Raw genomic sequence first — 57671 nt, 5'->3', positions numbered from 1 at the left:
TCGCAGTCCTCCAGGTCATCCACCGGAAGCTCAAACGTAGGATTCGGATCGTCAGACCGGTTCACCACCGGATCGAACACCGCCGCCTCAGCCGAGACCGCAGCAATCGACTCCAGCTCCGCCCCGCCCGGCACCGAGTACTGCGGCACCTTCGCCTTCAAAGCTTCCTTTTGCGATTGATACTGATCCAGCCACTTCGCATACGTCATCGTCGTCCGAGGCGTCAACATCCTCACCCACGCGCGATGCGTCTGCTCCGTAAAGAACACCGGAATCTTCAACCGCCGAGCCAGCACCGCAAGCCCGGCCACATGGTCCAGATGCTCATGCGTGATCAGGATCGCGTCGAGCTTCTCCGGGTCCTCGCCCACCACGGCCATCCGCCGCAGCAGCTCCCGGCAGGAGAGCCCCGCATCCACCAGCACCCGAGTTCGCTCGCTGGCAATCACGGTCGAATTCCCCTTCGACCCAGAAGCCAGTACAGTCATGCGCATTTGGTTAACATACGCCGCTCCCCTGAGGAGAACAAACGGCGATTATTCGGACGAGTAATCCACACCAGGAATCCGTGCCACCCGGCTGATATCCGCCAGCAGAAATGACTCGCCCGTGTTGCTCGTCGCCACAAAAACCCCATCCGGCTCCCGCAAAACCCGCAGCACAAACACGTCCGGGGTGGGCGGCTCGTCCACCACCATGACGATCTCCGCAAAGAACTGCTCGCCCGCCACCAGCTCAATCGCCAGCACCCGGTCGACGCTCTCCTTCAGCACCTCAATGTCTTCAGCCGTCATGCCTGCACGAACGCCGCCCGCACCGGAGCCAGAAAGTTGACCGTCGAGCGCAGTACAACCTCGTTCCGCTGGTTATAAGCCAGGGTCGTCGTCTTCACGATCCCGTAGTTCTTGCGTGAGGTCGACTGCCTTACGCTGACGACCTCAATCTCCGTCCGCAGCGTATCCCCCGGCCGGACCGGCTCCGTCCAGCGCATCTCATCCACGCCAGCGCCGATCATCCCGCCAAACACCTTCACAGACTCCACCCGCAGTCGCATCACGATCGCCGCGGTCAGCCAGCCGGACGCCGCCAGCCCCTTGAAGAACGAGTTCTCCCCCGCAGCCTCATCCAGGTGGAACGGCTGCGGATCGTAGCGCGCGCCGAACTCCTTGATCTCCTCCGCGGTCACCTTCGCGGAGCCGGCTGAATGAAACTTCTGTCCCACCTGAAAGTCTTCGAAGTAAAGCTCGCTGTTCGGCATGAAATCCCCTTGCAAGGAGGATAGCCTAACTGAGCGAGAGCAGCAGTACGGTGATGTTATCCCCGCCGCCCGCGTCGTTCGCCTCCGCGATCAGCACCTGGCACAGGCTCTCCAGGTTCACCGGATTGCCCTTGCTCACGGCTCGCGTCATCGCTGCGGCGATATCCCTATCCTTAAGCTCGCGAGTCAGCCCATCGGACGCAAGCAGGTACAGATCCCCGCTCTCGTACTCCAGGTGCTGGATCTCCGGCTCCACCTGCGCGTTTGAGCCCACCGCCCGCGTGATGATGTTCCGCATCGGATGAATCTCCGCCTCATAAGGCGTAATCTGCCCCGCGCGCACCTGCTCCTCCACCAGCGAGTGGTCCTGCGTCAACTGCCGCAGCTCCCCGCCTCGAAACAGGTAACATCGGCTGTCCCCCACATGCGCCAGCGTCAGCGAGGGCCTCCCCGTCGGGTTCCCCGGCGCGACCTCCAGCAGCAGCGCGACCAGCGTCGTCCCCATCCCATGCAACTCCGGAAAAGTGCGCGAGTGCTGATACACGGCCTGGTTGGCGGCGTGAATCGCCGTATCCAGCCGGATATCCGGCGTCGACGTCCTCGGCGTCTTCTTCGGATCACCCTCTGGAGCAAGCTGCGCCAGAAAGGTCTCGGCCGCCAGTTTGCTTGCCACCTCACCCGCCGCCGCGCCGCCCATGCCATCGCAGACGACGAACACGCCGCCCTCCGGAGCAGCCGCGCAGGTATCCTCGTTGCCCTTGCGGACCCGGCCCTGGTGCGAGAGCATCGCGTAACTGAATAGTTTCGAGTTCATGTTGGCAGAAAAGAATCGCTGGCGAAAACGATACACCCACCGGTACATACGTCCAAGCACTGCCATAATCTCAAGTGTATAAGCCAGAGTCGTCCCGTCTCAGTACGGGACAAAGCATTCAGATGCATAGAGGTGGAATGAACCGGATCGTGCTCGGAGAAAATCTCGCTGTCCTCAAGACCTTACCCGCGCACTCGGCGGATCTCATCTACATCGATCCCCCCTTCAACACCGGCAAAACCCAGTTCCGCCGCCGCATGAAGACCGTCACCGACGCCGAAGGCGACCGCACCGGCTTCGGCGGACGCCGCTTCCGCACTGAGATCCTCGACGACGGCCTAGCCGGCTACCTCGACAGCTTCGACGACTACATCGGCTTCCTCCGCCCGCGCATGATTGAAGCCCGCCGCATCCTCACCCCCACCGGCTCGCTCTTCCTCCACGTAGACCCACGCGAGGTCCACTACTGCAAGGTCATGCTGGACGAGGTCTTCGGCCGCCCCTGCTTCCAGAACGAGATCATCTGGGCCTACGACTATGGCGCACGCACCAGCAAACGCTGGCCCGCCAAACACGACAACCTCCTCTGGTACACCCGCGATCCCAAACGCTTCACCTTCGACCTCAACGCCACCGACCGCATCCCCTACATGGCCCCCCGCCTGGTCGGCGCAGCCAAGACCGCCCGCGGCAAGACCCCCACCGACGTCTGGTGGCACACCATCGTCAGCCCAACGGGCAAGGAAAAGACCGGCTACGCCACCCAGAAGCCCGTCAACATGCTGGAGCGCATCGTCCGCGTCCACTCCCGCCCCGGCGACCGCGTGCTCGACTTCTTCGCCGGCAGCGGCACCACCGGAGAGGCCGCCCAGCGCAACGACCGCAGCTTCCTCCTCATCGATCAAAGCCCTGAAGCAATCAAAGTCATGGAGAAGCGTCTAAACCTCAAGGCCGAAAAAGCCGAACGCACCCACACCCGCAAACGCACCGCGGCCAAAGCCGTCGCCAAGCCTCCAATCAGGCCCAAAGCCGAACCGAAAGTAAAATAACCTCATGGCTCCTCGCATCCTGCGCTTCCTGATCGCCGCCCTCGCCCTTGCCGGGCTTTACGTCAGCGTCCTCGCCCTTCGCGTCCACAACATGGACCCGAGCCTCGCCCCGCCCTGCGCCGTCACGGAAAAGTTCGACTGCGGCACCGTCAATCACTCGCGCTTCGCCGTCTTCCCGCCCCGCGCCTTTGACGAGGACCCCGCCAGCACCAAGCTCCACATCCCCGTCGCCACCATCGGCATCGCGGGTTACTCTCTCATGCTGATCCTCGCGCTGCTGGGCCGCTTCTCGCTCGTCCTCATCCTGGCCGAGATCGGCTTCGCCAGCGCCTCCTTCCTCAGCTATCTGGAGGCCTACGTCATCCAGAAGTGGTGTATCTACTGCCTCTGGTCCCAGACCATCGTCACCACCCTGCTCCTCGCCACGATCCTCGCCGTCTACCTCACTCGACGCGCCTCACGCACCTTGACGGCGTAAACTGGAACCTATGGGAATCACCGCAGCACAGGCTCTCGACTGCTTCCGCTCAGACGACCTCATCGGCATCGGCATGGAGGCCGACGCAGTCCGCCGCACCCTCCACCCTGAAGGCGTCGTCTCCTACCTCATCGACCGCCGCATCGAGCTCAAGCCAACAGAAGACCTCCTGCCTGCGCTCCTGAACCAGGCCCGCCAGGCCGCCGACACCGGAGCCACCGGTCTCACCCTCATCGACGCCTCCCCCCTCGGCCTCCCGCTCGAAACCCTCGAATACCTCCTCACCGCCCTCCGCCAGCACCATCCGCACCTCTGGCTCCACGGCCTCGACGCCACCAAACTCCTCACCCTCCCCGAGGCCTCCGACCTCCCGCTCCTACTCACCCGCCTCAAGGACGCCGGCCTCGACTCCATCACCGGAGAAGACGCCGCCATCCTGGACGACGAAGCCCGCGAGATCCTCAAATCCCCACTCTGCGAATCCGCCGAATGGCTCAACTTCCACCGCACCGCCCACCAGCTAGGCCTGCGCTCCTCTGCCTCCATGCTCTTCGGCTTCGGTGAGACCTCAGAGCAGCGCGTAGCCCATCTCGAAGCCCTCCGCACCCTCCAGGCCGAGACCGGCGGCTTCTCCAGCTTCTCCCTCGCCGCGCACCTCCCTACCCCGCAGCAGCGCCAGCAGGGCCTGGAAGAGCCCACCAGCGTCGAGTCCCTCAAGACCCTCGCCATCGCCCGCATGGTCCTGGACAACATCGAAAACATCCAGACCGAAGCCTCCGCCCACGGCCTCAAGGTCCTCCAGATGGCCCTCCGCTTCGGCTCAAACGACGCCGGCTCCGTCATGTCCGCCACCGGCTTAGGAGCCACCGAAGAAGAGCTCCGCCGCCTCATCCGCGACGCCGGCTTCCGCCCCGTCCAGCGCGACACCCCCTACCACACCCTCTTCCTCACCTAGCCCTGTCCCTCCGCGCCCTCGCATTTCCCTCTGTGCCCTCCGTGGTTCGCTTTTCCCCTCCTCTCATCACGTAAAATCATCAGGAATCTACTACCGGAGCCCCACCCTGATCCTGACCCCCAACCCTCTCGGAGCGCTGCTCGCCTTTCTCGTAGCCCCCAAGGGCCTGAGCCAGTACATCAAGCACCACTACACAGACCGCACCTTCGACCACCTCTACCGCCTCAACACCTTCGATCTCTGCCTCCTGATCCCGTACTTCTTCGTCATGATCATCCTGGCGTTCTACGGCATCCACCGCTATCAGCTCGTCTGGCTCTACTTCAAGAACAAGAAGAACGCCGCCAAATGGCGCGAGCCAGTAGCCCGCTTCGACGAGGCCAATCTCCCCTTCGTCACCATCCAGCTCCCCAGCTACAACGAGCAGTTCGTCATCGAGCGCCTCATCCAGGCCTGCTGCAAGCTCGATTACCCCCGCGACCGCTTCGAGATCCAGCTCCTCGACGACTCCACCGACGAGACCGTAGAGGTCGCCCGTGAGATCGTCGAGCGCTACGCCGCCGGCTTCGAAGGCATGCCCCCGCAGCCCATCTTCTACGTCCACCGCACCAACCGCTACGGCTTCAAGGCCGGCGCGCTCGACGAAGGCCTCCGCACCGCACGCGGCGAGTTCGTCGCCATCTTCGACGCAGACTTCGTCCCCCCGCCCATGTGGGTCATGCAGGTCATCCACCACTTCGCCGAGCCCGAAATCGGCATGGTCCAGACCCGTTGGACCCACCTCAACCGCAACTACTCCTTCCTCACCCAGGTCGAAGCCATCCTCCTTGACGGCCACTTCGTCCTGGAGCACGGCGGCCGCAGCCGCGCCGGAGTCTTCTTCAACTTCAACGGCACCGCCGGCATGTGGCGCACCAAGGTCATCGCAGAGGCCGGTGGCTGGCAGCACGACACCCTCACAGAAGACACAGACCTCTCCTACCGCGCCCAGATGATCGGCTGGAAGTTCAAATACCTCCAGGACGTCGAGTGCCCTGCCGAGCTCCCCATCGAGATGACCGCCTTCAAAACCCAGCAAGCCCGCTGGGCCAAGGGCCTCATCCAGACCGGCAAAAAGATCCTCCCCCGCGTCATGAAGTCGGACGCCCCCTTCCACACCAAGCTGGAGGCCTGGTACCACCTCACCGCCAACCTCAGCTACCCGCTGATGATCGTCCTCAGCACCCTGCTCATGCCCGCCATGATCATCCGCAGCTACCAGGGCTGGGTCCAGATGATGCTGATCGACTTCCCCCTCTTCATGGCCAGCACCATGTCCGTCTCGTCCTTTTATCTCGTCAGCCAGAAGGAACTCTTTCCCCGCCGCTGGACCCGCACCTTCCTCTACCTGCCCTGCCTGATGGGTCTCGGCGTAGGCCTGACGATCACCAACACCAAGGCCGTCCTCGAAGCCCTCTTCGGCGTCCAGAGCGCCTTCGCCCGAACCCCTAAGGCCGGCATCCGCAAGAAGGGTGAAAAATCCCAGGCCCACAAGTACCGCAAACGCCTCGGCATCGTCCCCTGGATCGAGCTCCTCATCGGCTGTTACTTCGCCTTCACCATCTGGTACGCCATCACCAGCGAGAACTACTTCACAGTCCCCTTCCTGGTCCTGTTCGTCTTCGGCTACTGGTACACCGGCCTCCTCAGCCTCCTGCAGGGACGCTTCGACTGGCTAGGCCCCCGCTCCCAGGGCGAGACGCACGAGAAGCCCTACCCCGTCGGCATCTAAACTTCAGGCAGATCGTCATAGCTAACTTAGCCATGTGAGCGTATTCTTAGCCTATGAGAACAGTGAACATTGGCGAACTGAAAAACCAGTTAAGTAGCTATCTCCAATACGTGAAGAACGGCGAGGAGATTGTGATCCGGGATCGTAGCGTTCCCGTGGCACGAATTCTGCCCTTCCGGCAGGGCGCTGAATGGGATCACGAAGTTGAACTCGTCGCCTCCGGTGCCCTGAAGATGCCGGAAGAGGCGATGGACTGGGATCAGTTCTTTTCCATGCCCGCAGGCAATGTCTCACAAGAGACCGCAGTTGAAGCTGCCATTGAAAGCCGGGGAGACCGGTGAAACATGCGTTCTGGGATACAAGCGCCCTGGTCCCTTTGTGCCTCAAGCAACAACCAAGCTCGAGCGTTCATCAGCTTCTCGTTCAACACGACATTGCGGTGTGGTGGGCTACACCGGTCGAAATGCGCAGCTCTTTCGAGAGACTCCTGAGGATGAAGCAGGTGACAGCCATTGAACATGCGGAGGCTGGCGCAAGACTTGAGAAGCTTCGGCGCAGTTGGCGAGAACTCCAACCAAGTGAAGCACTCCGGGCCCAGGCAGAGACCTTTCTGACAAGCTACCCATTGAAAGCCGCCGACGCACTTCAACTCGCCGCTGCGTGGACTTGGTGTTCAGGGAATCCCCAGACTTGCATCTTCATCTCAGCAGATGCCCAGCTTCTCTCGGCCGCGCAACAGGCCGGATTTCAGATAGCCGCTGTGTGAGGTTTCGAAGTCGCTCCACACAAACAGATGGCCCGGCTCAAAGAGCCGGGCCATCCTGTTTGAAGCACGATCCAGGTTAGAACCGAACGCCAACCTTGATAGGAATGTAGCTCGTCCGGTTGCTGTTTGCAGGGTAAAAATTCGATCCGGTATAGGCCGCACCGAACGCCGAGTTCGCATTCGCAACGGTAATCCCCTGCTTTTGCGAGTTGATCATATACACATAACGGGCTTCAGCATAGAAGCGCTCCCCAGCAAAGCGAGATGGCTTGTACGTCAACCCGAAACCGCCATTGAAACCCGGTGCATTCGAGGTGTAGTGATCGATCACCTCGTTCGCCGTGTACTCGACAGGTCCGTAATAGGGATCGAAATACTCGCCCGTCTCCGGCAGCGTGAAGTTCGTCACCTTGTGATAGAAGCCCACGCCGCCCACGACATAAGCGCCCAGAGTCTCCCTCACCGCAATGTTGTAGGTCGGATTGACCGTGAACGACCAGATATGGCTGTTGCCATCCAGACCGTCTCCAGCCGTGCCGTACAGGGTGTTCTGGTTCGTCAACGTCGTTCCCTGCAGACCAAAGTGATCGTAGTCAAACTGTGCAAGCACTGAGAAATGCTTGTTGAAGTTGCGTCCGCCACCCACCTGGAAACCCCAGGACTCCGTGTCATACTTGTGCAAATTTCCAGCAGGAATAGTTACGCCCACACCCGCGATAAACGCATATTTGTTCGATCCATCCGGATTATGCGAGCTGTCGTTATACCGGCGGTTCCCATACCGGCGCCGCGGCGGTGGCTGCAGTGCATCCAGCCCCTTGATATCGAGCGTAGCCGTCTCAGCCACATCCACACCGCCAACCGGCTCTGTGCTGGAGCTGTACGACACGCCATCCAGCCCGGAGAAGTCCATCGGGTGAACGGCCGGCAGAACAACCGGAGCGGTCGCAGCCTTGGTCGTATCGACATCGGAAACGGACTGCTGTGCAAAGCCCAGCGTCGAGGCGCACGCCAAAGCAGCGATCGCTGCGGTGCGGCACACAAAGGCGGAGGGACGAAGGATCAGTGAATCGTTAAGCATGGTGAGGACTCCCTTGAGTATTGCCTGGTTCTTCAGACGTTCTAACCCGGCTGGTGGACTCTTGTTGTGGTTGGACGCACAAAACCCATCCAACGATTACTGGACCCGGGGCCTCCCCCAAGTCTGCACCAATTCCCGCTGAAATCCTTCACCAAAATGAAAGACGGGACCCAGGTCACAAACCAACCCGGATCCCGCCCTTGTTTTCTAGGCCCTAGTCACTAGGCCCTGGTCCCTGTTTTTAGTGGATATCAAACTGCTCCGGATGCAAGCTGGGATCGCTCTTCACCAGAATCGTCTTCCCGCACATCTCTTCCATCTCCTGCAGCCAGCGAGACGTCCCGGACTTCAACTGCTTCACGACCTCCGGATGCACGCGCAACATCACATCGCCGCGATCCAGATGCTTATGCATCTTCCGCATCTCGACATAGATGTCGTTGCACACCGTCACCGGCGACTTCACCATCCCGGTACCCGCACACACACCGCACGTCGTCGAGAGCGTCCGCTCCAGCGACTGCTTCACGCGCTTACGCGTAATCGCCACCAGGCCAAAGTCGTTGAACTGCAGAACCTTGCTCGGCGCACGATCGCTCTTCAGCTCTTCTTCGAGCGCTGCCATCACCTTGTTCCGGTTCTTCCGCTCATCCATATCGATGAAGTCGATGATGATAATCCCGCCCAGGTCGCGCAGCCGGATCTGCCGCACGATCTCAGGGATCGCGTCCAGGTTCGTCTTGACGATTGTGTCCTCAAGCCGCGCCGTCTTACCCACAAACTTGCCGGTGTTGATGTCGATGGCCACCAGCGCCTCGGTCTGGTTGATCACAATCGATCCACCCGACTTCAGCCACACCTTGCTCCGCAGAGCCTTGTTGATCTCTTCTGTGATGCCAAACTGCTCGAACAGCGGCGTCTCCTTCGTGTAGAGCTTCACACGCCGGATCAGGCTCGGCTGGAACCTCTGCAGGAAGCGCAGCACCCGCTCATACTCGGTCTCCGTATCGACCCAGATCGCAGAGAAGGTATCCGTCACCTGGTCGCGCAGTACGCGCTCGACGAGGTTGAGATCGTGATAGATCAACGCCGGAGACTTCGACGACTCAGACCGCGCCTTGATATCCGCCCAGAGGTTCAACAGGAAGCGCAGATCGCTCCGAAGCTCCTCTTCGCTAGCACCTGAAGCAGCAGTCCGAACGATGAAACCGCCCGAAGCCTCGCCCTTCTCGCTCAGCAGAATCTCCTTCAGACGACGACGTTCGCCATCGCTCTCAATCTTCCGCGAGACACCCGTGTGATTGACGGTAGGCATGAACACCAGGAACCGCCCCGGCAGCGCAATGTGCGACGTGATCCGCGCGCCCTTCTTGGCGATCGGCTCCTTCGCAATCTGGCACAGAATCTCCTGGCCCGGCTTCAGCAGCTCAGAGATCGCCGGCAGGTTCGTGCTCTGCATCGACTGCCTCGAACCACGTCCGCCACGCGAATCACGCGATCCGCCACGATCGGAGCTAGAACGCTCCGGCCGATCAGAACCCGCACCCGGCGAAGTAAACGACCCACGCTCAGAGTTACGGTCACCGCCACGATCCGAGCCGCGATCAGACCCACGATCCCGACGTCCACGATCGCCCCTGCGTCCATCCCGGCGGCCACGGTCATCCCGATCGCGCCTCGGCTCACGGCTCACATTCGCATCCGTACGAACCGGAGCAGCAGCCTCGCCGCCCTCCTGCACATGCGCGCCCTCAAAGCCCTTGCCGTACTCGGCGTCCTCAATCCCTTCCAGGCCCTCGTCGCTCAGACCCTCTTCGCCGCCTTCTTCCTCCTCGAACTCACCCTCACCGGAGGCGGAATCATAGTCCTGATCCTCTTCCAGGAAGTCTTCTTCCAGGTCATCCTCATCGATACCTTCGGTCGGCTCCGTGCGCGTGATCTGGTCGATCGACATCTCCCGCAGCATCGTCCCCAGGTCAGCCACACCCTCCAGCGTCTCCTGCTCGGAGTGATCCGAGTGGTCGGAATGTTGGAAGCTCTCGCCGCTCTGCGCATGAAGCGAAGGCAGAACCTCCTCCTCCTCGTCGAACATCTCCTCTTCCTCAAGATGTCCGTCGCCCGGCTGGAAGTGCGCCGCAACCTGCTTCTGCTCGACCACCGCACCCTCGTGCGCGATCGGTGCCGTCGGCTCCGCAATCTCCATCGCCGGAAGCTCATGCGCCGCCTCGGTCGGAGCCTCGGAGTGCATCTCGCCCGTAGCCGAGATCGAAGTCACATCATGCTCCACAACCTCGGGAGCAATCTCCTCGTGCTCCATCACCTCATGCTCGATCACCTGCTCATGAGCCTCGTGAGCAGCCTCATGCGTAGGCGTAATGTGCTCTTCGGCAGCGTCGCTGAACTCAGGCGTCTCAACCGGAGCACTCTGGCGATACTCGCTCGGCGGCACCGGATCGACCCGGAACGAAGCCGAACCCTCGGTGGGCTCAAACTCCTGCACATGCTCCACAAACTCCGGCTCGGCAGCAACTTCAACCTGCTCCGGCATCGGCGGCGGCGGCACAAAGGTGCTGTGAATCTGCTCAACTGATTCGGCCTGCGCAACCTCCACCGGCACCACATGGCCCTGGCCGGACTCAAACGGAGCCTGCTCAACCTCTACGCCATGGCTCGCAGTCAAAGGCTCAGCCTCAACCGCCGGAGCCACAAACGGCACCGGAGCAGCCACAGGAGCCGCGTACTCAGCCCGAGGCCCACGATCCTCACGCGGACGATCCTCACGCGGTCCACGATCACGCCCGCCACGATCATCCCGGCCGCCGCGTCCACGATCTCCACCACGCCCACGATCACCGCCACGCGAGTCGCGCGAGCCACGATCATCCCGCCCACGCCCTTCACTTCGCCCGGAGCTCGAAGAACCAGAGTCAGCTCCAGGCCCACGAGGCCGAATCGTCTCACCCGGCAGCACCAGCCCGCCGTCCCATGCGCCCTTCAGCGCAAAATCCTCGGCAGCAGCAGGAGCGGCAGCCTCAATCGGCTTCTCCTCCGGCAGATCCGTGCGGTACTTCCGCAGCGATTCACCCGGCAGAATGATCGGCTCAATCGGAGCCTCAACCTCAGCCTCAAACCCATAAGGAGCCGGAACCTGCTCCTGGTACTCCGGAGCCTCATCCGCGCTGCCGTCCACCTTGTACAAGCTCAGTGAAGGCGCAAACCCACGCGGTACACGCGGAGGAGCCTGCTGCCCCCCGCGATCCCCACGCCCACGATTCCCGCCACGATCGCGTCCACCACGCCCGCCACGGTCATTCCTGCCCTCACGCGGCGCACGCTCAGAGACCTCAGCAACCGGAGCCTCAGCTTCAGCAGCACTCGCCCCCATGTCGTATCCGCCGTCGAACGCCGGTTCAACCGAATCCTCAAACCCCGGAGCCGCAACAATAAACTCCTCGCCAGCCGGAGCCTCAGCACCCTGCGTAGCCTGACCCTCACGCCCCGGACCACGGTTACCCCGCCGTCCACGACGTCCACGCCAACGCCGGCTGCCATCTGCCCCCGGAGCGCCTTCACCCAACTCATCATTCCCAGCCGCAGGGGTCGCCTCGACCGGAGTCTCCACGGGAGCTACAAAGCTCTGCGCAGGCCTGTCTGTCCGATTGCCAGCATCAGCCCGGTTCCCACTCTCGCCACGATCACGCCGAGGAGTCCCATCAGAGTTGAACGCACCGCGATCCCGCCGGTTGCGCCCACCACGCCTGCTGCCGCGATCCCCACGATCCGACCGCTCCAACTCAGAGCCAGCTCCATTCCCATTCCTGGGCGCAACCGGACGAGCCGGATCAAGCCCGGAAACCGCCTCCGTAAACAGATCCGCATCCGTAGGCTCAGCACTCCGCTCCGGCAAACGCGCCTGATCAGAGCGATCCCCACGATCCTGCCGAGGCCCACGATCCCGCCCGCGGTCGTTCCCGCCTCCATTACGATCCCCGCGCGGAGCCTTATCCGCCCCATTCGCATTCGCTTCAAAGTCGGCGCTATCGCCGGCTTCTTCCATGAAGTCCGTGATGTAGAGGAAGGCGTCCCGCTCCAGCCCGATATCCACAAACGAGCTCTGCATGCCCGGAAGCACGCGCGTCACCTTGCCGTTATAGATGGAGCCCGCCAGCGTGTACTCGTTCTCACGCTCGTAGTAAATCTCAGCCAGTTCGTCGTTCTCAACAATGGCCAGCCGCGTCTCGTGCGGCGTAGAAGATATATAGATCTCTTTTGACATGCTCTCTGCTCTTTCTGCCCTCTGACGTATCCCGTCAGGTCAGGGCAAGCAGGCGCAAGCATTGAGATTCGGCGGCAGCGCCCTGGTTCAGGCGCTCCCAACCATCGGTACGGACCAATCCTGAGACGCAGAAGCGATGGTGTCGATTGCTGTTGCAAGGTGTTGGCACACCCCGGCCCCACACCTCCGCACGTTCGCGGAGCATAGGGCAAAACAGGATAGATCGGAGCCACGAATGGATGCTTCAAGCGAAAAAAAGAACGCGCGGAAGGTGACCGAAACAACCTCATGCTGAGGCGGGGCCGTTTGCCTTCCCATTGCGTTCATGCTCAGAACCTGTCCGGCCAACGGAGTTCGAAATCTCAAGCCTGGCCGGCCTTTTTTCTAAAATCTAAAAACTCTTAGGTCGTTCTAAAAGCTCTAAAGTCTCGTTGCCGCTCGGCGCCCGGCGCCAGTATGAGCGGGTTTACTGCACTGAATCGGCATCTGGCCGCTCAGCATGAAATCAGTATGCACCAGATTCGCAACAAACAGCAGAATCGGTCTGCACATATTGTAACCCCATCGTCACAAATCGGGATTGAGCCGTCTGCCCATACCCTCACTGCACCATCCCCGCTGGCCCCGGAACCTCCACAGACAAGCAGTAAAGCTTCTCAATCACCCCCGTCTTACTCCGGAGCGGCGTCACACTCACCAGCCAGTCCCGTCCCCCGCCTCCCATCGGCCGCACCACCTCATTGAGAACCGTCTCCCCCGCCAACCCGCGTTCGACCAGCGCTTCCAGCGCAGGAACACTCGCGCAGCACTCCCGCACCGGCCGACCCTCAACCTCATCCACCGGCTCTCCCAGCAACCCCGCCTGGATCTCGTTGATCCGCAGGATTCGAAGCTCCTTGTTAGCCTCCAGCAGCATCACCCCCACCAGCCCCGAGCGGTAGATCGCCTCCAGCTCCTGCCACTGCGTATAAAGCTGATCCTCACGGCTGCTCATCACCTGGTGCGACAACACACGATCCGTCACGTCGGTCGCCTGGATCATCACCCCGGACACCCTGCCCGCCCTGTCCCGCAGGGGATGATAGATAAAGTCGAAGAACAGATCCTGTTCCTGCTGAGAAATATCGGATTGCAGCCGGCCCGGAACCTCGATGCCAATATAAGGAACCCCCGTCCGGTAGACCTCGTCCATCAGCCCAAAGAACGGCTGCCCCTCCATCTCCGGCAGAGCCTCCCGAACCGTCTTGCCCAGGAACGCCTCCTTGGTCAACCGGCCCAGCAGCCGCACATAAGGCGGATTGATGAACGTCATCCGATGCTCCGGCCCTTCCGTCATCACAAACGGCGTAGGTGCCTGCATCAGAAACTCGTGAAACTGTTCCGCACCGTCCTGAAAACTGAAAGGATTCTTCACCGGAACCGCCGGAATCTCCACCACAGGATCAGGGTCGACGAACTGGCTCACCTCCACGCTCTCCGCGTGCAGTCCCAGCCGTTCGATCTCCGCAGCGTTCAGGCCCACCTCCACCCAGCGGTGCGGAAACGTCGGTTGCGAAACCGAAAGCAGCACCGCTGCAATGATCTCGGTCGTCAGATCCATCACCATCTCCGCCGTCGCCACCAGCTTCAGAAACGTATTCTCGTGGTCGAACGTCGTCAGCGAAAAGCAGCTCCGACCGGGCTCTGAAGCGGCAGACGCCATCTCGGACAGAACGATAAACCGTTCATCGGGCGTATGCAGGAAAGCCATCCGAGCCAACATCAGCTTCGAGCCTCAGTCTCTCCTTGAACCTCAAGCTCCATCCGCCGTCCGGGCCTTGACCCTATCGCGTTCACAAGCGCGCGCAACGACCGCGCCGTCCGCCCATCTCTGCCGGTCAGCACCTGCAAATCAACAGACGCCACCGTCACCAGCAGAATCGTTGTATCCCCTTCCGCAAAGCTCCGCAGCGCAACCCGGGCCGGTTGCGAGACCATACTCCGAACGACGCCCAGCACCGTCCTCCCCGTCAGATCGATCCCGTTCGCTTCGCCCGCCAAAGCCTCAGACGTCCTCATCGACATGCTTCGACCGCCTCTCTGCCCGAGTGAGATGCCACTTTCGATCTACCGCGTAATTATCCCCCCGTTCCTCAAAAGGAACAATGATTACTGCATATCTCTTTCTGCCGCATAACCAAAGTCGGATTCATTCCGGGAATCACCATGCCCTGGCAGACCCTCGTGCTCCACCCTACCGCCCCAGAAACCGCTGCCCCACCAGCCAGTCTCGAAACAGCCCCGGCCAGGCACTCTCCTCCGGAATCCCCTCCGCGAGCCCCGCCCCATGCTCTCCATGCGCAAACAGATGCGCGTCCACAGCAATCCCCGCAGCCCGCAGCGCAGCCACAAACAGCACGCTGTTCTGCGGACTGATCCGAGCGTCGTCCATGCTCTCAAACAGAAACACCGGTGGCGTATGCGGCGTCACGTTCTTCTCCCCGGACAGGTAATCCTGCAGATGCCGCAGTTGCCCTCCATCGAACCCCCGCAGCAGATTCTTGTACGAGCCCGAAGGCGGCACAGTAGCCGGGTCCATCGAGATCACCGGATATCCCAGCCCCAGCAGATCCGGCCGGCCCTTCTGTCCGTCCACCGCATCATGCACCGGCAGGTCGAAGTCGCTCGCCGAGTGCAGCGCCAGCGTACTCGCCAGGTGACCGCCAGCCGAGAAGCCAAACATCGCCACCCGCCCCGGATCGACCCCTAACTGCGCCGCCCGCGCCCTCACCAGCTTGATCGCCCTCTGCCCGTCCCACATCGGCACCGGATACCGGTACGTCCCGTCCTTCTGCACCAGCCTGTAGTACAGAACGAACGCATCCACCCCCAGCGTCCTTGAGAAGTACTCCGCCACCGGCGCCTGTTCCTTGGTATCGGTCAGCCGGTCATACCCTCCGCCGCCAACCACCAAAATCACCGGCCTCGGCTGCCGGGAACCCGACTCCGCCCGAAACACCTTCAGGTAAGGAATATCCCGGCAGGGATCGTCCCCCGCCGCACCCGGCGCACGCCCCTCCCATAGCCGAATCTCCTGCGGATCGCTCGCGTCAAAGCAGTTCTGCGACTCCGTCGCCTCCACCCTGTCCCGCTCATGCCGATGCATCTGGCCCGAAGCCCCCACACCCGTAAAACCCAAAATACCCAGACCCAACAAAAATCCGCTCTTCATCCAAACGTTCATAACCACTCAAACCCCAAAACCCGGAAAAGTTAGCCCGTGCACGCCAAAACCTAGTTTACAAATCGCCGCATCCGGATATTCATCACAATCCCCAGCGCCAGAAACGTAAACAGCACGCTCGATCCCCCATAGCTCAGCAGCGGCAGCGGAATCCCCGTCACCGGCATCAGCCCCACCACCATCCCCACATTCACCGCAATCTGAAACACCAGCACCGCCACCACACCCATGACGATGAACGTCCCCGGCAGATCGGAAGCCGTCTGCGCATTCTGGATCAGCCGCATCAAGATCAGGAAATAAAGCAGCAGCACCACCACCGCGCCAATGAACCCATGCTCCTCGCTCAGCGCCGCAAAGATAAAGTCGGTATAGGGAATCGGCAGAAAGTCCCCCTGCGTCTGCGTCCCTCTGTTCGTCCCCTTCCCCCAGATCCCACCCGACCCCACCGCAATCTTCGACTGCCGTATCTGATACCCACTTCCCTTCGGATCGTTATCCGGGTCCATAAAGCTCGTCAGCCTCGCCACCTGGTACGGCTTCAGCACCTTACCCGACTTCACCACCGCTCCACCCACCAGCAGAAACGCCAGGATCAGAATCCCCGCCTGCTTCCAACTGATCCCCCCCAGGAACAGCCCAATCACCAGCACCGGCACATAGGTCAGCGACGTCCCCAGGTCCGGCTGCGACAGCACCAGCAGCAGCGGTACCCCCACCAGCGCAAACACCTTGAAAATATCGGTCCACGTAAGATCCCTGCCCGCACGCGCCCAGAAAAACCGAGCCACCGTCAAAATCAAAATCAACTTCACCCACTCCGAAGGCTGAAAGTGGATCCCCCCGGGCAGCTTGATCCATCGCCGAGCCCCCAGCACCTTCGTCCCCACCACCTTCACCGCCACCAGCGCGACAAACCCAACCCCATACGCCCACGGCGCAATATCCAGCAGCCGGTGATAGTCCACCAGCGAGATCACGAACATCAGCGCCATCCCACCCAGCAGAAACAGAATCTGTTTATGGTCGAACCCCCGAAACTTCGTCATCAGCGTAGCCGACTTGATCTCCAGCACGCTCATCACGCTGAGCACACCGATCAACGAAAGCAAGGTCCAGTCGAAGTCACGAAAAGAGGAAAACCGCTGCATAGCCACACCCCAAGTCTAGTTGATGGAGTTGTCTTTGCTGTTCGGATTAGACGGGGGCTTCAGCCCCCCGTCACCGCCAAGGCAACAAGGGTGCTTCAGCCCCAGGCGGTCCCCTCCCAGCCCAAACCATTCCCGTGCCCCCTCTTTCCCTCCGTGCACTCCGTGATTCGCTTTCCGCGATCCCCGCCACTACCATAACCAAATGTCCGAACTCCCCATCCGCGTCTGCCACCCCGGAGACGAGCACTTCCTCTCCATCGTCGCCTCCGGCACCTTCCTCGAAAACTTCGCCGGCACCCTCGACGGAGCAGACGTCCTCGCCCACCTCCAGAAAAACAACTCCGTCGCCAAATACGCCACCTGGCTAGCCGACCCCCAAACCCACATAGCCGTCTCCGAACTACTCAACTCCCCCATCGGCTACGCCGTCCTCTGCCCCCCGGACCTCCCCGTCCCCCTCACCCCCACGGACATCGAACTCCGCCGAATCTATCTCTTCCAGCGCTTCCAGGGCACAGGAGTAGGCCTCGCCCTTCTCAACTGGTCCATACAAAAATCCCGCGACCTGAACATGACCCGCCTCCTCCTCGGCGTCTACGGCGAGAACCGCAAAGCCATCGCCTGGTACCACCGCCAGGGCTTCCAAACCATAGGCACCCGCCAGTTCCTCGTAGGCACCACCCTCCACGACGACCTGGTCCTGGCCCTCCCCCTATAAGTCCAGCAAAGGCTGGTGTGTTCAAGCTTTGAAAGGGCGGGACTTCAGTCCCGCCGTAAATAACTCCGAACGGTCCCGGCTTTAGCCGCTGAGGGAGTTCAACCCTCGCCCTACCCACCCCCACACTGTCTTCCACACACCGCAACCGTCGCCCCACCCCAACGTCGCCCCACCCCACAACCGTCCTACCCCCACAACCGTCCTACCCTCACAACCGTCCTTCCCCCACAACCGTCATTCTGCGCTGAGCGCAGAACCTCCGTAGTTGTCGTTCTAGCAGAACAACCGCCCACCCGCCTGACTTTTGCCAAGAGTCGCCAAAACCATCTAACCCATTACCCATCAACCACTTAAAAGTATTTTCAGAAAAAAAACTGGCAAAATCACGTGTCAAGCCCCCATCCGCCCCAAAATCCAAGCAACTCCAACAAACCAAACCACTTCCGCCTCAAAAATAAATGGCATATTACCCCCGCCACCTTGGTAAAATAGAACTACATAGAATACCTGGACGATCCACCGTCGCGGCCTTTCACTCCTATCCCGCTTTATCCCTTCGAGTTTAGTTACGCCTTCCTCTCCCCAAAAGGAGAAGTCCAGACCTAACCCAAATCGAATCAAGACTTTGAACCCAAACAAGGGGGAGAGGGGGTATACCCCTTGCTACACTCAACTCAACCAGCCCCACCACCTTGAACCAGGAGCCCCAAATCTTGAAGAAGATCCTGTCCGGTCTAGCCTTCCTCTTAGCACTGTCATCCAGCGCACAAACCCCGGCCTACGATCCTCTCGTCACCTTCGCTCCCCTCACCCTGCCAGACCCCGTCAACGCCTACCGCTCCGCCAACGGAGCCCCCGGCCCCAGCTACTGGCAGAACCGCGCCGACTACGAACTCCACGCCTCCATCGACACCGCCGCCAAGGTCCTCACCGGCGACGAGGTCATCACCTACACCAACCACTCCCCCGACGCCCTCACCAGCCTCTGGATTCAGCTCGACCAGAACACCTACCGCAAGGACGCCCGCTCCGCCCCCGCCGCCGGTGGCCGCCGCGGCATCCCCCGCACCCAGAGCACCGACGGAGACGTCCTCGATACAGTCGAAGTCGCCGGCCAGAAGGCCGACTACGTCGTCTCCGACACCCGCGTCCAGGTCCGCCTCGCCGCCCCCCTCGCCCACAACGGCGTCGCCAAGGTCCACATCAAGTACCACTTCACCATCCCGGAGAAGTGGGGCGGCCGCATGAGCTGGGGCGACGCCAAGGCCGGCCCCATCTTCGACATGGCCCAGTGGTACCCCCGCATGTGCGTGTTCGACGACCTCCACGGCTGGGACACCCAACCCTACCTCGCCAACGAGTTCTACCTCGAATACGGCAACTTCGACTACTCCGTCACCGTTCCCGCCGCCATGGTCGTCGCCGGCTCCGGTGAACTCGTCAACCCCAAAGAAGTCCTCACCCCTACCCAACTCAAGCGCCTCGACCAGGCCCGCGCCTCAGACAAAACAGTCATGATCCGCACGCTCGAAGAAGCAGCCGCCCCAACCGGCACCGGCACCAAAACCTGGCACTTCAAGATGGAGAACACCCGCGACGTCGCCTTCTCCGCCTCCGCCGTCTTCCTCTGGGACGCCGCAAGGATGAACCTTCCCGGCGGCAAGAAGTCCCTCGCCATGAGCTACTACCCCGCTGAGTCCGCCGGCGAACCCGCATGGGGCCGCTCCACCGAGTACCTCAAGGACTCCGTCGAGCGCTTCTCCGCCCGCTGGTTCCCCTACCCCTGGCCCAACGCCATCAACGTAGCCGGCCCGTCTTCAGGCATGGAGTACCCCGGCATCCTCTTCGACGGCATCGACGACAAGGGCAAGGTCCTCTTCTTCATCACCGCCCATGAGATCGGCCACTCCTGGTTTCCCATGATCGTCGGCTTCAACGAGCGCCGCAACGCCTGGATGGACGAGGGCTTCAACACCTTCATCGATATCTTCGAGTCCGACGACTTCTCCAACGGCGTCTACGGCCCCAAGCGTGACGGCGAGTACGCCCCCGGCGGCGGCCACCCCGCCGACGAGATCGCCAAAGTCATCGCCGACCCCGCAGCCCCCGCCATCCTCACCCGCGCCGACGCCATCAAGGAAAAGTACCGCCACCCCATCACCTACTTCAAGAGCGCCTTCGGCCTCACCCTGTTGCGCGACGACATCCTCGGCCCCCAGCGCTTCGACTTCGCCTTCCGCAAGTTCATCGCGGACTGGGCTTATAAGCACCCCAGCCCCTCAGACTTCTTCCGAGCCATGGAAAGCGAAGGCGGAGAAGACCTCAGCTACTTCTGGCGCGGCTGGTACCTCAACAACTGGCAGCTGGACCTCGCCGTCACCAAAATCGACCCCACCCCCACCGGAGCCACCGTCACCATAGAAAACCGAGGCCAGTTGGTCCTCCCCGCGGTCGTCGAACTCACCTTCGAGGACGGCACCAAACGCCGCGTCACCCTGCCCGCAGAAACTTGGATTCAGAAGACGGTCTACCCCCTGGCAGTAGAAACCACCAGCCCCCTCAAGCAAGCCATCATCGACCCAGACCACAACCTGCCAATCCTCAAACGCTAAAACAGAAGCGGGTTGAAGCATAGCTTCAACCCGCTTAACTCACAACTCAAAACTGACCACTCAGAACTGGACAGTGTATCCTTTCGCCCGAACCACCCTACTGCCCCGCAGGAACCACCGGAACCGCAGCCTTCTCCGGAGCAGCCTCAGGCGTCTTCACAGCCTCAACCGTCCTAAGATTATGGTCCTTAGCCCGCTGCTTCTCCACATAAGCATCGATCACCTGAGCCGCCAGCCGAGCCGAGTTGTTCCCCCAATAACCGTGCTCCCAGAGCACCGCAACCGCAAAGTCCGGATTCCTTCGAGGAGTCATCCCCACAAACCAGGCATTCGGCAGCGTGTCCTTGTTCTTACTGCCCTTCTGCCGCCCGCTCACCACGTCCGCCGTCCCCGTCTTCCCCGCAAAGTCGATCCCCTCCAAATGCGCCGGGTAAGCCGTCCCAATCGGACTAGAAGTCACATTCGCCATCGCATCGGTGATCAACTGCCAGTTCTCCGTAGACAGAGGGATCGTCTTCTCACCCGATCCCGGAAAGGTATCCCGAACCGCATTCTGCATCTCCGCCGGCACCTGCCCCGGCAGCAGCACATGCGGCCACCGCAACACGCCGCCGGAAGCAATACCGCTCAACGCCCGCAGCAACTGCAGGGGAGTGGCCGTAACCGCCCCCTGCCCGATCCCAACAGAAATCGTCTCCCCCGCGAACCATTTCTGGTGATAGTTCTTCATCTTCCACTGCTCGGAGGGCATGATCCCCGCAGCCTCCTCCGGCAGATCGATCCCGGTCTTCTGCCCGATCCCCATCTCACGCCCGTACTGCGCGATCTTGTCGATCCCCAGCTTGTACGCCAGCGTGTAGTAGAACGTGTCGCAGCTGTAAGGAATGGCGGTGTTGATGTTCACACCCCCATGATGCCGGTCACACCCATAAAAGTGCCCGTAAAACGAAGCCCCACCCTGGCAGTTCACCTTCAGGTCCTGCGCCACATTCTCCTGCAGCCCGGCGACGCTCATGATGATCTTGAACGTACTCCCCGGAGCCAGTTGCGCCTGAATCGCCTTATTCAAAAGAGGATGATTCGGATTATTCAGAATGGAGGACCAATAGCTCTGCGTCAGCCGCACGGAAAACTGGTTCGGATCGAAGGTCGGCCGTGAAGCCATCGCGATGATCTCGCCCGTATGCGGGTCCATCGCCACGATCGCGCCGTTCTTACCCTCCAGCGCCTGCTCGGCCGCCCGCTGAATATCCAGGTCGATCGACAGCCTCAGATCCTGCCCCGGCACCGCCAGCTTCTGCCCCAGCTTCCCAACCTCCTTGCCGTGCGAGTTCACAATAACCTCGCGATACCCGTCCTCACCCCGCAGCAGAGCATCGTAAGTCTGCTCCACCCCCGACCGGCCGACAACCTGACCAGGATCGTAGGCTGCGTAACGCGGATCGTTCGCCAGCATCTGTTCAGAAACCTCACCCACATACCCGACGAGGTGCGCCGCAAACCCATCCCGTGGGTACAGCCGCCGCTGCTCGTCGATCGTATCCAGCTCCGGCAGCTCGTTCTTATGCGCTTCGATGAACGCCTGCTCATCCGGCGTAATGTCCTGCTTCAGAGGAATCGGCTGATACTTCGGAGCCGTCTGGAAGTGCTTCAGTGTCGCCTGAATCTGGTCCACCGTCAGGTGAAGCCCCGCCGCAATCACCGGGATATCCCCAGCCTTCACCTGCTCCCGCAGCAGGTAGCAGGAGGTCGAAGGATAGTTATCGACGATCAGCCGGCCTTCCCGGTCGAAGATCCGTCCCCGCGGCGCCAGCACCGGCACCTTGCGAATCCGGTTCGCCTCCGCCGCCGCCTTGTAGTTCTCCGCGCCCAGAACCTGCAAATTCCAAAGCCCGGAGACGAGCACCACCAGGATCACGACGATCGCATACTGCGCCGCGTGCAGCTTCACCGGGCTAAGCTTCTCTTCGCGGTCGCGGAGGGAGGAGGAGTTGGTTTCCATAACTGATCAAAGTTTAGACGAAGCAATGCACCTGAAAGCGCACTGAATTACTCATGCTGTTTGAATCTGTCCAAAACAAGAAACAGCGGAATCGCCACGCCCGTATTGATCCCCGCCCGGATCAACTCATGCACCCACTGCGTCTTGTACCCATGCACTCCCAGCAGGTTCCGGTTGATCAAAAACAGCAGCACGGACTGCAGCAGAGAGAACGCAAAGTTCATCAGGATGCGCGTCGTCAGGTTCTCCACATCCACCTGCACCCCGATGCTCGAAGCCGCATACCCGATCACCGTCTTCGCCATCCCGTTCACGCCGATCGGCTGATGTGTCAGCAGATCCTGAAACAACCCGATCGCCGCCCCCGTCAGACTCCCCGCAATCGGACTCCTCCGCGAAACCGAAAAGAAGATCACCGCAATCAGCGGCAGATCCAGGATCAGCAGCCGCGGAAAGACCTTCGGCAGGTAAGCCTGCAGAAAGATCAGCACCAGCGGGGCCAGCACCGTCACAAACGGACTGAAGTGATACTCCTCGAGCTCCCGCCGCGAGGTATAGGAACGTGTCGCCATTACTGTGGAATCTCCTGCTCCGGCTTGGGAGCCTCAGGTTTGGCAGCATCGCTCTTCGGCGCAGCCTTGGGCTTCGCAGGCACATCGGCCTTCGGCGCGGTCTCATGAGGCACCGGAACAGCATCACTCTTCGGTGCTCCCGGCGTCAGATCTGCCGCAGCCGCAGGCGACCCATACGTAAACCGGTCCGCATGAACCACAGGCTTCGGCTTCGGCACCAGCCCCGGAGCATTATCGGATGGAGGCGGCGCATTCTCCGCAGGAGCGTTCGGGTCCACAGGCTTGGTCGGATCGGCCTCCGGCTTATCCGCCTTCAACCCCGGCAGCCGTTCCGCGCTGGTATCCGCCGCCCGGGCAGCAGCCTCAGCCGCAAGCTCCTCCTGCGTCTGTGCGCCCAGCGTCGGCGAGATCCCCGTAATCACCAGCACCTCTTCCAACTGGTTCAGATTCGCCGCCGGCTTCAGCGTGATCAGCGCATACGGCTGATGCTCCGGGTCCGGCACCATCGACTCAACCTTCCCCACCGGCAACCCGCGCGGGAACACCTGGTCGCCCCCCGAGGTCAGCACCACCTCACCCGGCTTGATCCGCGAATCGATCGTCAGGTTATTGATCTGTATTCGTCCCTGCGGACTCCCATGCAGAATCGCCCGAATCCGCGTCGCCTGCAGAATCACTCCCGCCCCACTCGTCGGATCGCTTACCAGCAGCAACTGCGACGTATGCGGAAACACATCCCGCAGCTTGCCCACGATCCCGTCCGGCGTGATCACCGCCATATCCGGCTTCAGCCCGTCCTGTGCGCCCTTGTCCAGCGTCAGCACCCGCGACTGATCCGTCCCCGAAGTCCCGATCACCTGCGCCGCCACCGTCTTCGACACATAATGCTGCTGAAACCCCAGCAGCGATTGCAGCCTCTGCCCTTCGAGCGCATCCTCAGCCAGAGCTGCCCTCTGCAGCCGCAGGTTCGCAATCTCCTGCCGCAGATCCTGGTTATTCTGCCGCACATGCCGCAGGTCGAGATAGTTCGACCACGCCCCACGCACCCCATGCCCCGTCCCGGTCGAGACCCGCTCAAACGGAGACATAATCGAAAGCGCCCAAAGCCTCAGCAGCCGAACCTGCGACCCATCCGGGCTCGCCTGGTCCGTAGGCCTGTGAATCTGCACCCCCAGCGCGACAGCCTGCACCAGCAGGATCACGATCAGGGCCAGCGGATTTTTGAAACGGGAGAAAAAGGATTCCATTGCGTCTACCCATTATCGCGTCTACTAACACCAGGGTGTAAACACACCCAACAAACCCCGCAAGGGGTAGCGAGGAAGCAAACCGCTTTGGCACCAGAAAATCCCGCTTCGCCAACCCGCAAACCCTGGCCCCCCGGCCCATCCGTCCCCCGCCGAATCCTCGACGGCTCCCTCTTCGCCATCGACTCCCCCGCCTTCTACAAGCAAAACGCCGCCCATTTCGGCGACGTCGTCTCCTTCCGCACCCCCAACGGCTTCCGCCAATTTCAATTCAATGATCCAAAACGAATAGAAGACATGCTCGTCCGCGACGCCCCCCATCACCTCCGCGGCGTCGTCCTCCGCCGCGCCCGCGGCATCCTCGGCGACGGCCTCCTCACCAGCGAAGAGCCCTTGCACCTCCGCCAGCGCCGCCTAGCCGCCCCCGCCTTCCATCGCACCCGCATCGCCGGCTACGGCCGCGAGATCGTCCGCCTCACCCAGGAAATGACCGCCGCCTGGCCCACCTCAGGAGGGATAGAAGCCCACGCCGAGATGGTCCGCCTCACCCTCCGCATCACCAGCCGCTGCCTCCTCGGCTCGGATGTCCACGCCAGCATCCAGACCTTCGTCGATTCCATGGCCACCTTCAACGACTACCTCCCCTTCGCCCTCCTGCCCGGCGCAGCCTTCCTCGAGCGCTTCCCCATCGGCCCCATGCCCGGCATGAAGCGCGCCCTCAAAGCCCTCGACGACCTCATCTTCGGCATCATCGCCCAGCGCCGAGCCTCAGGCATCCTCGGCGACGACCTCCTCGGCATGCTCATGGAAGCCACTGACGAATCCGGCCAGATGAACGATCGCCAGGTCCGAGACGAAGCCCTCACCATCCTCCTCGCCGGCCACGAAACCACTGCCAACGCCCTTACCTTCTGTCTCTGGCTAGCAGCCAAGCACACAACTCATCAGCAGCACTTAGCCGAAGTCATCAAGGACGTCTGCGGAGACCGCCCACCAGAAGCCGCCGACTTCCCCAACCTCAAGCCCCTCGAAATGTTCTTCGCCGAGTCCATGCGTCTCTACCCACCCGCCTGGGTCGTAGCCCGCACCGCCACCCAGGACTACACCATGCGCACCGGCGAGTTCATCCCCAAAGGCGCCCACCTCATCGCCTCCCAACTCGTCGTCCACCACGACGAACGCTGGTGGCCCAACCCCACCCACTTTGACCCCCTCCGCTTCACCGACGAAGCCAAAGCCACCCGCCCCAAATTCGCCTACTTCCCCTTCGGCGGCGGAGCCCGTTACTGCATCGGAGAAGGCTTCGCCTGGACTGAAGGCGTCCTCATGCTAGCCACCGTCCTCCAGCACCATCGTCTCACCCTCCCAGACCCCACCCAGCAAACAGTCCCCATCACCCCCAAGTTCACCATCCGCCCCACCAGGGAAGTCCCCATCCTGGTCGAGCCCCGCGCGCACTGAAGCAAAGAAAAAAGACCGCACCGGCGGTCTTTTTTCTTTGCTTCTTGATGAACTTGGCAACTACCCCTTGGGCGCCTCATAGATCGAATCGTTCAGCTCCAGGAAGGATCGCTGCGCCTCATACACCTGCTGCCCCAGCATCTCCGCGGCCACTGACTCGTTCCCGCCGAACCACCCGCTCCCGGGATTCCACTGCCAGCCCATCTTCTTCAGCATCTCCCGCAGCTTCAGATTCAACGAAAGCCAGCGCTCATAGCGACGCTCGGCCTCCACCAGCTCAGGCGCGTCCGTCAACTTGATCGTGAAATTAGGCTTCACCACCGGATACCGCAGATCCACATCCGCCGCCATCTGGTCCCCAAGCATGAGGAACGTCGTAAATCCCTGCATCCCCGGGCTAGCCGCCATCAGGTCGATCAGCGTTCCATCCTCGCGCATCCACACGCAATGATCGTTAGCGGAAATCAGCGTCCCCGGACTCCAGGCCACGCTCCAGCCCGCCACTGGATAGCCGCCATTCTTCTGGGCATGCTCAGTGACGCTCCAGTACGAAAGCCCTGCCGGATACTGGTTGACTCGCGGAATGCGAAGGGGAGGAAAGGTTCCAAGCGTCGCAGCAATCTCAGCCATCGACGCATGATTCAGAGGAGCAGGTTCAAAGGGAGCAAAGGCCATAGAAGTTGTAAGCCTAACACGCTCTGGAGCTCGCCTGAGAGTCGGCAAACAAGTGGAAAAGTCTACTTCCCTTGAAACAGCAGCGGAGCGAACGTCACCAGGTTGTCCCTCCATACCAGCCACGTATGCGCCCCAGAAGTCTCCACAGCCGTCACCGGCATCCCCGCCGCCTTCAACTCCGTAACCAGCCGCCGGTTCGGCTCAATCAAATCGTCAGACGTCCCACACGCAATCCAAAGCAGATGCAGGTTCGCCTTCTTTGCATCCAGCCCCGCCAGCGCCTCCGGCTTCAACATGTGGACAGCAGAGCTGAACCCGCCGACCCACCCAAACATCTCCGTATTCTTCAGCCCCACGCTCACCGACTCCAGCCCGCCCATCGAAAGCCCAGCAATCGCCCGGTTATCCCGCCCCGGCGCAACCTTATAATTCGCCTCCACCTGCGGAATCACCTCCGTCAGCAGCGACTGCTGAAATAGCGCTACATTATGGTCAATCTGCGCCAAGTCCTGCCAAACCCCGCCCCCCGACCGCACAAAGCTCATATCCCCATACCCCAGCGGCATCACCACGATCATCGGCTTAGCCTTCCCCGCCGCAATCAGGTTGTCCAGGATGTAATTCGCCTGCCCAATCGTGCTCCACCCTCCAGCCGTATCCGACCACCCATGCAGCAGATAAAGCACCGGATACTTCGTCTTCGCCTTCGCGTCATACCCCGGCGGCGTATACACATAGACAAAGTCCTGGTTCGCCTCGAGCCCCTGCACCACCTTGGTCGTGAACGTGTGCACATGCACCGTCCCATGCGGAACCGCGGTCGTCTCCCACGGCTGCGCCGGCGAGCCCGGCACCAGAAACCCATCCCCCACCGACGTATAGCTAGCCTTGATCGTCACACTATGCGGATCGAGCGCCATCCGCCCATCCACTTCAAAGTGATACCCGTAGATCTCCGGCGGCAGCACAGCCGTCGTATACGTCCACACCCCCGCCGCATCCTTGGTCATCGGAAACGGCGTCTTGCTCACGTCGATCGAAACCAAAGCCGTCGTAGCCTCAGGCGCAACATAGTGAAACGTCACCGTATGGTCCGGGTTCACCACCGGCTGCATCCCCAGCGGAGGAAGAGCCTGTTGAGCCTGAACAAAACCACAAAGAAGAGAGCCCGCAACCACCAAAGAAAAACGCATGACCCAGTCTAGCCGAGTCATGCGTCCAAAGTGAGGCCCGTCATTCTGCGCGAAGCGCAGAACCTCAGTATTTGTCTTTGCTTCTGCTTTCTGTACTTCCACTAGTCGATCGAGATCTTCCGCAGCAGCTTGAAGTTGGAAAGCATCTGCCCAGTCCCCAGCACCACGCTCGCCAGAGGATCGTCCGCCACCGAAACCGGCAGCCCCGTCTCCTCGCGAATGCGCTTATCCAGATTCTTGATCAGCGCTCCGCCACCTGTCAGCACGATGCCGCGATCAGAAATATCCGCGGAAAGCTCCGGCGGCGTGCGCTCCAGGGCTACGCGAATCCCATTGATGATCGTCGCAATGCACTCGCTCAGAGCCTCCCGGATCTCGGAGTCGTCGATCGAAATCGTCTTCGGCACGCCCTCAATCAGGTTGCGCCCGGTAATCGTCTTCGTCAGCGGCTTGTCCAGCGGAAACGCCGAACCCAGCTCCATCTTGATCTGTTCCGCCGTCCGCTCGCCGATCAGCAGGTTGTACTTCCGCTTGATGTACGTCGTGATCGCGTCGTCCATCTGGTTGCCGGCCATACGCACCGACCGCGAATACACAATGCCCGCCAGCGAGATCACCGCGATATCCGTCGTGCCGCCGCCAATATCGACGACCATATTTCCGCCCGGTTCCGTAATGGGAAGCCCAGCCCCAATCGCCGCCACCATCGCCTGCTCCACCAGATGAACCTCAGAAGCCTTCGCACGGTAAGCCGAGTCCATAACGGCCCGCTTCTCCACCTGCGTAATCTCGCTCGGCACGCCGATCACGATTCGCGGATGCACCATCATCTTCCGGTTATGCGCCTTCTGGATGAAGTAGTTCAGCATCTTCTCGGTCTGCTTGAAGTCCGCGATGACCCCGTCCTTCATCGGCTTGATCGCCACGATATTGCCCGGCGTCCGCCCCAGCATCTCCTTCGCTTCCTTGCCCACGGCCTCAACCTCACCCGTAATCTGGTTCACGGCGATGATCGAAGGCTCGTTGACGATGATGCCCTTACCATGGGCGAAGACAAGCGTATTGGCCGTCCCGAGATCGATCGCAAGATCGGACGAGAACAGGCTGAACAGAGAGCGCATGTTATGCACGCGCGAGTAACGCATCTGAAAATTATTGGAAGACATTCGGCTGGAATCGTTCCCTGGAGTCAATTAAAGATGTAAGAAGTTTCGAAAAGTGCTCTACAGCAAAGTTTCTACTGCTATTGTACGGCTTTCGCCGCTCCCCTACAGAATCGCCCCTCCAGCCCCATCAGCTATGCTGTTTATGTCAGTTGAACCACGCAGGGCAATAGCTCCGGCGTCAAGGTTCCAGTTCAGGAGATCTTCGTGTCGATGACCATTGGTGTACCCAAGGAAGTAAAGGATCATGAAAGCCGAGTAGGCGTAACCCCTGCAGGCGTCAAGGCGCTCGCAGAAGCGGGCCACAAAATCCTCGTTGAAACCAACGCCGGAGCCCTCTCCGCCTTCACCGACGACGAATACCAGTCCGCCGGAGCAGAGATCGTCGGCTCCGCCTATGACGTCTGGCGTCTCGCCGACATGGTCGTCAAGGTCAAGGAGCCCGTCGAGTCCGAATATCGCAACTTCCGCGAAGGCCTCGTCCTCTTCACCTACCTTCACCTCGCCCCGCTCACTGCCCTCACCGACGCCCTCCTCGAAAAGAAGGTCACCGGCATCGCCTATGAGACCGTCCGCGACCGCACCGGCGGACTACCCCTCCTCACCCCCATGAGCGAGGTCGCCGGACGCATGAGCGTCCAGGTCGGCGCAACCTACCTTGAAAAGGAGCACGGCGGACGCGGAGTCCTCCTCGGCGGCGTCCCCGGCACGCCCCCCGGCAACGTCTGCATCATCGGCGGCGGCATCGTCGGCACAAACGCAGCCAAGATCGCACTTGGCATGGGCGCGCACGTCACCATCGTGGACATGAACCTCAACCGCCTGCGTGAGCTCGACGACATCTTCGCCGGCCGTCTCCACACCCTCGCCTCCAACTCCTACAACATCGAGCGTGCCGTCTGTGCCGCGGATCTCGTCATCGGCGGAGTCCTCATCCCCGGCGCGGCAGCCCCCAAGATCGTCACCCGCGCCATGGTCTCCAAGATGAAGAAGGGTGCCGTCATCGTAGACGTCGCCATCGACCAGGGCGGCTGCATTGAAACCGCACGCCCCACCACCCACACCGACCCCAGTTTCGTCGTAGACGGCGTCGTCCACTACTGCGTCACCAACATGCCCGCAGCCGTGCCCTACACCTCCACCCTCGCCCTCACCAACGCCACCTTCCCGTATGTCATGAAGCTCGCCAAGATGGGAGCGCAGGCCGCCATCAAGGAAGACGCAGGCATCGCAGAGGGCGTCAACACCTACAACGGTTCCCTCACCTACGGCGCCGTAGCCACGGCCCAGAACCGCGGCTGGAAGCAGATCGCCGGCCTGGTCTAATCTTTTAGGCTCTAGTCCCTAGGCTCCAGGCCCTGTCGTTAGGTTCTTATGACCACAACCGCCCATCAACGAAAGGTCGCAAGCATCATCTTCGGTGCTTGCGGCCTTTTGCTCTTTGCGGCCTTCGTCACCCTCAACGCCTGGGACCCCAAGTTCCTCAAGCCCGCCACAACCGAGCAGATCTTCGTCTATACCGCCCTCTCCGCGCTCGCCTTCCTTCTCTTCCTTACGGTCCTACTCCTGCTCGTCCGCAACGTCCTCAAGCTCTACGCAGACCAGAAAAGTCGCGTCATGGGCAGCCGTCTCCGCACCCGCATGCTCTGGGGCGCGGTCCTCGTCTCACTCGTCCCCATCTCCTTCATGTTCTCCTTCAGCTACCTGCTGATGAACCGCGCCGTAGAGCGCTGGTTCTCGCAACCCGTCACCACCATGCGCGACAACTCCAACCGCATGGCCCTCCAACTCGCCCAGTACACCGCCTCCAACGCCCGCGTCGAAGCCGAATCCATCGCCTCCGCCCTCCCTGAACTCCTCCCGATCAACCCCGCCAACCGTACCTCCATCACCAAGCTCCTCAGCCTGCACCAGATCACCCTCCAGGGCGGCTTCGCCATCGTCTTCCAGGACGGCCGCCCCATCTCCGTCTTCCACCTCCCCGCCAAAGGCTCCGCCCAGCCCGGCGCAAAGGACTGGCTCCCAGACCCCGCCAACGCCGATCAACTCGACGACGAGCCCCCCACATCAGAGCCTGTCCCCGGCGCAGCCCGTCCGGTCCCCAAACCCACCCGCGTCACCGATATCCTTGCCCTCGCCCAACGCAGTGACGAGCCCATGTACACCAGCGGCGAGTCCGACTTTTCCCTCGGCACCGCCGCCGTCATCAAAAAAGGCAGCTCCGCCGTAACAGTAGTCGTAGGCCTCCCCCTCCCCGCCGGCATGTCCGCCAACATGACCTCCCTCCGCACCGCAGCCGATGCCTACTGGCGTCTCGCCCGCAGCCGCCGAGAGGTCCGCAACCTCTACATGCTTCTCCTGCTGATGATCACCAGCCTCGCCCTCTTCGCCTCAAGCTGGCTGGCCCTTCATCTCTCCAAGCAGGTCACCAAGCCCGTAGAAGCCCTCGCCGACGCCATGGCCTTCATCGCCGCAGGAAACTACAGCCACCGCGTCCGGGAGATCGCCACGGAAGAACTAGGCGACCTCGTCCGCAGCTTCAACCACATGGCCCAGGACCTCGAAGGCAGCCGCGCCCAGGTTGAAGCCTCCACCGCCCTCCTCAGCGCCGCCAACAGCGCTCTTGAAGCCCGTCGCAGCGAGCTCGAGACCATGCTCCAGACCATCCCCAACGGCGTGGCCACCATTGATGCAGAACGCCGCATCGTCCTCGCCAACCGCGCCCTCACCGAGATGATGGACCCCGGCGGCCAGCAGCCCTTCCGCGGCCTCGCCATCGAAGAGATCTTCCCCGCCGACCTCATGGAATCGCTCGACCGCCTCATGCGCCGCAGCCACCGCATGGGCTCCGCCGCCGGCGAGATGGAGATGCCCTCCCCCAGCGGTCCGCTCAACCTACTCGCCACCGTAGCCCTCCTCGAAACCAGCGCAGACCGCACCGGCGCACGCGAGCATCTCGGTTACGTCATCGTCCTCGAAAACGCCACCGAACTCCTCCGCGCCCAGAAGCAAAGCGCCTGGAAAGAAGTCGCCCGCCGCGTAGCCCACGAGATCAAGAACCCCCTCACCCCCATCTCCCTCAGCGCAGAGCAGATCGGCCGCCACATCGACCGCCTCGAAACCACCATCGAAGAAACCAACACAACCTCCCCTTCGATCGCCGTCATCCGTCGTTGCAGCGAGGTCATCTCAGCCTCGGTCGAATCCATGCGCGGCCTGGTAGACCAGTTCGCAGCCTTAGCCCAGTTCCCCACCGCAACCCCCCGCCCCGCAGACCTCAACACCATCGTAGAAAACTCCCTCGCCCTCTTCGCCGGCCGCATGCAGGACATCCGCCTCACCCTCAAACTCGCACAAGATCTTCCCCTCGTCCTCGCCGACCCCGAAGCCATGAAGCGCGCCCTCGGCAACCTCATCGACAACGCCGTAGAAGCCATGCAGGGCTCGCTCCTCCGCGAGATGCGCCTCACCACCAGCCTCCTCGACTCCGGCATGATCGAGCTCACCGTCACCGACACCGGCACCGGCCTCACGGACGAGATGCGCGAGCGCCTCTTCCTCCCCTACTTCTCCACCAAGCAACGCGGCACCGGCTTAGGCTTGGCCATCGCCGCAAAAATCATCCAGGAACATCAAGGCACCATCCGAGCAGAAAAACACGAACCCGCCGGAGCCATCTTCATAGTCGAGCTAAGACCAGCCAGCATGTCCGACTCCGAAGCCGCCGACCAACCCACCCTAACCGCCACCACTTAGCCGTTACTGCCCTCCCACTAAACCATCACTGCCCCAACACTGCACCACCACTGTCCTCCTATGAACCATGTATTGATCGTCGACGACGAAGCCGAAATCCGCATCTCCCTCCAAAGCATCCTCGAAGAGGAGGGCTACCTCGTCACGTCCGCAGGCACCGCCGGCGAAGCCATGACCCTCCTCCGCGACGCCGTCTTCGACGTAGTCCTCCTCGACATCTGGCTCCCAGACCGCGACGGTCTCGAAGCCCTCGGCGAGATCCGCACCATGGACTCCGCCTCCGTCCCTGAAGTCGTCATCATCAGCGGCCACGGCACCATCGAAGCCGCAGTCCGCGCCACCAAACTAGGCGCATACGACTTCCTCGAAAAGCCCCTCTCCCTCGCTCGAACCCTCATGGTCCTCAAGAACGCCATGCAGACCCGCCAGATGCGCGTGGACAACGCCGAGTTCGCACGCCAGCTCTCCGCCAAGAGCACCGTCACCGGCGCATCCGTCCCCATGAAGGCCCTGCGCCAGCAGATCAAGCTCATGGCCCCCACCAACGGACGAGTCTTGATCTACGGAGAGTCCGGCACAGGAAAAGAACTCATCGGCCGAGCCATGCACGCCGAATCCCTCCGCAAGGAGCGCCCCTTCGTCGAGCTCAACTGCGCCGCCATCCCAGAGGACTACATTGAAACCGAGCTCTTCGGCTATCGCAACGGAGCCTCACCCCACAAAAACTCCAACGCCCCCAACGAGAAGCGCGGCACCTTCGAGCGCGCCGACGGAGGCACCCTCTTCCTCGACGAAGTAGGCGACATGAGCCTCAAAACCCAGGCCAAGGTCCTCCGTGCCCTCGACGAGCAACGCTTCCTCCCCGTAGGCGCCTCACACCCCGTCCACGTCGACGTCCGCGTCATCGCCGCCACCAACAAGGACCTTGAAGAGGAGATATCCCGCGGCAACTTCCGTGAAGACCTCTTCTACCGCCTCAACGTCATCCCCTTCTTCGTCCCGCCCCTCCGCGACCGCAAGGAAGACCTGCCCCTCCTCGTCAAGGAGTTCCTGGCCGAGTTCGGCGCACAATACGGCCGCCCCCGCGTCGAAATGACCGACGACGCCCTCCAGGCCCTCAAGCAATACCACTGGCCCGGCAACGTCCGCGAGCTCCGCAACCTCATCGAGCGCGTCCTCATCCTCAACCCCAAGGTCCAGCGCATCGAACGCAAGCACCTCCCCATGCTCGTCTACCGGGAGTCCCGCGAAGCGAAAGCACCCACGTCCGGCCAACCCAGAGGCGAAGAATTCGCCACCCTCCTCGAAGCCCGCGAAGCCTACGAGCGCGACTACATCCTCAAGAAAATAGACGAGTGCCACGGCAACATGAGCCGAGCCGCCGAAGCCCTGGGCCTTGAACGCAGCCACCTCTACCGCAAACTAAAAGCCATAGGCGTAAGCGTCAAAGAATAACCTTCACATACGATCACCAAGTAACAAACTCGGTGAGCCATCCATATCTTCTCTTTCCGAAAATGCGACTTTCTATGAGCTTGAAGCCATAGCCTGAGACACGGGACTCCTGATGCGTGTTGCTATTGGAACAGGCGGCCAAATAGTTCAGGCCGACGCAAAACGTCGTTCTGTGTCAGGCCTTGGTTTACCTGTGCAACGACAGACGGCGCGCTCTCGATGAGTCCACAAAAGTCTGCATAGACCGGTGATGGCGGTTCAACAACTTTTGGGAAGATGACGTATCTCTTACCGATCTCGAATTGCTCCCGCTCCTGCGATGGGTAGTTGCTACTATCACCGGGCCACGATACTGCATTGAAAACCTCGCCGATGGTGAAGGGCGACGTCCCTTTCAGCGTTTGAACCAGGCGAACCTTCGTCGTCTGAATGTATTCATGGCCGAGCAGCTCTTCTCCCGGGTTCGGCTTCGTGATCGTGGACGAGATTGCGTCGACCAGCATGATGCTGCTCGCATCGCGACTGCGCACGAAGATCGGGATGGCACATGATCTGGGGATGGTTGGCTCCGATGGAACCTTGTAGGCGGGTTCCGTGGTGGGATAGAGGTGCCAATCGCGTGCAATGGGCAGGACATCTGGAAGATTGAGGCAATGGCGAAAGTTGGTGAAGCAGGAGAGATCGTAGGAAGTAACCTGCTTCAGTTCGGCGGGTGAAATGTAAGGGGTGAAGGTAACCTCTACGGCGAGGCAAACCTCGCATCCGCTGGGCCTTCCTTCTTTGTAGTTTGGATGGTCGGCAAGCTGATCATCCGTGCCGAGAACCCACGGGTCATGCGGTTTCTTCTGGTGGAGTGAATCGCTAGCCTTAGCGAGGAGCATCAAGCTGTAGCCGTATTCGTCGTCTTTCTCAGTATGAGGTGGAACGTCGAGGAGCAAGCCGACAGTGCTACGCCAGATTACGCCGTCCTGCACCACGAAACTTACCGTGAGCCAGCCCGGCTTTCCTCCAACGAATTCGTAAGCTCGAACGACTTGGCGGAGCAGCCACCATCTGGTGTCGGACTTGATGTAATTAGCGATCCTTGAAGTGGGGTCTGCGAGCCTAATGGTATAGGTGCAGTCGAAGGCCGTGCATTGGCCGTCGTAGTGGCCCCATGCTCCCCAGCGGGTCATCAGGGTTTGGGCGTCGGCCCATGTACTTTGATGGAGGCGGATAGATTGAAAGTCCGCGAGCAGACGTTCCGCACGATAGCGCAGGAGGTGTTGCTCGATCTGGACGATGGCGACAGCGACGAGCAGGATGGCAAGACCCGAGAGAACGCCTGCGCGGAGGATGCGAGTAATGTGCATGCAAACTTATACTCAGCAAGGCGAATCGGGCTGCCCAGCAATTCGAAAGCAGCCATCGATACCGCGCTTCAGACTTAGACACCGAGTGTCCCTGTCAAGTTCCATCTTTAGACCAATTCGCAAAAATGTATGGTCCGCCGCACGACTGCAAGGGAAAAGCGAAGGGCGACATCGACAGGTCTGCGCAAATGTATTCGGCCTTTGGGTGGAGGGTCTAGTCTCCTGGCCATGATGAGTTGCGCTGCGTGCTCTACCTGATAAACGGCACGGTCATGGAAGACCATTTTCGGGAGCAGGTTTTGAGCACGCCGTTGGGAACTGTTCGGTCGTCTTAGCTGTCCAGTGCAGACCTTGGTGGGAACTCTAAATCGTCGTCGTGGTGCGGTAAAGTGGGAGCGCGATTCTGCGCTTCCAAGCCGAAGGCGTCTTTTCCGCGCCTGCTCAGGCCGGCATCGGAGCCGTTGCTGGGCGGTAGTCATTGCCGCTTGAGAGCACCGCCCAGGCCATACGAGCAAGCTTGTTGGCTGCGGCTGTAATGACGACCTTCACCGGTGCTCGTTGTTCCAGACCATCAAGCCAAGGCCCAAACGGGGAACGCTCTCGCTTGACGATGAGAACTGCTGATCGGGCGCCATGGACGAGCAGCTTTCTCAGGTAGCGGTTACCTCGCTTGCTGATGCCGAAGAGTCTCGCCTTGCCGCCGGTCGAGTGCTGTCGGGGTACAAGTCCAAGCCATGCGGAGAACTCTCGGCCCTTATGGAAGGCTGCTCCGTTGCCGATCGCAGCGACGATTGCGGTTGCGACCAAGGGGCCGATGCCGGGGATTTGTCTCAGCCGTTGGCATGCGGGGTCGGAAGAAGCGATCTGCTCGACCTCTTCGTTCATCGCAACGATCTGCTGCTGAAGATCCTTCCACTCGCTCCAGAGCAGGCTGACAAGGTTGCGCATGCGTGGCGTCAGGTTCGACTCCGCGTTCTCGAGTATCTCTGGCATCGCTTGTCTCAACTTGATGGGAGTCTTGGCGAAAACCATGCCGCGCTCCAGCAGAAAGGCTCGCAGCTGGTTGATCACGGACGTCCGGCGAGCGACAAGCCTGTCACGCACACGATGCATGGCTTGCAGGTCGAGCTGATCGTCGGTCTTGATCGGAACGAAGCGCATGTTCTGTCGGTCGACGGCTTCAGCGATCGCCTCAGCATCCAGGAAGTCGTTCTTATTCGACTTCACGAACGGCTTTACAAACTGCGCTGGAATCAGCTTCACGTCGTGGCCTTGCGCTCGCAAAGCCCGGCCCAGGAAGTGCGCTCCTGAACATGCCTCCATCCCGATCAAGGAGGTCTGCATGTTCGCGGTGAAGGTGATCAGTTGCTTCTGAGTGAACTTCTTGCGCAACAGCACCTTGCCAGCTGCGCTCAGGGCTACGAGGTGAAAGGTCGTCTTACCCAGATCTATGCCAACCGAATGAATCTGCATGTCGATGATCCTCCTTGTACCTGCCAACACAATCGCCTACCTTCCGGGTGGAGATCAAGCGGCGGACCATCTCATTAACGGTGTTTTGAGAAACAGTGATTGATCTGCAATGTCCTGAAAAAGAATAGGGTTGCGAAAGCATAGAAAGCCGCCGACAGAAGCATTAGACTCTGATCAGAGGACAGCGCCATGAACTGGTCAGAGTGCAATCTCATAGAAATCGTTCCAGGCAAAGTCAGCGGAGAGCCAGCCTTCAAGGCAACCCGTCTGCCTGCCGGCCAGCACAATCATCGAAAATATCGACGCCTATAGAGACGAAGGCCTCTCCCAGGATGAGGCAATTCAAGCCACTCTGGAGAGCTTCCCGACCGTCCCCAATGGCGCCGAAGGAATACGCGCCGTCCTCTCCTGTCGCGCCTCATATTAGAAATTCATCCCGCTCTCCATGGCTCAGAAGCTGCCAGGGGGCATCTACATTCAGCTACCGCCCCACCCGATACAAAACCGTCCCATCCTCAAACCCCGCTCCCACAAGTCTCATCCCACACTTCTCCATCACCCGCACCGACCCCGCCAGCGCGGGAAACGTCTGCGCGCAAACACTCGCCACCGTCTCATCCTCCCAGATCCAAGCCATCAGCCCTTCCAACGCCTCCGTCGCATACCCAAGCCCCTGATACTCATCCACCACCGAGTACCCAACCTCGCACTCACTCATCGATTCAGCCTTCCGAAACCCGCCCACCGTCCCAATCAGCGTCCGCCCACCATCCCCATCCCGCAACGCGATATACCGGTTCCACCCCACGCACCCTGCATCCGCCGCAAACTGCGCCAGCAGCCAATCGAACACATGCGGCTCCCAATTCTCCGGAGGCCACCCCTCAGCGACATCCGCCCCCGTCACCTCGCCCAACCGTCCATCGGCCGCCTTCTCCGCACCCGCACTCTCCGGCGTAATCGAGATCAAGCAAAGCCGATCCGTAACAATATCGTCGCTCCGCATGGCCATCCTGAAAGTATCTCCCCCTTACTCCGCCCCATCCACCACAGCCTCAACCCGCCCCAGCGCCCGATGCCGCCTCATCAGCAACACCAGCCCCCACCGAATATAAACTGCAAGCACCGGCATCAAAACCGCCGCCACCACCACCCACACCACCAGCGCGTGCCACTCCCAAAGCCAGATATCCCGCACCATCCGCAACGGATGATGACTCAGATGCTCGAGCTGCCTCCGGCTCAAAGGCAGTCGCCGCGTGTGAAACAGAAACACTTCCAGCTCAATAAACGGAAGAAACAGCAGCAGATGAATCGGTGCCATCACATGCAGCCCAATCTGTGAAGCCACCTGGTTCAGCCCAAACACCCACGCCAGCATCACCACCAGAACCGTCGTCAAACCCACGGAAGGATTGATCCCGATCACAATCCCCACTGCCAGGCTCCAAGCCAGGCGCCGGGGTGTCACTCCGCCACGCAGTTGCAGCAGCAGCGGACGCAGCACATTGCGCCGGAAGAACTCGCGGATCGATTCAGCAATAAGCACTTACAGGTGGGACGCCCTCCCACGACTACGGGTTATCCCCCATCCATCTCGCACCCGTTATAAACTCACACCATCCGCCAGCCTCACCGAAGGGACCCACACCCATGCTGAAATCCAGCCTGCTAGCCTGCCTCTGCGCCACCCTTCCCTTTGTCCAACAGACTGACGTCCAGCAGACCGACGCCCAGCAGACTGCCGCCCAAACCGCCCCCGCCCCATCTCTCCTCAACACCTACAAACAGATCCACGCCCACCCAGAACTCTCCCACTACGAGTCCAACACCTCCGCCCTCCTCGCCACCGACCTCCGCCGCTCCGGCTACACCGTCACAGACCACATCGGCATCTACCCCGACGGCACCCATGCCTTCGGCGTCATCGGCATCCTCAAAAACGGCCCCGGCCCCACCCTCCTCATCCGCGGCGACATGGACGCCCTCCCAATCGTCGAGGAGACCGGCCTCCCCTACGCCAGCCACGTCACCACCAAGAACAAAGCCGGCCAGGAAGTCGGCGTCATGGAAGCCTGCGGCCATGACATCCACACCACCGTCCTCATGGGCACCGCCCGAGCCCTCGCCGCAGACAAATCCCACTGGCACGGCACCCTCATGATCCTCGGCCAGCCCTCGGAAGAAACCATCGACGGAGCCAAAGCCATGCTCGCCGACCATCTCTACGACCGCTTCGGCGTTCCGGACATGATCATCGGTCTGCATGACACCAACGTCCACGCCGCCGGCACCGTCGGCATCTCCATCGGCAACGCCATGGCCTCGTCTACATCCATCGACGTCACAATCCGCGGCATAGGCGGCCACGGGGCCTACCCCAACCTCGGCCGCGACCCCATCCTCCTCTCCGCCCTCTTCATCACCCAGCTCCAGACCATTGTCAGTCGCGAAGAAGACCCGCGCTCCCCCTCCGTCGTCACCGTAGGCTCCATCCACGGCGGCACCAAGCGCAACATCATCCCGGACGAGGTCAAGCTGGAGCTCACCACCCGCGCCTTCACAGAAAAATCCCGCCAGGTCATCCTTGACGCCATCCACAACATGGCCGCCGGCCTCGCCACCTCTTACAACCTGCCCCCCGCCAAGTCCCCCACCGTCACCGTCATCGACACAGAATCCGCCCCCGCCACCTATAACGATCCCGCCCTCTCCGCCCGCGTCAAAGCCGCCCTCGTCACCGCCATCGGAGCACCCAACGTCACAGAAGACCTGCCCGTCATGGGGTCCGAGGATGTAGGCGTCTTCGCCCTCCCGCAGTTCAACGGCGGCCACAAGATCCCTCTCGTCTACTACTGGCTGGGCGCTATGAACAAGGAAAAGTTCGCCGCCGCCCAGGCCGCCGGCACAGAACTCCCCGGCTACCACACCAGCCACTTTGAGCCAGACCCCATCCCCACCCTCGAAACCGGTGTCAAAACCATGACCGCCGCCGCCTTGGCCCTCTTGCAATAGGCACTCTAACTCCAACTAGATAAATACCCAATCACCCCATCGCCCTATACACTCCTCCCCAAAGGAGCAACACATGGCGTTGAACGCATACCTGACACTCAAGGGCCAGAAGCAAGGACAGATCATCGGATCCGTCACTCAGAAAGGCCGTGAGAACAGTATCCTCGTCCACGCCTACTCCAACCAGATCGTCAGCCCGCGCGACCCCGCCTCAGGCCTCCCCACCGGGGAGCGCATGCACCAGCCCCTCTCCATCGTGAAGGAGATCGACAAAAGCTCGCCCCTCCTCTGGAACGCCTTCAACACCAACGAGAACCTAACCCAGTGGACGCTTCAGTTCTGGTCCCCCGCCCTGGCGACCACGCCGCTCCTCCCGGAAAGACAGATCTACACCATCACCCTCACCAACGCGAGCATCGCCTCCATCCACGAGTCCATGCTGGACAACGAAGACCCCACCAGGGCCAACTATACCCTCCGTGAAGAGATCACCTTCACCTACCAGAAGATCCAGTGGCTCTGGACAGACGGCGGCATCACCGCCTCAGACGACTGGGAAGCCCCCGTGGCCTGAGCCCCTTAACCCAGGGCTGTGCGATCCCCCAGCACAGCCCGCCACCCATCCCCCTCCGCCACCTCCTTCAAAATCTCATTCCGCCTCAGCAGAAACCTCTCCATATACCCCCGCAGAAACACCCGCTCCACAATCCACCCCACCACCGGCACTGGTGCCGAAAAGCAGAACCGATCCCGCATCTCCGTCGCTCCATCTGCCAGCGTCCGGAAGAAGTGATCATGCTGCATAAACCGGAACGCCCCCTCCTCCATCGTGTCCTGAAAGTATGCCGGCCGCTCGAATCCCGTAATCCTGCTCGTCAGTTCCTGCCGAACCCCAAGATGCTTCGCCCGCCACCGCACCCACTCCCCCGCCCCGATCAACCCCGTCACCACCCCACCCACAGCCTCCTCGCCCGTCCGCTCCGTCCCCAGCAGATGCACCTCAACACACCGCGCCAGGTCGAAGCACCGCTCCACCGGCGCCTCAATCCGCATCACCATCTCCAGACAAACCATCGCTAAACCCCGTCAACACAATACGATCATACATAAATTTGAACTTGTTCAAATAATTCTTGACTCGCCCTGAACGCAGGAGCAATATTTGAACACGATCAAAAATAGATCGCACGCCGGAACCTAGGGTCTCCCATCATGATTCATCTCCACGAAATCACGATCATCCAAGCCCCCATCCATCGCTGCTTCGACCTAGCCCGCAGCGTCGAAGTCCATCTCCTCGCCAACATTCACTCCGGCGAGCAGACCGTCGCCACCAGCGGCGTCACCTCCGGCCTCGTAGCCCTCAACCAGCACGTCACCTGGCGAGCCCGCCACTTCGGCCTCTGGCAGAACCTCACCAGCCAGACCACAGCCCTCACCGCCCCGACGTACGTCCAGGTCACCATGACCCGCGGCATCTTCCATTCCATGCAGGCCGACCACCACTTCCGCACCCTCCCCTCAGGCGCAACCGAGATGCGTGACGACTTCCGCATCGCCGCACCGCTCCCCATCCTCGGCCTCCTCGCCGAGCGACTCTTCCTCAGCCGCTACATGCTCGCCCTTCTCCGAGAGCGCAACCAGGTCATCAAGCAAGTCGCAGAATCAGACTCAGAAGACTGGCGCAACTACCTGCCCCAGCCTCACCAGCAGTACGAGGCCGCACAATGAAGATCGTCATCGCCGGAGGCGCAGGTCAGATCGGCACCGTCCTCGCCCGCCACTTCCATCAGGCCGGCCACACCGTCATCGTCCTAAGCCGCACCCCACGCTCCACCCCCTGGTGCACGCTCGAGTGGGACGGTAAGACCTTAGGCCCCTGGGCAGCCGCACTCAACGAAGCAGACGTCTGCATCAACCTCGCAGGCCGCAGCGTCAACTGCCGTTACAACGCCACGAATCGCCGCGCCATTCTCGACTCTCGCGTAGACTCCACCCTCGCCCTCCATCAAGCCATCGCCTTGGTCCCCAACCCACCCACCGTCTGGCTCAACGCCGCCACCGCCACCATCTACCGACACGCCCTCGACCGCCCCATGGACGAGCTCACCGGCGAACTCGGCGGTAACGAACCCGGCGCACCCGACACCTGGAACTTCTCCATCGCAGTCGCCAAAGCCTGGGAGCAGGCCTTCTTCGCCACCCCCACCCCGCACACCCGCAAGGTCGCCCTCCGTAGCGCCATGACCTTCAGCCCTGACCCCGGCGGCGTCTTCGACGTCTTCCTCGCCCTCGTCCGTCATGGCCTCGGCGGAACCAACCTCCCCGGCACCCAGTTCGTCTCCTGGATTCACGAAACCGATTTTATCCGCGCCATCGAGTTCCTCATAGCCCACGCAGACCTCTCCGGCCCCATCAACCTCGCCTCCCCAAACCCCCTTCCCAACCGAGACTTCCTCCGCATCCTCCGCCGCACCTGGGGCACCCGCCTCGGCCTCCCCACCACCCGCTGGATGTTGGAACTAGGCACCTTCCTCCTCCGCACCGAATCAGAGCTGGTCCTCAAAAGCCGCCAGGTGATCCCCACCCGCCTCCTTGAAGCCGGCTTCCAATTCACCTACCCCACCTGGCCCCAAGCCGCCCAGGAACTAGTCGCCCGCTGGCGCACCCAACACCATGCATCGCGAAGCAAATGACCACCGCGGCTGTAGCCCGACCACTCATACCGGAAGCATCTTCACGTTCTCGCGAGAGAGCATAGCCACACCTCTCGCTTCGCAAAATTGCCAAACGGGGCATGAGAACTCACACGGACGTGTCAGTTGCACAGAACAGCCATCGTCGGCGGTTTATGAGAGCGTAGACGAATGCGAGCGTTACGGACAACATTCATCGGGATCGATCACCGTTTACTTCCTGATCCTCGCAAGCAACCGAAGGTTCAAGCATCCTCCCCATCCATCCTGCGAAGCCCGAGAGCCCTCGATCACACCAGCCTCTCTCCGTACGACGATGCCGGCAACATCGCTGAAGATCTGGAACTGGTCACAACGCAACTGCTCTCCATTGAAGCGGGTGCCCTGAACTTCTGCCCCGCGCTGGAAACCCGATTTGAACATGACACGCGCAGAGCTCGCAGTCATCGTCTGTGGCTGGAAGGAGCCATAGCCATCGTCGCCATGAATCTGGCGCTCATCCTCGATTGCCTGCTCGTTCATGATCATGGCTGGGCGGTCATCGCGCGTGAGACCGCCATGATTACCCCCGTCGCCCTCACCGTCAACATGATCGTAAAACGCAACCCTCCCAGGTGGCTCAGGGAAGGCAGTATCGCCGTTTCAATGGTCATCATCTGCGCCATGAATATCTATGCCGAAGGAAACACCACCACAGCCTCATCCTTCTTCGGCATCATCGGACTCTTCGTGACGGCTCTCTTCGTCGGAGTCGTCATGCGGCTTCGCTTCCCCTTTCTCTGCGCGAGTCTCGCTGGCATGGCACTCGTCGGCTCCTGGTCTCTCAATCACTCGCCCGCGCTCCTCCACGCGGAGAGGGTGATGGGCAGCAGCCTTACCCTGCTCGCGCTCGGTCTCATCTTCCTTGCAGGCATGAGCCTGGAAAACTCGGAGAGGCGAGGTTATCTCTCGCACATGATCGCCGACCTTCAATCGAAAGCACTCACCCGCGCCAATCAGGAGCTGCAACGAGTCTCGTCCATCGACAAACTCACCTCCTTGCCCAACCGCAGGACCCTGGAAGAGCGTCTCGCGTCCATGTGGGTTGCCTGCCACCAGTTGAATGATTTCTTATCCGTCGTACTCATAGACGTGGACCATTTCAAAAGCATCAACGACACCTTCGGCCATCTCAGTGGAGATCAAACCCTCAGAGCCATCGGCGCAGTCCTCCTTCATGGCCTGCGCAACCAGGATGATCTGGCAGGTCGTTTCGGGGGCGAGGAGTTCCTCGTCTTACTGCCTCACACCGGACCCACCGAAGCCATCGAGGTCGCAGACCGCATTCGTACCCTGGTCGCTGGCGCTCCGCCGCGTTCGCGCCGCACGGACGACAAGCAGGACCCATGGCCGGTCACCATCAGTTGCGGAGTCTCCTCCTGCAATCCAAGATCGGGCTTTGAGATCGACGATCTGCTGAGATTGGCGGACGCAGCCCTCTATAACGCCAAGCGCAGCGGACGAAATCGCGTGGAGTACCAGGCTTGCACCGCACACGATCCAGAAGGAAACTAACCCAGCGCAGGACGTCCACCAAACGATCAAAGCCCCGCGATAGAGTGCATCGCGAGGCCTTGAATCTTACGGAACTGAAAGAGGGACTTCAGTCCCGCCTCAAGCAGCAACCAATACGTTAGAAGTTGAAGTGACCCGCCAACTGAAAGTCCCTCGGACTATTAGCCGTTGAGGTCACCGTCCCGAACGTCGTCGAACCGAACGTCGCCACGGGGCTGGAGAAGATCGTGTGATTCCACGTATTCAGGCAATCCACCTCAACCTGCAGGTTCATCTTGTCGTGCAGCGCAATCGTCCGCCGCAGTGACGTATCGATGTTCTGCGCCCCAGGATTGGACAGGTTGAACGCGCTCGTCCTCGGCGCATTGCCCAGCAGGTAGATCGGTGAAGCAGCCAGCCCGGAGACACTCGGCACCGCCGAGAACGCCGTTCCGTCGATATACTTCGTCGCCACGCACCCCGTCCCGACGCCCAGGTTGCAGGCCGTGCGGCCTCCTGCTCCTTGACCGTATCCACCGTTGATCCGTGCGCTTGACTTGGTAAAGTTCGGATTCACATTCGGCATGCACTGGCCCTGAAGCGGGTAGTTGCCGGCCGCGCAAGCCGTCCAGGTTACTGCGACCGGTGTTCCCACCGCGTAGGTATAGATCCCGGAAAGCTGCCAGCCACTCGCAATCGCCCGCGCGACCAGGTGATTTCCGCCAAACTTGCCTTTGCCGAACGGCAGCTCCCACACTCCGTACGCATGGATCACATGCGGCTGAGACACAGTCGTGTTGCCACGTTCGATCCGGTCCTGTTTGTAGCTCTTGCCACCGCCTGAGATCGCCGCGCCCGGAATATCGAAGCCGCTCCGGAACGTCCCGTCATCACCGATGTTCTTTGACCAGGTGTAATTGAAGTTGAACGTCACGCCCTGGTGGAAGCGCTGCTGCAACGTCACCTGCAGCGAGTTGTAGCTGAAGTTGCCCACATTCACGCCCCACGTATCCGTCACCCCGCTGTACTGCGGAAACGCCACAAGTGCCTGCGCAATCGTTGCCGAGGAGTTTGAAACCGCAGCCGCCTGGTACGACGCCGGAATGCTGATCCCCGGCATCGCCGCCTGTGCCTTCGCCACGTTCGCCGGGGTCGCAGCCGCCGTCAGAAGCGGCGCGGTTCCAGCAGAATTGCTCACTCCGCCCAGGCCAGCCAGATAGATCGGGTTCAACTGGTTAGACCAGTACCCCCGTATATTCGCACCCCCAACCGTCGAGTTGTACAGATGGTGGCTCTGGTTCCCAACGTAGTTGATCGCCAGCGTCATATCGTTCGTCAGCGACCGCTGCACCCCGGCGTTGTAGAACATGAAATTCGGCGCACGTCCGGAGAAGTAGGGGTCCGCATACGAAACAGCCTGTGGAGTCACAAACGCCCCGGCGCCATTCACATAATTACCCGCGTTCAGCGCCTCCGTAGCCGAGCCCGGAGTCGGGGCGGTCGGATACTGATAGCCCGCTCCGAACAACGACGTATTTGCCTTGCCCAGGGCCTGGAAGGCTGAACTGTTGTTCAGATAAAACGATGGCCCGGCGTTCGCGCCCGTCGTAATCTCGGAAGGCCCGGTCGCCGTCACGTTCAGCCCAAGCTGCCCCGTTCCGTTCGCCGCACCCACACGTCCGCCTACGCCGCCGCCCTGCGAGTACACCCGCCCAGCGCCAATCCGGAACACAGTCTTGTCATCCGGCGAGAACGTGATCCCAACCCGTGGTCCCCAGTTCTTCCAGTACGTCTTCACCGGCGTCCGGCAGCCACAGCTTGCGCCCGCGCCCCCCAGATTTCCCGCAAACTGAATCGCCCCCGGCGTGCCCGATCCCGGATTCGTCAGCGTCGGATTCAGGAAGCTCCACCGGTCCTTCACCTCATGGAACGGCGGCAGATAGTCCCAGCGCAGCCCCGCATCCACCGTCAGCTTCGAGTTCACCTTCCACGTGTCTTCAATGTAAGGCGCAATCGGACGATACCGCCCACCCAACTCACTCACCGGCTGCAACCCGATCGAAGGAGCCACCGTCCCCGCATTCCCCACAGCGCCCAGCAGGAAGCTCGCATACGAGTAGCCTGAACCCGCCGTGGCCGTCCCCAGCGTCAGCGCATTGCTGTTCGCCGCAAAGTTCGCCGTCGAGTAGCCCGTAAAGGGCAGCGAAAGAACGCCCGTGAACGTCGCAGGATTCGCATTGTTGATCTCCTGCCACTGCACCTGGATTCCGGCCGTGATCGCATGGCGTCCACGCGTAATCGAAATGTTATCCACCAGCGTGAAGTTGTTCGGCGTCGTAATCTGCGTCGAGGTCGCATTGCTGTTGCCCGTATACGTCTGCTGCGCCGTCCCGAAGAACGGTGTCGACGCAAACGAAATCCCCGGAAACTCAGTCGCTGCCTGTCCAACAGGAAGATTCGTGATCCCCAGCGTATTCGCCTGGTACTGCGTCACACCCTGCGTCGAGTTCTGGATATTCATGAAGAAACGTACAAATCCAAACTTCAACTGGTTTGAAATCGAAGGACGAATCTGGTACGAGTCCTCCACGTCATACACCTTCGGGAAGATCGCCGCCAGGTCGCCGCCCGTGTAAGGCTGCGGCAGATAAGGAGCCCCATAGTTGTTCAGATACTGCACCGTCCCCATCGCGCCGATCGTCGAAATCCGATGCTTCGGACTCACATCGAAGTCCACCCGGTAATCCAGCGAGTGGTTATCGAATCCCGTATTCAGGCCGGACGTGTAGTTGTTCACCAGGGTCGCCGCATTGTTCGGATCGGGCAGAAAAGACTCAGCCGCCTTTGAGATCGGCGAAATGTAACTTGTGGGAATCACATTGTTCGTCGGAACGCCGTTCTTGATCCCTTGAAAGGGCTGCCGCGTGCAAACATTGCCCACGCAGTTCGTCGAGGTCGGATCGAACAGAAACGCCGGATTGTTCGCACCAGTCCCGGATAGTCCCCCCGTCCCCACACCGCCGTTTAACTCCGTAAAGTCGCCCATCTTTTCAAGCGCGCTCGGAATCGTATAAGACGCCGGATTCTTCACGGAGCGATTGTGGTACTTGTCATACGCCACAAAGAAGAAGATCCGGTTCGTCCCCGGAACATGCCCGCCAAAAGAAGCCGAAAGCTCGTTCTGGTGATCGATCGGCTTCGGTGCCGGCACCGTCACGCCCGCAGCATTCTTGATCGTCTGCGCCTTCACGCTGAAGCCCCACGCATCCAGTGAAGTGTTACGAATAAAGTCCGAAACCTGTCCGTGATAGCCCAGCCCGCCGGACTTCATCGTAAAGTTTGAAGCCCCTGCACCCGAGTACTCCGCCGGCGGTGTGCTCGTAATGATCTGCGTCTGATCGATCGCATCCACGCTTACCGCCTGCGAAACCACCCGGTTATCCGCCTGCTGGTTGATCGTCTCAGCCGGCAGTCCATCCAGGTAAAGCTGCCCAAGGTAGTTGCCGGTGCCGCCGATGATCGGCAGCCGTGCCCCACCCTGCGCCCCCGGTGCCAGGCTCCCAAACGCCGTAGGATCACGCTGCGCCCCGTTCATCTGCAAAGGCAACGCGGAATACGTCGAGTTCTCGATCGTCAGCCCCAGCGTCGCGTTCGTCGTCTCCAGCAGCGGAGGCTCCGTCGTGACATTGACCGACTGATCCGCCGCCCCGATTTCCATCGCCACATTCAGCGCCGTGAACTTCAGCGCATCCACCGTCAGGTTGCTCTGCACATGCTTGCTGAACCCTGGAGACGTCACTGCCACCGTATAAATACCCGGGATCACCGGCGAGATCGTATAAAGCCCATCCCCCGTCGTCTGCCGCGTCGTCGTCACGCCCGTAGCAGTATTCGTGACCACCACCGTCGCACCCGGAATCGCCGCGCCGGTCGAGTCGGTCACCGTCCCCTGAATCCCGGCCTCACCGCCCGTCTGCGCCGCTGCAATCATCGAAGAGCCAGCCAGCAGAGTCAGCCCCAGCCCGACACCGGCAAAACCTGAAAAACGACTCCGAACACCCATACGCGGCGTCGTAACGCTCACCGCCACACAATTGAGAAAGAGATTCTTAATACGGTCGCGCATGCTGCCTCCACAAACTGTTGAAACCATTCAATTTATCGTTTGCTGTCCGGGATAGGAATCTACGCACCCCGCACGTACGATGTCAATAGAAGAAAAGTTTCAATTTTGTGGAATTGCAGTCCGCTGCCCATTTTGTCCCGAATTCACCTGTCGAGACCCAGAAAGCATCCCCCAAACGACGTACCCCTCCCGGCGCAAACGACACGCGCCGGAAGGGGCTTTGAGCTTCTCGAAAAGATTTACTTCGTCAGTTCAAACGTCCCATGGTTCTCACTCGAAGCCGAGCTATCCCCCACCCACACATCGAACGTCCCCGGCTCGATCCCGAACCGCCGAGTCGCCGCACTCCAGAACCCAAGTTCCTTCGTATCCAGCGTCAACGTCACCGTCCGCGTCTCGCCCGCCTTCAGCGTCACCCGCTCAAAGCCCTTCAGCTCCCGCACCGGCCGTGAAGCGCTGCCCGCACGCTGATGCGTATAAAGCTGCACCACCTCATCCGCGGCCACAGCCCCATCGTTCTTCACATCGACGGAAACCTGCAACGGCCCACCCGCAGCCACGCTCGCCGCACCCAGCTTCAGGTTCGTCGTCGTGAACTTCGCATAGCTCAACCCATATCCAAACGGGTAAAGCGGCGCACTCGATCCATCCCAGTACCGCGTATCCGGCTCATGTGGAATCTGCGTCAGATACCGCGCATAGAACAGAGGCTCCTGCCCCGCCGACCGCGGAAACGTCACCGGCAGCTTCCCGCCCGGAACAGCATCTCCAAACAGAAGATCCGCAACAGCATTGCCGCCCTCAGTCCCCGGATACCACGCTTCGAGAATCGCCGGCACATGCCCCGCAGCCCAGTTGATCGCCAGCGGCCGTCCATTCAGCAGCACCAGCACCACCGGCTTTCCCGTAGCCTGCGCCGCTTCGAGCAGCGCCTCCTGCTGCCCCGGCAGATCCAGGCTCTGCCGGGCAGCCCGTTCCCCGTTCATATTCTGTGCCTCACCCAGCACCATCACCGTCACGTCGGAAGCCTTCACCAGCGCAATCGCCTCATCGAACGCAGCCTTCTTCTCCGCATCCGTATGCAGCGTCGGCTTATCCTCCGGGAACTGTTCGTCGAAGATCGACCAGTTGCCCCGTTCGATCTCCACGCCCTTGCTGAACTTCACCGCGTCCGGCGTCCCCGCATACCGCCGCCTGATCCCTTCAAGCACCGTCACGTTATCCGCAGGATGGCTCGCCAGGCTCCAAGACCCCCCAATATCCACCTTCGAGGCCGCCAGCGGCCCAATCACCGCAATCGACTTCGGCCTCTGCAGCGGCAGCACATTCCCATCGTTCTTCAGCAACACCGCACTCCTGATAGCCGCAGCCCGAGCAGCAGCCCTCTGCTCCGCATTCACAAACTGCGCGTTCGCCAGAGCCGGATCGGAGTAAGGATGCTCAAACAATCCCAGCCGATACTTCACACTCAGAATCCGCCGCACCGCCTCGTCGATCGTCACCACCGTCACCGCGCCGCTCTTCACCTCGGCCGCCAGGTGATCGGTATAGTCATGGCTCGTCATCTCCATGTCGATCCCCGTATTCGCAGCCCGCGCCGCCGCATCCGCATCATCCTTCGCGAACCCGTGCACCACCAGGCTATGCACCGCATCCCAGTCGCTCACCACAAAACCCTTGAACCCCCACTGCCCCTTCAGCGTGTCCCTGACCAGCCACTTATTCCCAGCCGCAGGCACGCCATTCAAATCCATATAAGCCGTCATAAACGTCCCCGCCCCGGCCTTCTCCGCCGCATGGAACGGTGGCAGATAGATATTCTGCAGATCGTTCTCGGAGATATCGGACGAGTCATAATCCCGCCCACCCACAGCCGCCCCATACCCCGCCAGATGCTTCACGCAAGCCACGATACTGTCCGCATTGCTCAGCGAGCTCCCCTGAAACCCATGCACCTGCGCCTCCGCAATCCGAGCCCCCAGGTAGGGGTCCTCACCCGCACCCTCCATAATCCGCCCCCACCGGGCATCCCTCGCAATATCCACCATCGGCGCAAACGTCCACTTCACACCCGCCGCGGAGGCCTCCCGCGCCGCCATCCTCTGCCCCTTCTCGACAGCCTTCGGATCCCACGAAGCAGCCATCGCCAGCGGCACCGGATAAACCGTCCTGAACCCATGAATCACGTCGAACCCAAACAAAATCGGAATATGCAGCCGAGACTTCTCCACCGCAATATGCTGCAGCTTGTTGATCCTCACCGGGTCCGTAATAAACAAAAACGATCCCACCCCCGCCTGCGCAAACGCCTCAGCCTTCGCCCCATCCGGAGTATTTAGAGCCACCTGGCTCATCTGCTCGATCTTCTCCTCCAGCGTCATCTGCCCCAGCAACTCATTCACAAACCGCGTCTCACGCGCATCGCCACCGGCCTTCACGGACGAAGGAGCACTCTGCGCCACAGCGCGAGCCTGCACAAACGGGACAGCGAGAAGGTTCATTGAAGCGATCAAAGCGGCTGAGATCGCCCGCTGCCGGCACACTGTCATTTGCATGGAATTCACAATCCTTAGGGTTAACGTCCCCTCCATCATTCCACACAGGGAAGACTTGCAAAAGGGAAGGCCGACGTGCGCTCCATCTTAGACAAACGTTTGTCCAGTTGTCCAACGCTTTCTCAGACCAGCACACAGTCGCCGTCGCAATCGCAGTTGCAATCGCAATCGCCGTTGCCGTTGCCGTTGCCGTTGCCGTTGCCGTTGCCGTTGCCGTTCGGATTAGAGGGGGGCTTCAGCCCCCCGTCAATGGACACATAACAAAGAGGGGCTTTAGCCCCGGCCCGCATCCAACCACCCTCAACAATCCCGCCGGGCCTTCCCCACCATCCCTAACAGGTCGTTCATAGCCTCACTCTCCAGAGGCCGCGAGATCAAATACCCCTGCACGAACTCACATCCCAACCCATGCAGAATCTCAAGCTGATCCTCCCGTTCCACACCCTCCGCCACCACCCGTTTGCCCAGCGTCTGCCCCAGCGTCAACACCGCCCGCACCAGCTCCACCCGCCTTGGATCAAGGTGCAGATCATTGATAAAGCTCCGGTCGATCTTGATCTCATCCACCGGCAGATTCAACAAATAACTCAGCGAGCTGTACCCCGTCCCAAAGTCGTCCAGCGAGATCCCCATCCCATACCCTCTCGCCTCCATCAGCGTCCGTTCCACCGCCACATCGTCCATCAGCAGCACCGACTCCGTAATCTCCAGGTGAATCAGCTCCGCGCCCAGCCCGCACTCCCCAGCCATACTATGGATCGCCGCCAGCAGCCCCGCATCCGCAAACTGCTTCGCGGAGACATTCACGCTCAGAAACAGGCTCACCCCCCACGCCTCATTCCACGCCGCGACCTCCCTGCACCCGCGCCGCATCACCTGCGCCCCCAGTGCCCCAATCAGTCCAGCCTCCTCCGCAATCGGGATAAATACCCCCGGTGAAATATTCCCCCGCACCGCATGGCTCCACCGAGCCAGCGCCTCCACCCCCACAATCCTCTTCGCCGTCACCGAATAGATCGGCTGGAACGCCACCTGGATCGCGTCCTCCTCCAAATAACGCTGCAGTTCCTGCTCCAGCATCCAGTTCTGATTCATCCGCTCAATAAACGCCACGTCGAACACCTGTGCCTGGTCCTTACCCAGCTTCTTCGCGCTATACATCGCGCCGTCCGCCTTCCGCAGCAGGCTCTCCACATCGTCCGTCGCATCCCCCAGCACCACCCCGATGCTCGCCGTCATCTTCAGCACCCGTCCATCCACCGCAAACGGCTCCCGAATCGCATCCAGCAGATCCTCAGCCCGGTTCCGGGCCATCGCCTCGCCCGCAATCACCATCGCCACCACAAACTCGTCGCCTCCCAGTCGGCACACCAGGTCCTCCTTGCGGCTCGCCCGCTCCAGCCGGCCCGCCGTCTCAATCAGCAGCCGGTCCCCAACCCCGTGCCCCAGCTCGTCGTTCACCGCCTTGAACCGGTCCAGGTCCACAAACATCAGCGCAACCTTCATCTCCGGCCGCACCAGCTTCGTCACAAACGACCCCACATGCTCCCGGAACAGCGCCCTGTTCCCCAGCCCCGTCAGATGATCCCGCAACACCGCATCCCGCAACTGATCGTTCGCCTTGAACGATTGCAACTCACGCACCACCGTCCGCAGCGCAAACAACCCAAACCCGCCCACCAGCGACATGTACCCCAGCACCGGATGCCGCCCCATCACCGCCGCCGCAGCCCCCACGGATACGATCGCCAGCCCCAGCGCGCTCACCCCCTGCATCAACCGCGCCACGCTCCGCGCCCACGGCCGCAGACGCCGCACGCTTCGCTCCGCGCCAGACAGCCGCATCCCGGCCAGCACGCAGAAGATCGTGATCGGCAGGCTCCAGAAGATGTCCACCATGGACCCCGGCCCCATCCCCCTCGCCTGCAGCGCATTCCCCACCCCCGCGCACACCGCATACACCAGCAGGTAGACCCCCAGCCCCCCGTAAAAGCCCAGCTCCGTCATCGTCTCGGCGGAAGAAAGCCGCAGCACGCACGAAAGCACCAGCGTCAGGTTCTGGACGTTGTAGGCCGTCGTAAACGGCAGCGTATGCGGCGCAAAGAAGACGGACGAAAGCAGAATGAAGAAGAACAGAAACGCCTGCCCATGATCCAGCCCGCTCACCCAGTTCCGGGCATCACCCTTGCGGAAGGATCCCGCCCCACTCGTTACCATCAGGATCGGCAGCGCAAACAGCAGCCAAAGCACATCGTCCGGCCAGTTCAGATTCGCCGTCTTCGGAATCACGTACAGCTCGGCCAGGTAAAGCAGCTCCGCCACCGTCCAGAACACGAAAGCCGCCGCCAGCTTCGTCCACAACGACCGGCGCACCTCTTCCCCGCTCTCGCCACGCCGAACCAGGCAGATCGTCAGCGCCAGCACCGGCAACAAAACCTGCATGCCGTTGGAGATCCAAAGCGGCCGAGGCACAAACAGCAGGTCGAAGGTATGCACCACCTGCGCCAGCACAGCCAGTCCCACCAGCACGGAAACCCACGTCAACTCCCGTCGACTCAGCAGCCGTCGCTGCCTCTTCACCGCGCCGCCGGCTCTCAGCGTAAGAAGCATCCGCGCCGCAGCGCCACCCATACCAGGCGAGCCACCCACAAACCCCTCCTCGCCAGCCCTCACAGGCATTCTCCTTGCCAGCCGCGCCCGCCGGCCGTCGCCAATCTCTTCATCGGCAACCCCGCGCACCTCTGCACCCCATCCCCCCACGAGTATGCAAGCAGCAATCGATTCCAGAGAGCCATATCCAACCCAAGAGAGCTATCCCCCCAAATTTACTTCCCTTTCACCCAAAAATCATCGCCCACAAGTTGTACAACTGCATTCGCCCCCAAAGTTGTCCCCTACCGCACACAGGAGCCCTCCCATCCAACGTTCGTTATTCCGCGTGGAGCTGTAGCTGTGGCTGTTGCTGTTGCTGTAGCTGTTGCTGTTGCTGTTGCTGTTGCTGTTGCTGTTCGGATTAGAGGGGCGCTTTAGCGCCCCGTCAACGGACAAGATGCAACGGGCTTTAGCCCCGGGGCTCTCGCCGAAATCCACCCTTATAACCCATTCCCCAACAACAACTTACAACTATTTTCACAAAAAACACCAGCAAAATCACTTGTCAAGCCCCCCCGCGGCCCAAAAAATCCCGTAACCAACTAACTCTAAAGCACTTACACCCCAAAAATAAATGGCGTATTTACCCCATTCAACTTGGTAAACTTAAAGAGTAGACAAAATCTCAGGACGAACCACCGTCGTGAGCCCGTCTTGCCTTAACTCACAACTGAAAGCTCAAAACTCAAAACTGATCATGTACGCCGTTGCCTGTTTTTAGCTGGCAGCTGACAGCTCATAGCTGACAGCTGGAAGAAAACCCATGTCCAGACCTAAGCCGCTTGTTTCGAAGACTTTACATACTTTCACCGGGGGTGGGGAGCCCCAACATATGACCACACAAACTCAAGCGGTCGAAGCACCTGCACGCTTCCAATGCCGCCACATCCACACCGACGGACGCCGCTGCGGCAGCCCAACCCTGCGCCACGAGCACTTCTGCTACTACCACCACACCACCCGCAAACCCATCCCACGAGCCGATCTGGCAGCCCGATACGCCGACCAGAACCGCAACGCCCCCTTCGACCTGCCCCTCCCCGAAGACCGCGCCTCCATCCAACTCGCCATCGGCGAGATCCTCCGCCGCATCGCCGCCAACCAGCTCGACAACCGCCGCGCCGGCCTCTTACTCTACGGCCTCCAGATCGCCGCCACCAACCTCCCACCCCAGCGCCGCGAGGCAGAAGAACCCCAGAAATCCCGCCAACAAGTAGAAGAGATCACGGAACACGAGACCCTCGGCACCCTTGCCCCGCAGTCTGAATTCACCGCTCCAAAGGGAGAAAAGACCCTCGAGCAGATCCTCACCGAGCAATGGGCCAAGGACAAGGAAGAAGCAGCAGAAAAAGCAAGACTCCACCCTCCGGCCCCCGAGCGCCCAGACTACATCTGGAGCGACGAAGAAGAAGGATTAGTCCTGAAAGCAGTAGCCGAACCCGGCCTTCACGAAGCCACAAGCCCCAAACCCGCCCCAACCAAATCCGCCTTGATCGCTTTTATCCCTTCTTATCCCCGTAATCTTTCGTCAGGAACCAGCACCCCTTACAAGAAGCTCCGGACATTACTCCGCACAACCTCAGCCACCAGACCAAAGACCACATGCGTAGCCATCTCGCTCGACCTCTCCCGGGTCGTCTGCTCCGCAGGTTCAGCCGAAAGCCCCATCGCCGGCAGCACTCCTTCATGCGTCAGAGCCATCAGCGTCATCCCAAAGTTCGCGCCCTGCCGAGCCGTCGCAGCCGGATAATACTCCGCCAGCGCACCATAAGCCGCACCCGCAGCCGCCCCGAAAGCCCAGTGAATCGTCTCTGCCGCGATCGTCTTGCTCGCTCCATCCAGCGGATGCCCGGCCACCTTCTCGGCCAGCACTTCAGGAGGCTCAGGCTCCCCATGCGTCCGCGGCGGATAGACTTTCTCAGCCAAAGTCTTCGCAGCCGTAGCCAGCAGTCCGCCCACCAGTCCGGCAGCAATGCCCTTCCAGAGCGACCGCTCACCCGGATGCGTCTCAACTCGTGCCGTCGCAGGCTGGGCAAGCCTCTGCTCAATAAAGTCCACAATCATGTTCTCGCTCATAGAACCTCAGATGCGAGACCCACCACAACTGGGTGCCCCATGTCCCGCTTCTGGGACGTGGGTTTCTCTCAAGCGGCCAACTATCAGAACTACTTAGGATTGACCGTGTACGTCACATACGTCTGCCGCCCATCGCTGCCACGCAACGTCAGCGGCCGCAGCAGATGGGCACGCTGCGAGGGCATCAAACGCACCGGCTCGCTCGGCGCAGCCACAGGAACCTCAGCCTCAACGACTGGTGTGGCCGTAGCCTTCGTCTCCGTCCACTCAAACGAGAGCAGGGGCTTCGTCGCCCCCTCCGGACGTGGCCGTGAGGACGGGTACGCCAGGGGGTCCCGTGCATGAATCTGATCCACCCGTACCGCCTGGGGCGTCGTGCCCCGGCGCGAGCGCCTGTTGATCTTTGAAGGATGTTCTACCCGGTACGCCGCCGCGGCAAAGCTTTTGCTGTCCATGTCTGCATTATCTGCAACACGGCCCTTTCTCATCAGCAAAGGGCGGCAAATTCTGCCCGGCAAACAATGCCTTAAGTCACGTTCTCCGTGATCCGAGCCTGCAGCCGCAACTCCTCCACCAGATCCGCCCGCAAGCTACGCACGTCCCAATCCTCATCCACGCCGATCAGCCCGCAACGGCAGTGCCGATCGTCATCCCACCCCGGGTAGTCCATCACCGGATACAGACACACCCCCACCATCTCCGCCCCCTCCCGCCGAGCCTGCCGCACCTCCGCCGCCACATACCCCAGCCACCCCACATCCGCCCCCATCTCCGCCCCCGTCTCAGTAATCAAAATGGGCCGCCGGTACCGCTCCCAAAGCTCCACCAGCATCCGGTGGAGGGGCTTGTGGTCTGGGTGCCCCGGCGGCTTACGGTCCCCCCCATGCACCCACTGGTTGTTCCAGTAATAATTCACGCCAATGTAGTCCAGCATCTCCGCCGACCCGCCCAGTTCAGGCTCACGGCGGCCCGCGAGCATGTCCCACGCCTCGTACTGGGAGGCGGTGTGGTTGCGAGATTGTTCCACGATGTGCGGGTACTTTTCGACATCGTTCCATTCTGGAACGATGTCGATGATTGGTTCGGGTTGGAGGAAGCGGGCTCTGGGGTCCACCCCCCGGACGGCGCGGATGGCTGCCAGGGAGGCGCGGACGAGCTGGCGCTTGAGCTCGGGGCCGCGGCCCTCCTGGTGGGGGGCGAAGGCCTTAACGTCGCCTCCGACCCAGGCCCAGAAGCTGATTTCGTTGATGGGGCAGTAGTGGGGGATGGGGGTGGGGTTGCGGTCTTGGATGAGGCGGGCGGCGGCGGCAGCGAAGGCCTCGAAGCGGGTGACGAAGTCGTCTGAGAAGATGTCCAGGCCGTGGGGGAGGCCCCAGTGGCAGAGGTCCCAGAGGACCTGGGTGCCGGTGGCGATGGAGGCGTCCAGCATGGGGAGGAAGCTGGACCAGTCGTACTGGCCGGGGGCGCCGGCTTCGATGAGGTGCCAGCGGAGGCCGTCGCGGACCGTTTTTACGCCGGCTTCAGCCAGGAGGGTATAGTCCCGAGCGGCGTGGGTGGCGTGGCCGGTGGAGGCGAGGACGTCGATCTGGAGGCCGTCCCGGCGTTTATGGGTGGCGCATTCAAAGCCGCCCATGAAGAAGCTCGCGAAGCTGTGTGGCATGGGGTTGTTCGATGCAGGTTATGGCGAGGGTGTCCCCCCCTCCCCCCTGTTTCGATCCAAAGTCTTCATTCGATTACAGTTAGAGGATGACTGCGGATGAGTTATTAGCGAGAGAGTAACGGTGCGCCCACCCGGCGCTGTTTTTCTGCTGCTTCTATTTTATCAGGGTGGCGGGGGTGAATACCCCAACTATTTTTGGAGGGTAAGTGGTTGATGGGGTTGGGGTTGGAGCAATATTTTGCGGCGGGGGGGCTTGACACGCGAGTTTGCTGGTGTTTTTTGTGAAAATAGTCGTAAGTGATTCTTAGGGCGAGGGTTATGCGGATGGTCTGCAAGAGCCCGGGGCTAAAGCCCATTGTGTTTTGCCCGTTGACGGGGCGCTAAAGCGCCCCTCTAATCCGAACGGCAACGGCAACGGCAATGGCAATGGCAACGGCGACTGCAACGGCGACTGCAACGGCAACAGCGACTGCAACGGCAACGGCAACGGCAACCGCAACCGCAACAGCGACAGCCGCTACGGAGATTCTTCACTGCGCTCAGATGACGGTTGGGGTGGGGAAGGGGTTTGGGTGGGGAGGCAGTTGGGGTGGGATGCGGTTCAGGTAGGGAGACGGTTGGGTGGGAGGCAGTTGGGGATGGGTTGGGGTGGGGTTTGTCTGTTAGGCGGGAAGTTGCATCAATGTGAGTACGGTTCAGGGCATTTCGATTGGACGGTGGGCTGGTTCACCGGGGGAGAGCTATCGCATGGCGGATGTGGTTGAGGTTGGGGATGAGCGGGAGAGCCTGGGTGATGATTTGGGTGAAGTGCGGGGTGGGGATGATCTGGGTTCGCTGCTGAGACGGGCGACCGGGTT

Annotated in this window: 46 protein-coding genes (2 of these 46 cut by a window edge); 18 read left to right on the top strand and 28 right to left on the bottom strand. The window is 61.1% G+C overall.

All coding sequences use genetic code 11. The features are described 5' to 3' along the window. The 4 genes in view from ACIX9_RS04545 to ACIX9_RS04530 are tightly spaced (at most 42 nt apart) and all read right to left on the bottom strand, a layout consistent with a single transcriptional unit that may run on beyond the window. On the bottom strand, window positions 1-494 hold the beginning of the coding sequence (locus ACIX9_RS04545) for an MBL fold metallo-hydrolase (RefSeq protein ID WP_013579299.1). It extends 547 nt beyond the left edge of the window; only the first 494 of its 1041 coding nucleotides appear in the window; the start codon lies at window positions 492-494; its stop codon lies off the left edge, out of view. Between the two features lie 42 nt (window positions 495-536). Then, complete coding sequence (locus ACIX9_RS04540) at window positions 537-794, bottom strand: hypothetical protein (protein WP_013579298.1); 258 nt, start codon at window positions 792-794, stop codon at window positions 537-539. Continuing rightward, on the bottom strand, window positions 791-1258 hold the full coding sequence (locus ACIX9_RS04535; protein ID WP_013579297.1) for a MaoC family dehydratase: 468 nt from the start codon (window positions 1256-1258) through the stop codon (window positions 791-793). Before ACIX9_RS04535 ends, ACIX9_RS04540 begins: the two co-directional genes overlap by 4 nt. Before the next feature lie 25 nt (window positions 1259-1283). Then, window positions 1284-2072, bottom strand: coding sequence for a Stp1/IreP family PP2C-type Ser/Thr phosphatase (locus ACIX9_RS04530; RefSeq protein WP_041597422.1), 789 nt, complete (start codon window positions 2070-2072; stop codon window positions 1284-1286). A 137-nt stretch (window positions 2073-2209) separates the two neighbouring features. On the opposite strand from ACIX9_RS04530, the gene ACIX9_RS04525 reads away from it, so the two are divergent. From ACIX9_RS04525 to ACIX9_RS04505, 5 genes are all read left to right on the top strand, one after another. Continuing rightward, a complete protein-coding gene (locus tag ACIX9_RS04525; RefSeq protein ID WP_013579295.1) occupies window positions 2210-3121 on the top strand; it encodes a DNA-methyltransferase in 912 nt (303 codons plus the stop codon). Window positions 3122-3125: 4 nt separating this feature from the next. Further along, a complete protein-coding gene (locus tag ACIX9_RS04520) occupies window positions 3126-3599 on the top strand; it encodes a vitamin K epoxide reductase family protein (RefSeq protein WP_013579294.1) in 474 nt (157 codons plus the stop codon). Between the two features lie 10 nt (window positions 3600-3609). Then, the gene (locus tag ACIX9_RS04515) at window positions 3610-4554 is read left to right on the top strand and encodes a radical SAM protein (RefSeq protein WP_013579293.1); all 945 of its coding nucleotides are present in this window, start codon (window positions 3610-3612) and stop codon (window positions 4552-4554) included. Between the two features lie 268 nt (window positions 4555-4822). Then, window positions 4823-6325 carry a cellulose synthase family protein gene (locus ACIX9_RS04510; protein ID WP_013579292.1) on the top strand — a complete coding sequence of 501 codons (1503 nt, stop codon included), beginning with the start codon at window positions 4823-4825 and terminating at the stop codon, window positions 6323-6325. A 53-nt stretch (window positions 6326-6378) separates the two neighbouring features. Then, on the top strand, window positions 6379-6666 hold the full coding sequence (locus ACIX9_RS04505) for a type II toxin-antitoxin system Phd/YefM family antitoxin (protein WP_083808383.1): 288 nt from the start codon (window positions 6379-6381) through the stop codon (window positions 6664-6666). 501 nt (window positions 6667-7167) lie between these two features. Here the strand turns inward: ACIX9_RS04505 and ACIX9_RS04495 are convergent. From ACIX9_RS04495 to rodA, 6 genes are all read right to left on the bottom strand, one after another. Then, window positions 7168-8172: an outer membrane beta-barrel protein gene (locus ACIX9_RS04495; protein ID WP_013579291.1), complete on the bottom strand. Its 1005-nt coding sequence runs from the start codon at window positions 8170-8172 to the stop codon at window positions 7168-7170. Window positions 8173-8413: 241 nt separating this feature from the next. Then, window positions 8414-12448: an Rne/Rng family ribonuclease gene (locus tag ACIX9_RS04490; protein WP_013579290.1), complete on the bottom strand. Its 4035-nt coding sequence runs from the start codon at window positions 12446-12448 to the stop codon at window positions 8414-8416. Between the two features lie 601 nt (window positions 12449-13049). Beyond that, a complete protein-coding gene (locus ACIX9_RS04485) occupies window positions 13050-14150 on the bottom strand; it encodes a PAS domain-containing protein (RefSeq protein ID WP_198152157.1) in 1101 nt (366 codons plus the stop codon). A gap of 59 nt (window positions 14151-14209) precedes the next feature. Then, window positions 14210-14512 carry a KH domain-containing protein gene (locus tag ACIX9_RS04480; RefSeq protein WP_013579288.1) on the bottom strand — a complete coding sequence of 101 codons (303 nt, stop codon included), beginning with the start codon at window positions 14510-14512 and terminating at the stop codon, window positions 14210-14212. A 169-nt stretch (window positions 14513-14681) separates the two neighbouring features. Further along, window positions 14682-15659, bottom strand: a complete 978-nt coding sequence (locus ACIX9_RS04475; RefSeq protein ID WP_232298785.1) for an alpha/beta hydrolase — start codon at window positions 15657-15659, stop codon at window positions 14682-14684. Between the two features lie 62 nt (window positions 15660-15721). Continuing rightward, the gene (gene rodA, locus ACIX9_RS04470) at window positions 15722-16822 is read right to left on the bottom strand and encodes a rod shape-determining protein RodA (protein ID WP_013579286.1); all 1101 of its coding nucleotides are present in this window, start codon (window positions 16820-16822) and stop codon (window positions 15722-15724) included. A gap of 202 nt (window positions 16823-17024) precedes the next feature. On the opposite strand from rodA, the gene ACIX9_RS04465 reads away from it, so the two are divergent. Both ACIX9_RS04465 and ACIX9_RS04455 read left to right on the top strand, forming a co-directional pair. Continuing rightward, on the top strand, window positions 17025-17540 hold the full coding sequence (locus ACIX9_RS04465; protein WP_013579285.1) for a GNAT family N-acetyltransferase: 516 nt from the start codon (window positions 17025-17027) through the stop codon (window positions 17538-17540). 713 nt (window positions 17541-18253) lie between these two features. Then, the gene (locus tag ACIX9_RS04455; RefSeq protein WP_013579284.1) at window positions 18254-20152 is read left to right on the top strand and encodes a M1 family metallopeptidase; all 1899 of its coding nucleotides are present in this window, start codon (window positions 18254-18256) and stop codon (window positions 20150-20152) included. Window positions 20153-20249: 97 nt separating this feature from the next. On the opposite strand, the gene mrdA is transcribed toward ACIX9_RS04455, so the two are convergent. From mrdA to mreC, 3 genes are read right to left on the bottom strand one after another with little or no spacing between them, the layout of a single operon-like run. Then, entirely contained in the window at window positions 20250-22154 is a 1905-nt protein-coding gene (gene mrdA / locus ACIX9_RS04450; RefSeq protein WP_013579283.1) for a penicillin-binding protein 2, read from the bottom strand. Window positions 22155-22201: 47 nt separating this feature from the next. Next, window positions 22202-22726, bottom strand: a complete 525-nt coding sequence (gene mreD / locus ACIX9_RS04445; protein WP_013579282.1) for a rod shape-determining protein MreD — start codon at window positions 22724-22726, stop codon at window positions 22202-22204. Continuing rightward, window positions 22726-23973: a rod shape-determining protein MreC gene (mreC, locus tag ACIX9_RS04440; RefSeq protein WP_013579281.1), complete on the bottom strand. Its 1248-nt coding sequence runs from the start codon at window positions 23971-23973 to the stop codon at window positions 22726-22728. The genes mreD and mreC overlap by 1 nt, the downstream gene beginning before the upstream one ends. 87 nt (window positions 23974-24060) lie before the next feature. On the opposite strand from mreC, the gene ACIX9_RS04435 reads away from it, so the two are divergent. Further along, entirely contained in the window at window positions 24061-25434 is a 1374-nt protein-coding gene (locus tag ACIX9_RS04435; RefSeq protein WP_013579280.1) for a cytochrome P450, read from the top strand. A 60-nt stretch (window positions 25435-25494) separates the two neighbouring features. Here the strand turns inward: ACIX9_RS04435 and ACIX9_RS04430 are convergent, their stop codons facing one another. The 3 genes from ACIX9_RS04430 to ACIX9_RS04420 all read right to left on the bottom strand — a co-directional run bounded on the left by ACIX9_RS04430 (window position 25495) and on the right by ACIX9_RS04420 (window position 28468). Next, entirely contained in the window at window positions 25495-26064 is a 570-nt protein-coding gene (locus ACIX9_RS04430; RefSeq protein ID WP_157477300.1) for a hypothetical protein, read from the bottom strand. Between the two features lie 107 nt (window positions 26065-26171). Further along, window positions 26172-27302: an esterase gene (locus tag ACIX9_RS04425; protein WP_041597416.1), complete on the bottom strand. Its 1131-nt coding sequence runs from the start codon at window positions 27300-27302 to the stop codon at window positions 26172-26174. A 101-nt stretch (window positions 27303-27403) separates the two neighbouring features. Next, window positions 27404-28468: a rod shape-determining protein gene (locus ACIX9_RS04420; protein WP_013579277.1), complete on the bottom strand. Its 1065-nt coding sequence runs from the start codon at window positions 28466-28468 to the stop codon at window positions 27404-27406. 210 nt (window positions 28469-28678) lie between these two features. Here ACIX9_RS04420 and ald point away from each other — a divergent pair, with 210 nt between their 5' ends. From ald to ACIX9_RS04405, 3 genes are read left to right on the top strand one after another with little or no spacing between them, the layout of a single operon-like run. After that, a complete protein-coding gene (ald, locus tag ACIX9_RS04415) occupies window positions 28679-29791 on the top strand; it encodes an alanine dehydrogenase (protein ID WP_013579276.1) in 1113 nt (370 codons plus the stop codon). A 48-nt stretch (window positions 29792-29839) separates the two neighbouring features. Next, window positions 29840-32221, top strand: a complete 2382-nt coding sequence (locus tag ACIX9_RS04410; protein ID WP_013579275.1) for a sensor histidine kinase — start codon at window positions 29840-29842, stop codon at window positions 32219-32221. Between the two features lie 60 nt (window positions 32222-32281). Then, entirely contained in the window at window positions 32282-33676 is a 1395-nt protein-coding gene (locus ACIX9_RS04405) for a sigma-54-dependent transcriptional regulator (protein ID WP_013579274.1), read from the top strand. Between the two features lie 122 nt (window positions 33677-33798). Here ACIX9_RS04405 and ACIX9_RS04400 read toward each other — a convergent pair whose 3' ends face one another. The 4 genes from ACIX9_RS04400 to ACIX9_RS04385 form a co-directional block, all read right to left on the bottom strand. Next, a complete protein-coding gene (locus ACIX9_RS04400; protein WP_013579273.1) occupies window positions 33799-35028 on the bottom strand; it encodes a hypothetical protein in 1230 nt (409 codons plus the stop codon). 441 nt (window positions 35029-35469) lie between these two features. Beyond that, window positions 35470-36501 carry an IS110 family RNA-guided transposase gene (locus ACIX9_RS04395; RefSeq protein ID WP_013573305.1) on the bottom strand — a complete coding sequence of 344 codons (1032 nt, stop codon included), beginning with the start codon at window positions 36499-36501 and terminating at the stop codon, window positions 35470-35472. A 481-nt stretch (window positions 36502-36982) separates the two neighbouring features. Then, entirely contained in the window at window positions 36983-37513 is a 531-nt protein-coding gene (locus tag ACIX9_RS23520) for a GNAT family N-acetyltransferase (protein ID WP_083808382.1), read from the bottom strand. Window positions 37514-37531: 18 nt separating this feature from the next. Then, complete coding sequence (locus ACIX9_RS04385; protein ID WP_013579271.1) at window positions 37532-38050, bottom strand: DUF2062 domain-containing protein; 519 nt, start codon at window positions 38048-38050, stop codon at window positions 37532-37534. A gap of 104 nt (window positions 38051-38154) precedes the next feature. Between ACIX9_RS04385 and ACIX9_RS04380 the strand changes: the two genes are divergently transcribed. Together ACIX9_RS04380 and tssD are read left to right on the top strand one after the other, a co-directional pair. Continuing rightward, window positions 38155-39516: a M20 metallopeptidase family protein gene (locus ACIX9_RS04380; protein ID WP_013579270.1), complete on the top strand. Its 1362-nt coding sequence runs from the start codon at window positions 38155-38157 to the stop codon at window positions 39514-39516. Between the two features lie 73 nt (window positions 39517-39589). After that, window positions 39590-40090, top strand: coding sequence for a type VI secretion system tube protein TssD (tssD, locus tag ACIX9_RS04375; RefSeq protein WP_013579269.1), 501 nt, complete (start codon window positions 39590-39592; stop codon window positions 40088-40090). A 5-nt stretch (window positions 40091-40095) separates the two neighbouring features. Here the strand turns inward: tssD and ACIX9_RS04370 are convergent, their stop codons facing one another. Next, on the bottom strand, window positions 40096-40569 hold the full coding sequence (locus ACIX9_RS04370) for an SRPBCC family protein (RefSeq protein ID WP_013579268.1): 474 nt from the start codon (window positions 40567-40569) through the stop codon (window positions 40096-40098). A 159-nt stretch (window positions 40570-40728) separates the two neighbouring features. Here ACIX9_RS04370 and ACIX9_RS04365 point away from each other — a divergent pair, with 159 nt between their 5' ends. The 3 genes from ACIX9_RS04365 to ACIX9_RS04355 all read left to right on the top strand — a co-directional run bounded on the left by ACIX9_RS04365 (window position 40729) and on the right by ACIX9_RS04355 (window position 43766). Next, window positions 40729-41247: an SRPBCC family protein gene (locus ACIX9_RS04365; RefSeq protein ID WP_013579267.1), complete on the top strand. Its 519-nt coding sequence runs from the start codon at window positions 40729-40731 to the stop codon at window positions 41245-41247. Beyond that, complete coding sequence (locus ACIX9_RS04360) at window positions 41244-42212, top strand: TIGR01777 family oxidoreductase (protein ID WP_013579266.1); 969 nt, start codon at window positions 41244-41246, stop codon at window positions 42210-42212. The genes ACIX9_RS04365 and ACIX9_RS04360 overlap by 4 nt, the downstream gene beginning before the upstream one ends. Window positions 42213-42383: 171 nt before the next feature. Continuing rightward, complete coding sequence (locus ACIX9_RS04355; RefSeq protein WP_013579265.1) at window positions 42384-43766, top strand: GGDEF domain-containing protein; 1383 nt, start codon at window positions 42384-42386, stop codon at window positions 43764-43766. Between the two features lie 118 nt (window positions 43767-43884). Here the strand turns inward: ACIX9_RS04355 and ACIX9_RS04350 are convergent, their stop codons facing one another. From ACIX9_RS04350 to ACIX9_RS04315, 7 genes are all read right to left on the bottom strand, one after another. Continuing rightward, the gene (locus tag ACIX9_RS04350) at window positions 43885-47871 is read right to left on the bottom strand and encodes a TonB-dependent receptor (RefSeq protein WP_013579264.1); all 3987 of its coding nucleotides are present in this window, start codon (window positions 47869-47871) and stop codon (window positions 43885-43887) included. A gap of 239 nt (window positions 47872-48110) precedes the next feature. Further along, a complete protein-coding gene (bglX, locus tag ACIX9_RS04345; RefSeq protein ID WP_041596940.1) occupies window positions 48111-50426 on the bottom strand; it encodes a beta-glucosidase BglX in 2316 nt (771 codons plus the stop codon). A 122-nt stretch (window positions 50427-50548) separates the two neighbouring features. Next, window positions 50549-50683: a peptidase gene (locus ACIX9_RS24510; RefSeq protein ID WP_083808381.1), complete on the bottom strand. Its 135-nt coding sequence runs from the start codon at window positions 50681-50683 to the stop codon at window positions 50549-50551. A gap of 43 nt (window positions 50684-50726) precedes the next feature. Next, entirely contained in the window at window positions 50727-53105 is a 2379-nt protein-coding gene (locus ACIX9_RS23515) for a putative bifunctional diguanylate cyclase/phosphodiesterase (RefSeq protein ID WP_157477295.1), read from the bottom strand. Window positions 53106-54623: 1518 nt separating this feature from the next. After that, window positions 54624-55142: a DUF1440 domain-containing protein gene (locus ACIX9_RS04325; RefSeq protein ID WP_083808501.1), complete on the bottom strand. Its 519-nt coding sequence runs from the start codon at window positions 55140-55142 to the stop codon at window positions 54624-54626. Window positions 55143-55243: 101 nt separating this feature from the next. Then, window positions 55244-55609 (bottom strand): hypothetical protein, encoded by a 366-nt coding sequence (locus tag ACIX9_RS04320; RefSeq protein WP_041596937.1) that lies wholly within the window; start codon window positions 55607-55609, stop codon window positions 55244-55246. A gap of 71 nt (window positions 55610-55680) precedes the next feature. After that, window positions 55681-56814: a beta-glucosidase gene (locus ACIX9_RS04315; RefSeq protein WP_013579258.1), complete on the bottom strand. Its 1134-nt coding sequence runs from the start codon at window positions 56812-56814 to the stop codon at window positions 55681-55683. A 362-nt stretch (window positions 56815-57176) separates the two neighbouring features. Between ACIX9_RS04315 and ACIX9_RS26720 the strand changes: the two genes are divergently transcribed. Then, window positions 57177-57578 (top strand): hypothetical protein, encoded by a 402-nt coding sequence (locus ACIX9_RS26720; RefSeq protein ID WP_232298784.1) that lies wholly within the window; start codon window positions 57177-57179, stop codon window positions 57576-57578. Beyond that, window positions 57562-57671: the beginning of an SAM-dependent methyltransferase gene (locus tag ACIX9_RS26295; RefSeq protein WP_013579257.1), read on the top strand. Its footprint extends 1681 nt past the window's final position; the window shows 110 of its 1791 coding nt (coding positions 1-110); it begins with the start codon at window positions 57562-57564; the stop codon falls past the right edge of the window. Before ACIX9_RS26720 ends, ACIX9_RS26295 begins: the two co-directional genes overlap by 17 nt.

The sequence above is a fragment of the Granulicella tundricola MP5ACTX9 genome, from assembly GCF_000178975.2.
Classification (GTDB): Bacteria; Acidobacteriota; Terriglobia; order Terriglobales; family Acidobacteriaceae; genus Edaphobacter; species Edaphobacter tundricola.
This window is presented reverse-complemented; position numbering and strand designations above follow the sequence as displayed.

What these genes read in the sequence shown, in the direction of transcription:
- mrdA (WP_013579283.1), bottom strand. Translation starts at nt 22,154, where the DNA reads ATGGAAACCAACTCCTCCTCCCTCCGCGACCGCGAAGAGAAGCTTAGC.
- ACIX9_RS04325 (WP_083808501.1), bottom strand. Translation starts at nt 55,142, where the DNA reads ATGATTGTGGACTTTATTGAGCAGAGGCTTGCCCAGCCTGCGACGGCA.
- ACIX9_RS04410 (WP_013579275.1), top strand. Translation starts at nt 29,840, where the DNA reads ATGACCACAACCGCCCATCAACGAAAGGTCGCAAGCATCATCTTCGGT.
- ACIX9_RS04380 (WP_013579270.1), top strand. Translation starts at nt 38,155, where the DNA reads ATGCTGAAATCCAGCCTGCTAGCCTGCCTCTGCGCCACCCTTCCCTTT.
- ACIX9_RS04315 (WP_013579258.1), bottom strand. Translation starts at nt 56,814, where the DNA reads ATGCCACACAGCTTCGCGAGCTTCTTCATGGGCGGCTTTGAATGCGCC.
- ACIX9_RS04505 (WP_083808383.1), top strand. Translation starts at nt 6,379, where the DNA reads ATGAGAACAGTGAACATTGGCGAACTGAAAAACCAGTTAAGTAGCTAT.
- ald (WP_013579276.1), top strand. Translation starts at nt 28,679, where the DNA reads ATGACCATTGGTGTACCCAAGGAAGTAAAGGATCATGAAAGCCGAGTA.
- ACIX9_RS04320 (WP_041596937.1), bottom strand. Translation starts at nt 55,609, where the DNA reads ATGGACAGCAAAAGCTTTGCCGCGGCGGCGTACCGGGTAGAACATCCT.
- ACIX9_RS04525 (WP_013579295.1), top strand. Translation starts at nt 2,210, where the DNA reads ATGAACCGGATCGTGCTCGGAGAAAATCTCGCTGTCCTCAAGACCTTA.
- ACIX9_RS04430 (WP_157477300.1), bottom strand. Translation starts at nt 26,064, where the DNA reads ATGGCTGAGATTGCTGCGACGCTTGGAACCTTTCCTCCCCTTCGCATT.
- ACIX9_RS04370 (WP_013579268.1), bottom strand. Translation starts at nt 40,569, where the DNA reads ATGCGGATTGAGGCGCCGGTGGAGCGGTGCTTCGACCTGGCGCGGTGT.
- ACIX9_RS04425 (WP_041597416.1), bottom strand. Translation starts at nt 27,302, where the DNA reads ATGCGTTTTTCTTTGGTGGTTGCGGGCTCTCTTCTTTGTGGTTTTGTT.
- ACIX9_RS04515 (WP_013579293.1), top strand. Translation starts at nt 3,610, where the DNA reads ATGGGAATCACCGCAGCACAGGCTCTCGACTGCTTCCGCTCAGACGAC.
- mreC (WP_013579281.1), bottom strand. Translation starts at nt 23,973, where the DNA reads ATGGAATCCTTTTTCTCCCGTTTCAAAAATCCGCTGGCCCTGATCGTG.
- ACIX9_RS04360 (WP_013579266.1), top strand. Translation starts at nt 41,244, where the DNA reads ATGAAGATCGTCATCGCCGGAGGCGCAGGTCAGATCGGCACCGTCCTC.
- ACIX9_RS23520 (WP_083808382.1), bottom strand. Translation starts at nt 37,513, where the DNA reads ATGGCCATGCGGAGCGACGATATTGTTACGGATCGGCTTTGCTTGATC.
- ACIX9_RS04465 (WP_013579285.1), top strand. Translation starts at nt 17,025, where the DNA reads ATGTCCGAACTCCCCATCCGCGTCTGCCACCCCGGAGACGAGCACTTC.
- bglX (WP_041596940.1), bottom strand. Translation starts at nt 50,426, where the DNA reads ATGCAAATGACAGTGTGCCGGCAGCGGGCGATCTCAGCCGCTTTGATC.
- ACIX9_RS04535 (WP_013579297.1), bottom strand. Translation starts at nt 1,258, where the DNA reads ATGCCGAACAGCGAGCTTTACTTCGAAGACTTTCAGGTGGGACAGAAG.
- ACIX9_RS04365 (WP_013579267.1), top strand. Translation starts at nt 40,729, where the DNA reads ATGATTCATCTCCACGAAATCACGATCATCCAAGCCCCCATCCATCGC.
- ACIX9_RS04400 (WP_013579273.1), bottom strand. Translation starts at nt 35,028, where the DNA reads ATGCACATTACTCGCATCCTCCGCGCAGGCGTTCTCTCGGGTCTTGCC.
- ACIX9_RS04350 (WP_013579264.1), bottom strand. Translation starts at nt 47,871, where the DNA reads ATGCGCGACCGTATTAAGAATCTCTTTCTCAATTGTGTGGCGGTGAGC.
- ACIX9_RS04475 (WP_232298785.1), bottom strand. Translation starts at nt 15,659, where the DNA reads ATGAAGAGCGGATTTTTGTTGGGTCTGGGTATTTTGGGTTTTACGGGT.
- ACIX9_RS04420 (WP_013579277.1), bottom strand. Translation starts at nt 28,468, where the DNA reads ATGTCTTCCAATAATTTTCAGATGCGTTACTCGCGCGTGCATAACATG.
- ACIX9_RS04395 (WP_013573305.1), bottom strand. Translation starts at nt 36,501, where the DNA reads ATGCAGATTCATTCGGTTGGCATAGATCTGGGTAAGACGACCTTTCAC.
- ACIX9_RS04405 (WP_013579274.1), top strand. Translation starts at nt 32,282, where the DNA reads ATGAACCATGTATTGATCGTCGACGACGAAGCCGAAATCCGCATCTCC.
- ACIX9_RS04540 (WP_013579298.1), bottom strand. Translation starts at nt 794, where the DNA reads ATGACGGCTGAAGACATTGAGGTGCTGAAGGAGAGCGTCGACCGGGTG.
- ACIX9_RS04355 (WP_013579265.1), top strand. Translation starts at nt 42,384, where the DNA reads ATGCGAGCGTTACGGACAACATTCATCGGGATCGATCACCGTTTACTT.
- ACIX9_RS04490 (WP_013579290.1), bottom strand. Translation starts at nt 12,448, where the DNA reads ATGTCAAAAGAGATCTATATATCTTCTACGCCGCACGAGACGCGGCTG.
- ACIX9_RS04485 (WP_198152157.1), bottom strand. Translation starts at nt 14,150, where the DNA reads ATGGCGTCTGCCGCTTCAGAGCCCGGTCGGAGCTGCTTTTCGCTGACG.
- ACIX9_RS04520 (WP_013579294.1), top strand. Translation starts at nt 3,126, where the DNA reads ATGGCTCCTCGCATCCTGCGCTTCCTGATCGCCGCCCTCGCCCTTGCC.
- ACIX9_RS04530 (WP_041597422.1), bottom strand. Translation starts at nt 2,072, where the DNA reads ATGAACTCGAAACTATTCAGTTACGCGATGCTCTCGCACCAGGGCCGG.
- ACIX9_RS23515 (WP_157477295.1), bottom strand. Translation starts at nt 53,105, where the DNA reads ATGCCTGTGAGGGCTGGCGAGGAGGGGTTTGTGGGTGGCTCGCCTGGT.
- ACIX9_RS04495 (WP_013579291.1), bottom strand. Translation starts at nt 8,172, where the DNA reads ATGCTTAACGATTCACTGATCCTTCGTCCCTCCGCCTTTGTGTGCCGC.
- mreD (WP_013579282.1), bottom strand. Translation starts at nt 22,726, where the DNA reads ATGGCGACACGTTCCTATACCTCGCGGCGGGAGCTCGAGGAGTATCAC.
- ACIX9_RS04510 (WP_013579292.1), top strand. Translation starts at nt 4,823, where the DNA reads ATGATCATCCTGGCGTTCTACGGCATCCACCGCTATCAGCTCGTCTGG.
- tssD (WP_013579269.1), top strand. Translation starts at nt 39,590, where the DNA reads ATGGCGTTGAACGCATACCTGACACTCAAGGGCCAGAAGCAAGGACAG.
- rodA (WP_013579286.1), bottom strand. Translation starts at nt 16,822, where the DNA reads ATGCAGCGGTTTTCCTCTTTTCGTGACTTCGACTGGACCTTGCTTTCG.
- ACIX9_RS04480 (WP_013579288.1), bottom strand. Translation starts at nt 14,512, where the DNA reads ATGTCGATGAGGACGTCTGAGGCTTTGGCGGGCGAAGCGAACGGGATC.